Here is a 53,473-nt window from a genome sequence, read left to right as displayed (position 1 = left end):
AAAATTCGAAAACGTCTTTTGTACTCATCAATGAATTTTTTCTCGTTCATTTCTACTCTCCTACTCTAAATCAATAACTGCCCCGTCCGTCGTTGGAGTGATTGTTCCAACAGCAGGGCTTGTTACTCCCCCGCTGTAAGTGAAAGGTTGTATACTTGGGCTGAATAGTTATTTGCTGGCTCACCATTTCCAAGCATGTCGATTGCATACAAAACTGCACGTTTCATAGCGAACGTTTCATGATATTCATAAACTTTTTCTGGTTGAGACTGCGTAGCATCATATTCTCCAGAAACAAACGCGATTAATTTCCCTTCAGGAACGTCTTCTGATTCAATGATTCTATCTTCTGAAATAAATGGTAAATTAGTCACGAATGCCCCATTTGAATTCTGTGTAGTAATACGTGTCATGATATCCCAGTAATCGACAGGATTGATAATTAAGTTAATTCGCCCTTTGATTTTACGAGATTCTTCTTCGTCATTTTCATCATTGTCTCCGATTTTTTTAATGTAGCGCGACATTTTCTTCATCAATGCGCCCATTTCTGCAACAATTGTTTTTGAGTCTTTGAATGTTAAGGTTCCAGCTGGATCTTTATCAGGTAATCCCGTAGTAGGATCTAATGCGCCCTCTACATTTTTCATTAGGCCCACAGGCTCATCTTTACCACTACCAGTAACTACTTTTTCTGCCCAAATATCCTTAACCGCTTCACCCAAACAAAGTCGTACATAACGGTTAATCCAACGAGCGCCTAATTTTAACGTATCTTTTGAAATCAAAAAGAAAGCAGTAAGTGCCAATTGATGTGTTTCTGTTACGCCAAACTCAGCGTCCAGTTGTCCCTCGATATCTTTGTGAAGCGGGCCGAATACGGCAACACCTTTACGACGTGATCGGATAGTCTTAGTTAAACCAACAGCCGGTGTAAAATTGATTAGACGTAAAATTGGATGTTCTTTTTGAATATCTTCAAATACACGTTCAAAAATTGTTTCCGGCCACGTTAAATCTTCATCAAAGCCACCTTTTTTTGATACCTCGTTGTAGAATTTAGTTTCTTCTGCAGTCAGCACCGGAATTCCCCGAGCTTGCAAAATTTGATTATCTGTTACATTTTTTAATTCTTCATACTCAGATCGAACCTGCTTTCCAGCGTCTTCTGCAATAGCTGTGACATACTCTTCTAAAGCTGTGTTGATCTGTTCAGGAGTAGCTCCTTCTTGGTTAGATACTGCATTGAATGCTTTTTTTGCATCCGCAGTCTTGTTTGTGATTGTTAATGTCATTTATTTACTCTCCTTTTCGTAGTCTTGCAATCAATGATTTTTGTTCTGGTTCAGATAGTTCACTTTCATTTTGAGTATTAAAAAAAGAAGCCATCGCCTGAGCAACACGCTCATTCACAATGTCTTCGATATTTTTATCTTCTTTTCTGACAGCCTTCACTTCATCAGCAAATCCATAGTCGACTGCTTCTTGAGCTGTGAACCATTTTGCTGCGTTTATCCATTCTGTCAACTGTTGTTCTGACTGCCCTGTTTTAGCAACATAGATACTTAAAATAGAATCGTCAATTGTTTCCAGTGCCTGAAGCGTTTTTTGAATATCTTTTTTATTTCCCCAACCAACCGTCTCAGCTTCATGAATCATAAATGTTGTTCCAATATTCATAATAACTTTATCAGCCCCAGCACAAATGAACGTTGCCGCACTAGCTGCATTTCCCATTACTTCCACGGTTACTGTGCTTGGATGGTTTTTTAGATAATTGTAAATTTCGACACCTTGGAAAACGTCACCTCCAGGGGAGTTTAGTTTAATATGGATATCATTCGTAACATTATCTAACGCTTCTCGAACCATTTTTGCATCGATATATTTATCATCGGACCAGTAACGTTTTTGAATCACTCCACTCAGTGTCAAAATTTGAGTATTGTCAGATACTTCATTTTTAAACTCAAATGGCACTACTCTATTTTTTGTCTTTGGCATTAACATCCTCACCTCCTTTCACTGCTTCTTCGTAGTTTTTGGTTCTAATCCGTACTTTCCCTTCTCCATTCGGAAGTTCATCATAATCAACAGCCTCACGAACTTCATCAATATCAAACGCACCACCAGAGGTCACTTTATCGATCTGAGTAGCATATTCAAGTAAATCTTTAGGAAGAACTTTGACTATTTTGATTCGCTCACCGTTTTTGTATTCTTGCCGTGTAATAATTTTTGCTGTCAATTCATCCTGCAACTTTTTAATAAGTGGAGCGATACAAAGTTTTTGAAATGCTTTGATGTTCGAATCAAGTTCTGCTTTTTCACCATAAATAAGCGCTGTAGGAACACCTATAGCGTTAGCAATATCATCGATCAAAGACGATTTCATCTTATTTAATTCATCTAGCGATTGATTAGACACGCCTTGTTTATTGGTGTATTCTTCATACTCAAAACCTTTGACCTTAGGAACAATTGCTACTGAATTTGTTCTAAACGAGTTATAAATTTTGTCAATGAACGATTGCAATCGTTGACTTCTTGTTTTCCCGTCTTTTCCTGTTTCATCATTGATTGATCCTGTTGATTCAATTGATACTGATCCGCGAATTTGATTATTTCTCATGGCGATTTCTACTATACGACCGAACAATTCTGAATAGTCCTCAAACAACCCTCTGTCAAATCGTTCTAGTTCCTCATTGTTGTATTCCATATAAATGACGTCAGACATGTTAAAATTTCGATTAAAAATATACCCCTTCACCATAACGTTCGAAAAAACATCATCATAAACAGCGTATTCTGTTCTAGTAAAATCATCTGCTATCAATAATTGGTTATCATCTGTAAAGATCACCAATACTTCGTTATCATCTAATAATCGATAAAAGAACTTTTCCCAAAAAACAGCTGCTGACATATCTAAGTTGGGGCGAACATTTAAAATATATTCCCAATCAGCAGTTGCATCTTTGTTTTTAAATTTAACTACTAGGGTAGACATTGTCCTTGCTACAAAATCAAGTACAGTATTTTTTGCCATAATTTTAAGATACGACCGCTTCGCTGTATCATCGCCTACAACAAAATCTGGTAGCCAATCTGTAGGATTTTCATTTTTAACAGATTGCTTAAAAACATCAAATAAACTCACATAAACTCACCACCTTTCAATAGGATCATTATTTGCCTAAAAATTTAGTTCATCTAATAGATCGAAAGCTTCTTCATAATCTACTTGATCATCTAATTCCGTTGCTTTATATAGAGCATGAATAAAAGCTTGAAATCCATCCGTTTTACGTTTTACCTCTTCCTTTTTTAGAAATTGTTTACCATCTTTCGTTTCTTTCACAAACACGTTGTTGGTAAACCACCTCATCAAAGGATTGTCTCCGAAAATAAACTTATGATTTGCAAAGCCATCTTCTACTCTTGGAGCAAGCATCGGATGCAAGCTTGACGGTCTTCTCAAACGAACCACTTCAAATCCTTCCTTTTCCAGCAACGGAGCTAAAATATCAGCCTTATAGTTATCCATTACAATCACCCGAACTCCATATTTTTCTCTAGCTTCTAAAAACCATTTGACAATGTGTTTGGGGTTTAATGATGGTTCATCAATAACCTTCATCAACCCCATCTTTTCCCAACTTTTTATTGGTGCACGCTTTTCACTTCCAACTAGCTGCTCTTTGAGCGAATATCCATAATGAACATCGCAAAACTGTTTAATCGCAAATGTAAAAGATTTAAAAGCGTACTCTTCTTTTTTCTTAAACAACAAGCCACATGTTGCAAAGTCTCGAACACTACCGAAATCTAGAGATCCGATTGGGACACTGTCTAACTTGAAGAATGGTCGATTAGTTGCGAGCATTTCTTCTTTTGTTGCAACTGAATTTTCCATATTGTCTTCCAAAAAATTCATACGTTTAGTAACGAAAGCTGTTCTACCAGATGGCTCTACCGCTAATTTCTTATATTTTTTCATCACTTCATTAAATAATCGTTTACCACGTTTATTTAACGGTGGTTGGAGTGCTGGGTTTGCTTTTGCCCATAGTTCCGGTTTGTCCATCTCTTCTATTGCATCAAGTTCGCAGATATAAGGAAACACTCCCTTAAATTCTGCTAATCCGTTCAGAATATCTTCACATTCACGATATTTGATATCAAAATATCCTTCACGAACAAATCCTTTTGTTCCGATAAAAAATTGGCGTCCGTGGTCAACTTTACCTAATCCACCTGAAAAAACATCGACTATATCAGTATTTTCCATCTCATGGTACTCATCATAGATGACAGCACCCTCGCGTCCACCATCTTGACTTGACGCGTTACTTGTTTTGTATTCAAAAACTGATTGCGTTTCTAAACCTGTTAAGCTACTTTTGTAAGCTTCAAATTCTTCTTTTAAATCTTCATTACCTTTTTTGTTGATAACTCGATAACATTCTTGAAAGCTTCGTTTTGCTTGTTTTTCACTATTAGCAACAATAGAGACATCATAGTAATCAATTCCGTGCAGGGAACTGACAAAATAATTCGAAAGAGTGGAGATAAATCCGTTCTTCCCTCCACCACGGCCCATGTTAATAACAAATTCATCAAAAACTACTTCGTCATCTTCTTTATAAAATAAAAAGATGAATGAAGAAATAAATTTCTCCCATTCATCTAGTTCAAAATACCAAGCCTGGCTAAACTCGATATAATTATTTATTTGTTCTTCATCAAAGTAACAGATATCATCGCGTGGTAATATTTCTGTCTCGATCAACTGTAATAGCTTTACTCGTTTATCGTTGAGGACCAACTCACCGTTCTTCCACTTTTCAAGATATCCATCAACATATTTATTATGAAGCATTTTTATCCTCTACCTAGCAACTTACTTTTTTTATCTTTTTTTGGCCCTCTTGGTAGCAATTCAGTAAGCTGCTTAATAATTGCTTGATATGTTTTATCTCTATTATCATAACTTTCGACTATCGGGCGCTTTCTATCATAAGCAAGCTGATTCTCGCTCTGCTTAAATTTCTCATATTCACCATTTTCAATGATGTCTTTCCAGTTATCATCTAATAGAATTCTCAATCTTGCAGCTTGCATGATTAGTCCTTCAACCAAATTTAGCTTATCTCGAGGAATATCATCAAATAACTTATCTAATCGTTGTTTTTCTAAATTTACCCTTTTTTCCATGTCCTCAATACGATCATTTAGTAAGAAATGTAAACTGACACAGAGCGCCTCTGAAATCAATTCTAACTTCTCTAAACTAGGAGAATTTCTACCGTTCTCGATACTACCGTAATAGCGTGTTGAAATACTACATTTTGTTGCTATATCAGCTTGTGTGAGCCCTAATTCAATTCTTTTTTGCTTCATTCTCGAGCCAACTATTTTCGAATCCAAACCAATCACCTTCTTCCGTTTTATACTCTGTGCAAGCGGGAGGGGGGGAGGGGGTAAAAAAAAATATCACGTTTGTTTAATTGACCCCATCCACCGGTTCCCAAAAATTTTATTTTGAGTCAAAACATTTTGACCGGGGGTATGTTAGTCCCTACTTCTATCGATTATTCGGTCTTGTTTTTGGGTCTTGTTTCAACAAAATCCGCTAATTTTTTAGGTTGTTCATATCTTTGATAGTCAATACGAATATAGATATTGTTTCCGTCAGCCGCTTTTTCGGTAGCAACAGTGTATTCATCTTGAACAATACCATCTTCTATAAACAGTTTATCTTTAGCAAGTTCTTCTCTGAATGATTGTAAGCTTGCTATTGCCATATCAACAAATGTAAGTTGTTTCTTCTTTGTATTTTCATCTACATTCTTTTTACTCATTGCTTAAACACCTCACCCGTCACTTTATTTATGGATAATACTTTTTGTTCTGGATTCTTATTAGTCATATAAACAAAGGTAATCACGTTAACTCCTTCGTTTGAATAATCACTTGTGACATAATGATTAGTCATTGATACAATTCCTGCTTCTTGGCCTTTGATATAAAGCTTAGGAACTTTTCCATTCAAATCGAAGCTTACATCTTCTTTGGCTAATGATTCATTCAAATCCAAGATGGCCTCTCGCTTTTGTTTCCATAGATTGCCGTCAAAAAACTGCTTGCAATACTTCATGTAGTCTTCATCACCTTGTTCTTTATAAGGATGAGCATGAATCCCTACTGCATATCCAGTAACAGAACCTTTGAGAATTTCACTAACAGATTGTTTGATCTGATTGAACGTCTGCTCCCACTCCTTGTATCCCTTTACAGAAAAGTTAACAGTTGCATTGCCGCCTTCAACAAATTGTTTAGTAAAGTTTTCGTACACTATATCTTTGTTTCTGTACTTCGGTAATACTGATTTGAGTCCTAATCCCTCAACTGCCCATTTATCAACCAGTAGTTTGTTACCACCGATGCCCTCAGCGTCAGAGGTTGTTACTACTGCTGTAGGATATAATTCTTTAATTCTAAACATTAATTGTTTCGCTATTGAACTGACAACGATTGTGTACCTTCCGTCTTCAACGTATTCCTTTAGTGTGTTATAAGATGTCAAATTCATCATCCCACTTTCTTTTCTTTGGTTGCCCACGATAGTTCATTCGATCGTGCCGCTTATTGTGGCAGTCCTTGCACAGCGTGCGTAGGTTATCAATATCTAATGCGTACTGCGGATAATGTTCTAGCTCTTTGATGTGATCGACTTCGAGAATAGAATCATACTGAGTTGTAAGTTTGCCCTCAGCTTTGCACCACTGACATTCATAATGATCCCGTTCTAAACATTGCTTTCTTAATCTTCTCCACTCACTTGAGCCATAAAACCTTGCTCGTGCTTGTTTAGTTGATACGTCAATCATTGCCGAATCTTATCTACATATACATTTACTAACGCTTCCTGAACTTTAAATATGCCTTCAATTCCCAAAGAAGAAACATCTAAACCCATTCGTTCTTTCAAGAACTTAGCATTGTGTTCAGCTTTTAATGTTTGTTCTGCAATGAAATAATTTAATGCAGCGACCTCATCCATCTTCAAACCAGTCAAACTTATGATATTCATAAACAAATTAGCTAATTCATCTATGTCTTTTTCTTCTCTTATCTTCTTGATGATTTTTATATAGTCTGTGTTGTCCTTCATCTAATGTACCTCCCAACGCTCTCTTGAATATGTTCTTCATCAAAATGACCGACACCACAGTAAATTAAACGACAGCTATCTATTTCGAAAGGAGTAGCTTCTCTCGTCATTTCAATGATTGAGTATTTCTTTTTGATTTGAACAGACTGAACTGCTCGAATTGGGTCGTCATCATTCGGATGAGGATATTTATTTGATAGTGATACATACCAGTAACTTCTCATTAACAATCTCCTTTCGAGCAAAAATAAAAAGACCACTCAAAGAGTGATCTCTATGTAATGCACCCAAGACGTATCGCACGTCTTTCAAGGACGCTAGTCTATCGGACTCGAACCGACTCGCTTCACAGCTTTACCGCGGGTGCGTTTTAGCAAATTTAATTAAAAACAAAGCAATCTACACACAGACAAGTCTATTACTTTCTGCACCTCGCCACTACCACATCCCTCGATTGCATCGACAGGTGTATCAGTTGAGGTTTCCAGCTCTGATACTTAACTCAACAATAGGCTATATCTGTCAGTCATAGTCCGTCTGAGTCGCTTAGCATTTTCCACTTTCCTGTCAGTAGTAGAAATGCACCGAATTTTTGTGGGCGCTTATGTCCCAATATTTAGATGTTTCTGTTGTTTCTATTGATGTAGCTAGACTTGAACTAGCGACCTCTCAATTATAAGTTGAGCGCTCTCACCAACTGAGCTACACATCATAAATAAAATAGACAGCAACCTGTTGAAATAGATAAGAGGAATGTGTTTTATTTTTTGTTGGTTGCTGTCTATCTGTTAAAGAAGAGCTATTTGCTGACTGAAACAAAATAAACGATGTTCTTTTTATTTTTGTTTTTGTGAGTAGTCTTCAAAAACTCTCTGTAAAACAATTCAATCAGTCGAAAACGCATGACAGTTAAAGTAGATTGACTTTTCACGCTGATTGATTGTTTCGTGTCGCTTTATTTAATCTTTCGACACTATCATAATATCACCGTAAAACGAACCAAAACCGCCACGTTTCCGCCAAAAAACCGCCAAAATTCACAGATATACAATTAGTGATCCATGTTTGTATGCCTCAGCAAATTCAATCAATGCTTCTGATTTCATACGTTGAACGCTTCTTTCTGAATACCCGATTTCTCGACTAATTTTGTAATTCGAATAAGTATCAGTCACACAGTAGCTCCAGTACAGTATTTGACGACTGTTTAAGCTTAATGACATAAGTCCAGTAAGTATCGCGTCACGCTCATTCTCTATATCTACTAATTGGATAACTGCATCCTCTGCTTTGTTACCGTAGCGTTCACCTTTTGGCATATCCGTTATAATTGGTGATTTAACATCTATTAAAGAGCGTCCTGCCATCCGCTCCAAACGTCTAAAATTCTTTAGTACATTTCTTGCATTGCATCTTGTCTGCTTAAAATCTGGTTCACGTAACAATTGCATCAAGTCAAACCGCCCCTTTTTTATGTTATAATGTCTTTGCTGAAAACATTTGCCATGATCGGGACGGTCTGGCTTTTTTTATTTGCTTGGAAATGATTCAATATCGCTTAATCGAGCAACTGCGACATTTTTCTTTTGCATAGCTAATGCTTCATCACAAGCTACTGTATTTTCAATTCTGATAATCGCAGAATTTGTATTTATTTTTTCGATGTAACCTCGAACAGGATAAATAAATTCTTCTACAACACATCGAATCATTTGACCAATTTCAAAGTCAGATTCTTCTTTCTTCTTCGGTCTTTTGGTTGGCATATCTAATCTTAATCCACCGATTCCGTATGGATCTTTGTAAAATTCATCTTTTAATTTCATCGCTCATTCTCCTTTTGTGAATACTGATTCACCATGTCAATTGCTTTTTCAATGAATGCAATCAATAAGCCTTTGTAAATAAAACGAGTGTATCCTTTTGAATCAGCAGATTTTATTGATGGTCCAAATAGTGCTACAACGAAAACTAACATTGCTAGTTCATTCATTTTTTTGATTCCTCCCGCCCAAGAGCATCAATTCTGTTTCTCATTTCTGTAAATACTGTAGCTAATCGCATAACTTTAATCATTTCTGGAATATCACTTTCAGCAGTCAGTTCCCACTGTTCAACGCACTTAGCTAAAAATTCTTTTTCATTTTCTTCACCTGTAAAGATCACAAAGTCTTTCATACTAATCTCTCCGTTTCGTCAGCGATAAAATCAACGTTTCCCAAAATTTCAAGTTCGCCATCTGGATAAACATCTAGCCAATCATGCGCGCCAATAAAATCATTATATGCATTCAAGCCTTTCGTTTTGTGATGATGATTGACACCAAATCCAACTAATAAAATCTCACCTTGCGACGTACGGACAACGTCATGATATTTAATTATTTCCCCATTTTTGTCTTTTACTTCTTCAACACAATTTTTATAGTCTTCGTAGTTCATTATGCTATCTCCTTGTCGGTTACTTTTATATCCCATAAACCTATCGAACCTTTCATCCAGAAAGAACCAGTTCTAAAACTGTCGTCAATCACTGTTCCTTTATCAACTTTCTCATAAAAAGCACGATCAACTGGTATAGAAATTTCCACAGCATTTGCTTCATCTTTCATATGTTCTGTAAAATCCAATGACATATGACTTTGCTTAATTTGAATTGTAACAATATATCGTTTAACATCCGATGTGTCTTTCAGATACTTTATAGCATCTTCTAAGTCTTGCTTTTCTTGATTTAACTGATTGATATTATCTTGAATGAGCTGTTGTTCCGCTTCGCTTTCACTGATACATCCAGATAAAATAGCTAGTGAGATTGCAACAGATAAAACAAAACAAAGCTTTTTCATTCTGCTTCCTCCTGATCCAATCCCCATTCCGCAAATCCTATGAGAAGTTCAAACTCCTCCTTCTCGTTTAAGTCATTATAAAAAGCAAATACGTTTCCTGGCATATCAGTTATTGCGTTTTTTAAGATGAATAACGGAAATTGCCAGTCGGCAGGCTCATGATATTGTTTCTTCAACCACTCAAGCACGATTTTCTGATTGTCGTTGAGTTGCGATTGTTCGTCTTTAAAAGATTTAATGACGTTTTCTGCTAATTCCATGCATCTGTAAAAATATTTTTCACCAACTCCATCATCTAGCATCGTCCTCACCTCGATGTCATCTTCTGCAACAACTGCATTTGTTTCTCTGATAATTTCATCGTTCCCGTTGAGTTCATCATCATGAACAAATTCGTGGAATAACTCACTCATCTTTTTATTCATCCTTCTTCCACCTCCTCCACTGGCACAGCAAACTGTTTAATATCTGGAAAATATTTATCTAGTTCTGCTTGTGTAAACTTCTGTGCATTTCCTTGTCTGAATGAGATATGGTCATCTTCCACGCAGTAGTGAACCGGGAATGAGATATGCGGAACAGGCATAACATACAACTGTTCTTTCTCGACCTCGTAGCCGTCCCCAAATGCCTTAGAAAATATGACTTGGTGTTTTTCTACCTTAAGCCATGCCCAGACTTGGTTAGGCATTTTATTGATGTATCGGAATACTTCCCACAAGCTATTTCCATCCGAGTGGCAATACTCTATATAATCCGCCACAAACTTCGGCACAACTGGCTTCTGTGGTTCGTCTAGTTGTTTTAAGTCGCTCAGTATCTCAGTTCGAGCAGCTAAAAAACCTTGATCATATATTCCTATCGCTGGATCTGCGTACCTAAAAGATTCTCTTATGATTATCGGTTCAGGCGCTCCTGTTTTACTCGACCACTCTTCAATCAATTCTTGTTTATTCATCGTGTTCCTCCTTCACTTCTGCATAGCCATAATTGCAATAATTGTAAAAAATCTCTCGTGCCTCTTCTTCGATTTCTGCATCTGTAGCATCATCTGGCATTTCAAAATATTCTATTTCTCCTACGCCAGCCCAACTTGTCTCAATGTCTACTCTGAATTTACGAGTCATCGTGTTCCTCCTTCAAAATATCTAACTAGTTGTTGCCCTACCCAACGTCCCATATCCACAGGTACTGCATTTCCAATTTGTCGATAAGCATCGTTATCAGTTCCACTGAATTCAAACCAGTCAGGGAAACCTTGCAAACGTTGATATTCAAGAACCGAGTATGGTCTTATTCGTTTCCCGTCATCGACTAATCGTGTACTACGATCTTTCGCATAGTGAGCGACACATGTTGGAGCTTTTCCATCTTTTTTAGTGATAATTGGTTTGTCACGATAACCACCATTCAGGCGTTTAAATACATAGTCAGGTATGTGTATTTCTGGATTATTTTCCAAAATATCACCAACAACTATTTGTGTTTGGTCGATTGCTGTTGGATATTCAAGATTGTTAAATGGTTTTCTTGTACCAATAACAATTAATCTTTTTCTTTCTTGCGGTAGCCACCAGTTTGCATTTACTGGACATTCAACTCGAACATAATAATCTGGTAACTTTGTCATACACTCCATGACAACTTGAAATTTTCGCATTCCTGGAACGTTCTCAATAACGTATGCTTCAGGCTTTGCTAAAGCAATATGTCTGAAGAAATGGAGAAATAAATCATCGCCAGTTCTTGTTCCGCTGATGTCTGCTATATTTGAATATTTCGTACATGGAAATGTTCCAATGTAAACATCTGCATCTTGTTGATCTAACACTGTAATTTTAGTGATGTCCGATTGATTAATTTTGTGATTAAAATTCTTTTTTAATGTTGAAACTGGTTTAGAATCTATCTCAAAAGATTCTAATATATTTATGCCTGCATCAATCATCCCTAAATCCATACCGCCAGCACCACTGAAATAACTTTTAGCTGTTATCACTCACTCCGCCTCCAGCAAATCAAAAAGATTTCCATGATTTTCACCTTTAAAAATGTTATATGGAATGGTTTCATCTTGTTCTTCGTCATAGCAAAAGTCCCACAAATCGTCAGCAACTGATGTTTGACACCATGCAACGCCGATTACATTCTCATCTGCTTTCATAGTTTCTATCACTTCAATTTGCTGTCCAAAATTCGAATTGGGATAAACGTCATAATATTTTTTGAAACTCATTAGTAATTGATCAAAATTTTCTTTTAAAACAATGATGTGATCGAATGTACTACCCAAAACAACATTTTCATAATCTTCATAAATTCCTTTGTTGAAATTGCCCCAAGTTTTATTAAAGCCAGACATCAAACTATCATCAAAACCGTACTTATCACTTAAGCTATTCCACACGTGCATACCACCTAGCCAACTGTTTTGAGCTGAACTGTATGGCGTAACGTCACCAATTTTTTCGATTGCATAAATTTCTGTTGTACTCATTTGCTGTCCTCCTAGTAATAACCAATTTTCTGCACTTTGTTTTCTGGACACTTGCCAAAACCCCGAGTAGCCAGCAGATCAAAATTCGGTTTCTTCCGTTTCAAAAACTTTTCTGTTTGGAGATTTTCTATATTCGACACTCATGTATTGTTCCATAAACGGGCGAGAGACAAAGTTTGGTAAGGCTTCATAATCTTTTTCAAACGCTTGGTAAGCATCCTCTATCTCATGTTCAGTGAATCCCAACGCTAAACACTTTCTGGTGATTTCTTCTTCTATCTTTTTTAGCTTTTTATCTATTCTCGCTTTCTCTTCTTCGCTCCTGCGAGAGAATGCAGCTTTAAAACTGGTCATTTGCTGTCCTCCAAGTCCTCCGACTTCACGAACACACCATCAACCATCTTCCCGGTACGTCCCTTAATTTCGTTGTATGCTAGTTCTAAACATTCTTGTACACTTGTTCCTTTTTGCATTGAAAGAATAATTAATGTAACGATGACATCTCCCACACTATCTTTAAACAGTTCATCGTTACTTCTTGCCATCGCAGAAGCGATTTCTCCGAATTCTTCCGCAACTTTTAAAAATTGTGATTTTGGATCAGCTTGATCTAATCCTTTATCTTTTGCCCACCGCTCTACTTTATTGATTAGTTCATTCATTTTGATTCCTCCATACAGTATTTAAATTTTCTTCCTTTTGAGTCCACACGCATTTCTTTAGCTTTAGTCCTAATGGTTTGCTTGCTTAGGCCAGTAATTTTGGAAAGCTGCTCTGCTGTTCCTGTCACAAGAATTCTGTCACCGTGCCAAATTGCAATCATGGCTGGCTTACGATAAACAATTTTTCCTTCACCTGATAACTTTTTACCAAGTTCCTGAACTTCTTCCACTATTTCGTCATTTCCTTGCCATTTAGGCAAACTAGTTAATTCAGTGATTCTTTTTCTAATAGCTTTTTTATTTTCTAAATTCGTAGACATATTTTCACCTCTCTAAAATTGTCTCTGCAATACCTGCCACAACTAAATTTTTCAAATATCTAAGTTGTTGCTTGACATAGCCTTCATCCTTGCAGCACTCTAAGCGATGATTCACGTCTTTAAGTACGGCAAGCGGAAAACTGTATTGACTTAGCAACTCGTTGATTTCATCGATCGCATTCACTTTTTCATCCACTCCTGATTGTTCAGTCCACTTTTTCTCAGAACTTTTATCGGACGTCCACCTGTGTTATCAGCCACTAGCTTTGCTTCTTGATACGAGGTGAATAAGCTCGCTTCTTTTGATGAATCTACTTGAACGCCATCTGATCCCTGATAAACCGATTTTTTGACTACATAGCCATGTTCCTTAATGCCTTTTTTCGCCATATGTGCATCTCCCTATTTAAAATTTGATTGGCTCCCACTTCTTTGGACCCGTCCATTTCCAAAAATTCCCTTTTGTTCCGATGAGAATAAAAACCGACATTCCTGTTTCGTCTAAACATTCGGCGATAAACTGACTTTTATTTTTCTCATTGACTTTGACAGACATCAAATGCCATTCACGCTTATCGCAGAATAATTCCATTCGCTTTTTTTCAATCGCTAATTGAGAAAATTCTTTCATCAGCCAGTCCTCCCAAAAAATCGACGTAGCCGGGTGTTTTTACGGCGAAAGCTGCTAAATCTTTTTCAGTTAGATATTTTCGTCCATACGCTTCTTTCATCTGTTCCCAAGTACTCCACGGAACAAAAGCATATGTTTTTCCGATGCTGCAACAGACACCACAAATCGCCCCTAAGTAATAATGACTTGCTAAACGGTTAGTCTGTTCAGCACTTAAAACTGATTGTTTCAATTTATCTGTGCTTGTCGCTTTTGCTTCAAACACGATTGATTGGCCACCTTTGATTGTTCCTTGAAAATCTGGTTGTGCATGTCCTGTGAAACGACCAGAAAATGTGCCATCTCGGTTCGTTTTTGTCGTGCGAAATGGCTCTGGTGTTTTATCAATTTCAGCAATGCCCTTTGCTCTGTAGTATTTACAAGCTAAAACAATCAAATCTTCTAACTGACGACCTCTGTTGTTGTTTGCTCTACTTTGCCAACTTTTTGAATAACTCATACTTATCAATTCATCCTTTCACTTTTCGGAATACCGATAATGGAAACTAATCCAACTGGCATCTCCATTTGCCAATCTAAAATAAGACCCTTCATCTCTGGGAAATAATAACCATCAAATCCACCAAAAACAGTAGCTGCAATATCTTCGATTCTTTGTGGTCGATTTACTTCTACTTTGATGAAAAATAATCCAACATCTTTATTTTCAATTTCGTATATATAACCTTTTCCATTTATACTGACTGAGACAACTTTATTTTTCTGTGAATGAAATCCACTTGTAATTTCATCAATCATTGCTTGAATATTCGCTAGTTGCATGACTTATTCCTCCTTTTTGATCATCTGTAGATACAGATGCCAGCCTTTTAATTCATTGAAGACCGTCTCTATTTTTGTTATGTGATATTTTGGATATTGTTTTGCTAATTCTTCATAACCTGAATCATTTGATAAACAATATTTTTCGATTTTTCTACGTGTGTATTTTGTGTTGTTGACTTGTTTGATTGGCTTTTCTAAGTTCCGTGAGCCAGACCAAGTTTTTATGCCCTTTTTCCATCGTGGCTTTTTCTTTAAGTAGCGAACTAACGCCTCGATTCCATCTGAGTCTGGTTGAATCAATCGGACATTTGTACGACCTAACATTTCTTTCTTTTTTCCTCGACCAATGGACCAGCAATCCTCGACTTCATCACGACTAATGCCACCACTCATCAAAAAATGGAAATGGATCCGTTCAACTGCTTCTCCTGACTCATTCATTTGATATTCCATAACATACAAATATTTAAGTTCTTTATTTGCTTTTTTGTACTTATTTCGCACTTTCCGGATAAATGTGTCTTTGAATATCTTTTTGGCTTTTTCTGGTTTTTCTGGTATGTGTTTATCGTTAAATGTGAATGTGCCGTAATAATCTCCTCTGATGAAATTCCCTTTAGCCAATAACCCAAAATATCTGCGACTACGCTTGTCGTTATTATTTGCTTGAGCTGGCTTGGGCAACACTTCTTTTCTCTTCTTTTTTCTGCTATACGGTTTAGCTACTTCCACTGGTACAGGACAAATATCCACTTCCTGATAATCACCAATCGACAGCCTCTTCTCTTGCTGAACAAATAACATTACACTCACTCCTGAAAATCAATAATCGTTTAATGCTCTTGTGTTAGTACCTATTACGAGGACGTTAAAACGTTGTTTTATCAACGTTTATTTGAATAGATATTCCAGAAATGGTATAATGTCTTTGTTAAAAGTTTTCTTATTTCTGGAAGAATCATCGTTTCGTAGACGATGGTTCTTTTTTGCGCTAATTAAAAAGCTGCATGCTTTTTACACACAGCTTTTCAGTTTTTAGGCAATAATCGTCAAATAGCCTTGCTCGATACTTTCACTTAATTCAGTTTCTAAATAAGTTTTGATTGATTGCATTGCGAACATTCTCCACATACCGCCGTCCGCTTCAAACAATGCACAATCACCCCTTTGGTTGATGCGGAAAATAAATGGCGACTGAGGTTGTTCTACTTCCAAAAATGTTCGGTATGGTCTAAGTTCAGCTGGACTTGGTACTTCTGCTTTTGCAACAGTCGCAGCGCCTTGCTTCACAGTAGCAACTTGGGAAACACCGTTGTCGTTTAAATCTCCACCGCCCTCAATACGAATGGAACTTGCACATTTTAAAACTGCCTCTGCGTCCAATTCGCGAGTAAACAAAGATTGTAAATTGATAATGAATTTTTCTGAGTCTAAAAAATGTCCGTATGGAAATTTGTCCAAAGAAGCGACTGCGGTAATCAAATTTTCACGTTTTCGATCCACATTTAATTGTGAATAAACGGCTACTTTTTCTGGATTTTGAATATTGATCAATAGACTTTCTGGCTCTTTTTTTGATGTTTCATCAAATTTTGATTGCAAATATTCAACTAAACCAGTCAAAGTATTAACAACTAATGTATCTGCGTATGCTGGACCATCTAATTCAACTAAACGACCCATTTCAAGGTTGTAAAATCTTTTTCCGTTTACCTCTTGGATGATTTCCTTTTGATTATTTAGTTCAACCGCATACTCTAAAGCTTTTTGAATGTTTTCTGACATAATTACTTCCTCCTAGCTGTTCGCTTTATTTCTAAAATCTAAAATTTGTGTTTCCTTCGCTTCTTCTTCAATTTCTTCAACCGCTTTGCCAGTATCATCTTTTAAAGTAGAATCTTTTGAATCAAAATACATTTGTCCTTTTTGATTGCTTAGCAGTTCATTCGCAACAGCATCGCCTTCATCATCGATAGCAATGAGAGCTTTTGTCATTCGTTTTTCTCGTGGTGCAAGTTTTGATTTCACTTCATGCGCAATGTAAATTTGATCTCTATATTCGTCAGTAGCAATTTCGAGATCAATGGTAATTTTTCGTTTCTTTTTGAAGTCAGTGTTCCAATCGCTGATATTTTCAACAACTTTTGACAGCTCATGCTCGAAGCGTTCTTGAAGCGCCCCTTCATCAAGCTCACTGAGCTTCACATTGATTTTGTTCAATTTCTATTCCTCCTAGTTTTTATTTGTGCTATACTTGTAGCAACTTAATCTATATTCATGACTGGTTTCACTGGCGGGTGAATCAGTCTATTTTTTTGCATGATTTTGAATTGAAACGATTGTCTAAAATGTCTAACAATCTTTCATACTGTTCATCTGTACATAAGAAATAAAGTTTAATCGTCATTGTTTCATCTGTATCAAACGAACAATTTTCAATTTCACATGTAGAATCGAATTGATTCCAGATAATACTTTTAATTTTTTGCCCATATGGTTTTGCATAATGTTTACTTACTTCGATTGTTAAAATCTGCTCTCTAATCATTCCAATTCTGTTCATTCCATTTATTCTCACTTTCACGAGTTTTTTTATTGTCATACTCAATGAACCATCCAACTCCCAAAGGCAACAGAACTATAATCAAGACCTTTGCTCCAAACACACCAACTACGCCTCCTGACAAAAAAGTCACTATTACTAGAAACTGTTGCTGCAACTTTTTCATTTTTTCACCTCATCCTTGAAAACTGGCTCAACTGTAATTCCCGTTCTTCGTGTGATACTTTTCGCGATAACCCACCAAGCGTTTTTAATCGCTTGTGGGCTTGGTTCATTTTCAAAAACAATTTCTAGTTCTTTCATGGTTTCACCTTCTTTTTTAGAGTCTATTGTCTTGATGTTTTTGATATAATTTTCTTATCAGTAAGTGGTCTACTGAAATAACTGATGAGGTTGTGACAAATATTGAATACTTCTATCTATTTGAAGTTATGGATCGCTAATCTCTTTAAAAAAGTAAAGATTAGCGAAAACTACAAACACCTAGATTTAATGCAAGATGAAGGATTTATTGAACAACTACCTGATGGAACTTGGGGAGAAGTAGCAGGCTTCCCAGCAATGAACTACAGCGATTATTATTCAATTACGATAAAAGGCAAAAAAGCTTTATTTACTTTCCAAAGCACTGTTATTACTAGGATAATATCGGTAATTGCCTTAATAATTAGCTTGCTGTCTTACTTTAAAAAATAGGACAGCAATGAAAATATAATCGCTACTATACTGATAACCAGACTTACAAAATCAGACCGCCTTGAAATCTCCTCAGCACTAGGTTGTTCTTCATCTTTGAAGTTTGGTTTTTTTGGTACTTTCACCTGCCCACCTCCCCTCTATAAAAGTCGCATTTATGCGACTTCTTGGCTAAAAAAAATATCAACTGCTTCTAAATTAGTTAGCGGCACTTCTTCAGCTAATTTTCTCGCTTCTTTTACAGAAAAATCTCCACCATTTTTCATTTTTCTGTAAAATGTACTTCTGTCAATTCCGATTAAATCAGCTAGCTCTTGTTGAGTATGACCACGTTCATAGATTATTCTTTTTAGTTTTTGAGTATTCACCATTTAAATCACCTCCTAGTATTCAAAATATTGTCGCATTTTTGCGACTTTGTACTTTGAGTATATCTCCCTCAAATTATTCTGTCAATAAAAAAAGTTGCATTTTTGCGATTTTCTTTGTTGCATTTTTGCAACACTGATTTTATACTTAATATATAAATTACAGATGAGGTGGGAAAATGACAGTTGGTGAAAGAATGAAAACTAGACGAAAAGAGTTGAATATTAGCGCTGATATAGTAGCTGAAAAACTAGGTGTTTCTCGTTCTACTATTTTCAGATACGAAAAAGGAGATATAGAAAAACTTCCTACAAATAAATTAACCGATATTGCAGAAATTTTACAAACTACTCCTGCATACTTAATGGGGTGGGATACTGACGACGAAAAAAAACTTATATCTATGTACAATCAACTTAGTGAGATTCGACAAAAGAAAGTGTATAATTTTGCTAAAAATCAACTTCACGAACAAAATTCAATTACCTCATTAAATAATTCCATGAAAAAAGAAAGTGAGGTTTATACACTCGCAGCTCATTCAAGTGATCCTGATAAAAAATATACTGAAGAAGAAATCAAACATATTCAATCTGTTTTGGCGGAAGCTAGAAAAAAACATTTGAATAAAAATGATGATAAAGAGTAGGTGTGCTTTTATGAATGATTACGAGTTACTTTTGGAACAAATTAGTAAAGAAGTTCCTGTAATTGAAATGGATTTAAAGGTGGAAACAGGACTAGATGCTACTTATGAGGATAACGTTATCTACTTAGATAAAAATTTTAGTTGGGTGGAGAAAAAAATTCATTTATCGGAAGAATTTTCTCATCATAAAACTAGCGTTGGTAATATCATCGACTACAACAATCCTGAAAGTAGAAAACAAGAATGGAAAGCTCGAAGAGATTCTATTGAGCGACTTGTATCTCTAGATTGCTTAATTGATTGTGCTTATGCTAATTGCAGATCTAAATATGAATGTGCAGAATATTTGAATGTAACAGAAGCTTTTTTAGATGAGGTAATGGAGTATTATCATGCTAAATATGGTAATGAATATTTGTACAGAGGGTGTATTTTTAACTTCACAGACGAATCTATTTTTATTATCAACACAAACCTAAATTAAAAAGCCCGCGCTGCAACGTGGGCTCACCTCATTCCTGAGAAATTCTATAAGATTATTATATCAAAGAAACGAGGAGAAAAAATGAAAAAAATTGTTTTTGGGCTTCTTTTTGGAACACTTCTACTTTCCGGGTGTAGCCAATCTAAAGCTGTAGACAACACTGGTAAAACAAATGAAAAAGATTCTTCAGCAATTGTAGTAGAAAGCACAACGCAATCATCTACAGATTCTAAAGAGGTTTCAAATGGAGAACTTCTAGAGGTTGGACAATGGACTAAAGACAAAAACGACGAAACAGGTAAAGTAGAATTGATTGCCCATTCTAATCCACAAGCAGATATTCCTTTGGGAGAAGCTAGTATTTTTATATCTAATATTAAAATACTGAAGTATATTGATTATACAGACCCCTATTCAGCTGGATATTATGATACAACTAACTATAAAGATGCTGAGGGAAATTTTTATGGGTTACAAGTTTCTTTCAAAATCAAAAACAATTCCGAAAATGACTATGGTTATAACGGATTAGAATACGCAATACTAGATAATGGTCAGCAAATTGACTTCAGTTCAGATGATCTAGCATATTCAATGACTACAACTGAATTTTTCAAAAAAACTGAAAGTAAGGAATTTTATAGGATTGCCTTTTTAGATCCATCAAAAGTGGATTCAATATCAAAAGTAACTATTAAAACTGGTAATTTATATGATCCATCTAGCTACAGTACTGTTGCAGAAAGTCAAGAAGCTACATTTAATATAAGTCGTTAAAAAAACACGCACTCTCCCCGACCAAAGCTTGAGTGCGTGTCACCAAAAAATAAAACCTAAAATAGGCTTATTTACTATACCTATTTTAGCAAGAAATAGGAGTTGATACAATATGAAAAGCGTTGCGCTATATATTCGAGTTTCTAGTGATCAGCAAGCAAAATTCGGAGATAGTCTTCGTGAACAAGAAGATACTCTGAATGAATATGTTGCATCCCAAAAAGACATGTTTGTCCATTCTACATATATTGATGATGGGATTTCTGGACAAAAACTTGAACGTGATGAATTTAAGCGTTTAATGAACGATGTCAAAAATGGCGCTGTAGATTTAATTCTTTTTACAAAATTAGATCGGTGGTTTCGTTCATTAAAGCATTATCTAAATGTACAAGAAGTGTTGGAAAAAAATAATGTCCATTGGATTGCTGTATCTCAGCCCTACTACGATACAACAACGGCATATGGACGGACTTTCATCAATCAGGTTATGAGTTTTGCAGAATTAGAAGCTCAAATGACAAGCGAACGTATGAAATCAGTTTTTGCTAATAAAGTTAAGATGGGCGAAGTTATCAGTGGTTCTACCCCTCTTGGCTATGCGATAAAAGATAAGCATCTGGTTCCAAATGAGCAAGCACCAATCGCCCGAGCTATTTTTGAATATTACAATCATTGTGGCAATTTAAACCAAACATCAAAATACTTACTTGAAGAATTCGGTATTCCACGAACCATGCACGCTATACGATCTATGTTAAAAAATAAAAAATATATCGGTGAATTCCGTGAAAATAAAAACTATTGTCAACCTCTCATCTCCCATGATTTATTTGAGTCGGTTAATCGACAATTAGCTATGAATCAAAAAGAAAATACTAAAAATACTTACTTATTTTCTGGTATCTTGATTTGTGGTGAATGTGGTAGAAAAATGAACTCGGGACAGAAATCCACATGGGGGCATCGGAGAAAAGATGGCACAAGAATCAAATATCCACCAAAATCTATTTATACTTGCAGATATGCTTATCAACATCCCAAATGTGTAAATACAAAAACAATTCGTGAACATATCCTTGAAAAGTATCTACTGGAAAATATCGACGATTTAATTTCAATGGCAATCAATGAACTACGAACGGTTAAAGCTCCTAAAACTGACACTCGAAAAAAGCAAAGAGAAATCGAGAAAAAGTTAGATAGATTGAAAGCTGCATACTTAAATGAAATTATCAGCTTGTCAGAGTTTAAGAATGATCGAGAAAAACTTACTAGAGAATTAACTTCTTTATCTGATAAAAACATAGTTGAAAATAATGAACAACGTATCAAAGCACTAGAAGAATTACTAAGCATGAATATCGCGGAAAATTATACTGGTATGGATATGATTGAACGCAGAGCGTTTTGGCGCACGTTTATCAAAACAATCAAGTTCGACAGTCAACGTAAAATTACAGTTTCTTTTGTGTAAAATGTACAGACCTACTAACGGTAAGTATCAGACATGCAAGATTGAGGGTCTTGTGAGCGTTAGCTCGTGTGGGTTCAAATCCCATCGTCTGCATCACTGAGAGATAGCTCTTTACAGATCTGTCTCTTTTATTATAGAGTAAAACCAATAAAAAAGGTCGCGCCAACATCTTGGCGCGACCTTTTATTTTTTGAAGAGAACTGTCAAGTTTTGTTAATTATTTTCTTTAACTCCGTAGTCCTCGACCCTTTTCGATCAAATACCAGCAAACACTATAAAGGACAAGAATGAAGACAACTAAAATAAAAATCGAGAAGAAAATAGGAACATCAATCGTTCCAAGAAATCCATAGCGAAAGCCCGATATCATATACACAATTGGATTGATTTTTGAAACAGCTTGCCAAATAGGTGGTAACATTGAAATCGAATAAAAGACACCGCCAAGATAAGTCAAAGGTTGTAACACAAACGTCGGTACGATTGAAACATCATCATAAGACTTCGCAAAGATACCATTAAGTAACCCAGCCAATGAAAACAAAATGGCTGTCATCAATAACGTGAGGACGACCATTGACCATGAATAAACGTGTAATGGAACAAAAAAGAGCGAAATAATTGTTACCAGTGTACCAACTAAAACACTTCGACCCAAACCACCAATGACAAATCCCCAGATAATCACATGTGTGGGCACAGGTGCTACTAATAATTCTTCAATATTTTTTTGGAATTTTTGTGAAAAGAATGAGGAAGAAACATTTGCATAAGAACTAGTGATTGCTGACATCATGATTAAACCTGGAACAATGAATTCCATGTAAGAAAATCCACCCATCTCACCAATTCGTCCGCCAATCATTTTCCCAAAAATAATAAAATATAAAGAAGTCGTGATAACTGGTGGTACTAATGTCTGAACCCAGATTCGCAAATAGCGATTTGTTTCTTTGACTGCTAAACTTTTAAGCGCCGTTACATATAAATTAAACATTTCTTTCCTCCACATGACCATTTTCTTCTGTAATCTTCAAGAACAATTCTTCTAAACGATTGGATTTATTACGCATTGAGAGTACCTTGATTCCTTTTTCCGTCAATTGTTCAAAAATTCCATTCACACCTTGATTACGCTCGACCTCAACTGCAAGTGTTTGTTCATCTTCCCAAAGATGGTTGTAACCCAGTAAATCAAATGATTTAGTATGTGGTTCTAAATCGAAAATAAATGTTTCATATTGTAATTTTGACAGTAAACTCTTCATGCTAGTATTTTCAATCAATTCACCCGCTTGAATGATTCCAATATTTCGACAAAGCATTTCTGCTTCTTCCAGATAATGAGTCGTCAAGATGATTGTTGTTCCATGTTCATTTAATTCTCGCAAAAATGTCCACATTTCTCTTCTTAGTTCAATATCAACGCCAGCTGTTGGCTCATCAAGTATCAGTAAACGCGGTTCATGCATCAAAGCACGAGCAATCATCAATCGTCGTTTCATTCCTCCAGAAAGCATTCGTGCGCGAACATTTCGTTTTTCCCATAAGTTCGATTGCTTTAAATATTTTTCACTTCGTCTTAAGGCTTCCTGACGTGAAACGCCATAGTAGCCCGCTTGATTGACAACAATTTGTTGCACTGTTTCAAACGGGTTGAAATTAAATTCTTGAGGAACCAACCCGATTTGCTGTTTGGCACGCACCAAGTCAGTATCAAGGTCATAACCAAAAACGCTCACTTTTCCAGATGTTTTATTGACCAATGAAGTAATAATACCAATTGTTGTGGACTTCCCAGCACCATTTGGTCCAAGCAGTGCATAAAAGTCTCCTTCTTCTACAGCTAAATCGATACCTCTTAAGGCCTCAACACCAGTTGCATATACTTTTTTTAGTTCGTTTATTTCTAACGCATAAGTCATGAATTTTTCTCCTTGTAAATTAAATTTTTCTTATCTCCAAAGCAGTTTATATGATTCGTTGGTTGTTTAGATCCATTGAATCACATAGGCACAATTAGGTAACAAAATAATTTTTCTCCTGACATGATCGCGCCTGTATTTGTGCGTTAGTTAGGAAAAAGATCTAACATTGCTTTTAATAATTCTGAGGCCTCTTCTTTTTTCAAAAAATAATAATGCCACTTACGATCCTTCTCAACTGAAACGATTCCTACAGACTCTAGAACTTTCATATGGTGGGAAAGAGTTGGCTGTGTAAAATCAAAATGATCTAGGACTTCACAGGCACACATTGGTCTCGTCGAAAGTAGTTCAATAATTTTAATACGGTTGGGCTCAGCTAATGCTTTAAACATTTTTGCCATTTGCTCATGATCCATTCTTTCCTCTCCTTTGCTAACAAGCCTCACATTTAAATACTACTCAATTACATATTGATAACTATCTATGTATTATCAATGATTTTTCACCTTTCGTCAATACCAGTGTTTCCAAAAAAAGTGCATAAAAAAAGTTACAAAAAACATCGAAATGTTTCTTGCAACTTCTTTAATCAAACTTATTTTGTTTCGCGGTGCAAAGTAACTTTGCGTTCGCGTGGGCAATATTTTTGTTTTTCCAAACGATCTGGATTGTTACGTTTGTTTTTGCTTGTTAGGTAGTTACGTTCTTTACAAGAAGTACATTCTAATGTGATGTTTACGCGCATGATTTTCCCTCCCATACTACTAGAATCCTCTAAGATGACTCTCAGACTTGATAATTTTACCATGATTGTTGAGAGAAATCTACCCTTTTCCGACAATTCGTTAAGTAGTTTTACTTGACGTTTTTTTATTTCAACCATCATTCATTGATAAAATCCAGTTCATTTCGTTTATTTTTTTATTTTGACAAGTAATTTCACTTGAAAAAAGTTTTACGCTGTAAAAGGAAAAGCCAAATCAAACTAGTTTAAAACTGGTTTGATTTGGCTTAAAATCGCCCGAACAAATTAGTTCGCTAAATACATATCATAATAAGCATCTGTGATTTCTTTGGCAATTGTTAAATTCATATGGTCTTTTTCATCCGTTAAGTTCGGTAAAACGACACTGATTGCAATTTCCGGATTATCCGTTGGCCCATAAGCAACCACGTTACTATTCACTGTTGTGATGTCAGGATGACCCTCTGCAACCGTTTCAGCTGTACCAGTTTTTGCTGATAGATCCATTTTTGCACCAGCTAAGGGCTTACCGGTTGTATACCCTTCTGTTCCATGGACTACTTGATAGAATCCTTCTCGAAGAATAGCCATATTTTCAGGCGAAATATTTACTTCATTTTGAACAGTTGTTTCGATTTTTTTCTTTTGTTCACCTAAGTTACCATTTTCATCATTTCCATAAATTCCAGAAACGATATGTGGTTGAATTCTCTTTCCTCCATTGGCAACAGTTGAAGCGTATTGAGCCAATTGAATTGGTGTATACGTATCAAACTGACCAAATGCTAAGTCGGTAAAGTTACCAGATGTATACCATTCACCGTCATTATCCGCGTTAAATTTCTTCATAAAGTCAACTGAACGAGAAATTCCAGCTGATTCATTAGGTAAATCAATTCCTGTAGTCGTTCCCAACCCAAATTCTTTAAAAGAGTTTCGTAGTTCATCGTAAGCTTTTGTTTCTTCATCAAGGCCAGGAAGTCCCATGTTAGGTGTATATTCTAATCCTAACATTTTTAATGCTACTTTGATCATATACGTATTCGAAGATAATTCGAGTGCTTTCACTGCATTTAGTGCTATTTGACCACTTCTGTTAAAGACAGAACTTTTTTCAGCAGAACCTTGTAATTGAATGGGTTCGTCAATCAAGACCTGGTTTCCACTAATAACACCAGTTTTCCAACCAGCTGCCAAAGTACCAGCTTTGACCACTGACCCTGGCGTGAATGCGTTAGTGATTGTTCCAAGAGCATTCTCCGTGATTTCTCCTGAACTTTCTTCATGGCTAAAACCAGCTAATGCTAATACTTCCCCAGTTTGTGGATTCATCGCAACTGCGTATGCACCTGGTGAATATTTGGCTTTGCCGCTATCAACTAAAGCTTGGAAGTTCCGTTTTAAAATTTCATCCACTTTATTTTGAAATTCTGCATCAATCGATAATTTTAAATTTGAACCTTTTTCGCCAGCAAAAATTTCTTTTTGACTTGAAACATTTCCTTCGTTATCTAATTTCACTTCATATTGTGTTTTTGTTCCTTGTAGCACATCTTCATATTGTTTTTCCAAATAACTTTGACCAACACGATCATTTCGTGAGTATCCTTTTGCTAAATAAGCATCAATATCATCGGCAGGCAATCCTTGTTTTTCGGTTGTTACACTACCTAGAATACTTTTCATCGAATCGGCAGCTAAATACTCACGGGTCCAATCAACACCAGTTGAAACCCCTGGTAACTCTGAAGCATTTTCAGCAACAACTGCTAATTCACGATCTGTTACACCAGAATTTTTGATATAAACCGTATTTAATTCATACGCGCTGTTCATTCGTTTGAAAATGGTTGCCATCTTTAATTGTTCTTCATTGAAATTGATTTCTTCGTCCGTTACTTTCTCCACTGTTGCTGCGTATTGTTGACTATTATCTAGTTGTTTTTCAGTAGAAGAAAGACGTTTTGTTGCTTCCGCTAAATGATCCGCATCTGCTAACCAAAAATCCTTTTTATCACGAGCTGTTAATGAGTCATCAGCTGGCACATCAATTAGTTCGTTCAATTTTTTTGTTAATTTCAATAGGTCCGTTGACGTCATCTGTGAGCCTCTTGTAAAAGTGATTGCCTGATTTGCTTGATTTTTTACTAAAGCTTTTCCAGTTGCATCGTAAATCATCCCACGAGGTGAACTTTCTTGAACGGTAATTGTTGAAGATGATTTAACTTTGGCTTCCATCGTCTCACCATCAACGATTTGTAAATAACCTAACCTAGCAATCAATGCTACGAATAACGTAAATATAATAAAGAAGAGAACATTTAAACGAAAAGGAACGTGGGAACGCCGATAGGGTTTATTCCTCGGTTCTTGTGTTCCCTTTTTTAACTTGTCAAACCAAGAATTATTCTTTATTTTTTTCATAAAATCTTTCATTATTTCCTATCCTTCCCGCATACTTACATTCACGAAAAATTATACCCAAAAAAGTATGAATAACAAAGAAAAAATCATCAGATGATGAAATTCTTTAACGAAATTCAAGATACCAGAGTTTTTTTGTTTCACACTAGGTGGAACACAGTCAAGGAAGCTTGACTGAAAACTCATAATTTTAAGTGTTTTTTTGAAAACAACGTTTCCCATTCCTGTGAAACATCTACAAAAAACTTAACCTTGTGGAAAACTTTCTCCACACAAGTTTTCTTTTTCACGAATCAAATCCAGCTTTTTTACGCTCATTATTTAAAATATTGCTGAATTGCTTCACGTGTTTGAGCCACTTTCTCGCTTAAGTACTCATTTTTTGCCATATAGAAATAAAAAATGATATCAACTGTCGCAAATTGTGCCAATAGTGAGTTTGTGGCCGCACTTCGATTCGTGATTTCTTTAGGGCGAGAAGTTTGTACAGTTACATCTGCTAATTTACTTAATGGATTGTTTCCAAATTGAGTTAACACGATTACTTCGATATTCAATGATTTTGCTAACTCTCCTAAAGCAACGACATCTGCACTCTTTCCCGAATTCGAAACGAGCCAAAGAACTTTTTTTTGTTCGTTGCTGACTAATTGAGGCAGTAGCACATGGATATCTTTTTCAAAAATAATCGGTTTGCCCACTCGCGACCACTTTTGCAAAATATCTTCAACAACTAAAGACGAGGCGCCCACACCATAAAGGAAAACCGTTTCTGCTTCTTCTAAACTTTGAACAACAGTCCGGATGGTTTCTTCCTCCAAAATATCAACGGTTTCTTTGATTGCCACTTGTGCATTATTTCCAAGTTTATTTTTGATTGAATAAAACGATTCATTTGGTTCAATATCACTAAACCCTTCAACTAATCCCGTTTGTAATTCCGTTGAAACGGTAATTTTGAAATCCGTTAGACTTTGAAAGCCAATTTTTTTGGAAAAACGAACAACTGTCGGTGCACTTGACCCAGCTGCTTCGGCTAAATCATTCGCAGTCATTGTCGGAATTTTTTCTACATGATTGATAATATAATTGGCAAGTTTTCTTTCCGCAGAAGAATATTCTTCCATCATACTTTCGATACGACTAATTACGCTCATAAGTCACCATCCATTTAATTAGAGTCACTTTAGTATAACATACGAAAAATTTTTTCATTTGATTCCACCAAGAAAAAATTGGTTAATTTGTTCGAAAAATCCAAAATAAAAAAAAGGCTAGGACACTTACGCATCCTAACCTTAGAAAAAAATCGTTTAGCCTTCACGACTGTAGTTTTTCACTTCAGCAACCATTGCATCAACAAAAATATTTAAGTCTTCAACAGAAGTTTCTTTACTTCCATAACGACGAACGTTGACAGTTGCATCATCCATTTCTTTGTCCCCAACAACTAATTGATAAGGAATTTTTTGTGTTTGTGAAGCACGAATCTTGTAACCCATTTTTTCATTACGATCATCAACTTCCACACGCAAGCCCTTCATTTGAAGACGTTCTTTGATTTCATAAGCGTAATCACCATGTGCTTCGACAGAAACAGGGATAATTGTTGCTTGGATTGGTGCTAACCAAGTTGGGAATGCACCTTTGTATACTTCTGTTAAATAAGCAACAAAACGTTCCATCGTTGAAACGATTCCACGGTGAATAACTACTGGACGATGTGTATTTTCGCCATCTTCGCCTACATATGTTAAGTCAAAACGTTCTGGTAACAAGAAGTCTAATTGAATCGTTGACAATGTTTCTTCTGTTCCTAAAGCTGTTTTTACTTGAACGTCTAATTTTGGTCCGTAGAATGCAGCTTCACCTTCTGCTTCAAAATAGTCAAGTTCTAATTCATCCATTGCAGCTTTTAACATTGTTTGGGCTTTTTCCCACATTGCATCGTCATCAAAATATTTCTCTGTATTGTTTGGATCGCGATAGCTTAGACGGAAACGATAGTCTGTGACGTTAAAGTCTGCATAGACAGCAACCATCAATTCAAGTGTGCGTTTGAATTCGTCTTTGATTTGATCTGGTCGTACAAAAGTGTGTCCATCATTCAAAGTCATTTCACGTACGCGTTGTAAACCTGAAAGTGCCCCAGATTTTTCATAGCGGTGCATCATTCCTAATTCAGCAATACGAATTGGTAATTCACGATAAGAATGGATATTGTTTTTATAAACCATCATGTGGTGAGGGCAATTCATTGGGCGCAATACTAACATTTCGCCATCGCCCATATCCATTGGTGGAAACATATCTTCTTGATAGTGGTCCCAGTGTCCAGATGTTTTGTACAGTTCAACATCACCCATAATTGGAGTGTATACATGTTGATAACCTAAGCTAACTTCTTTATCTACAATATAACGCTCAATTGTGCGTCGGATTGTTGCACCTTTTGGTAACCAGAATGGTAATCCTGAACCAACTTCAGGTGAAACCATGAATAAACCAAGTTCTTTTCCTAGTTTACGGTGATCTCTTTCTTTTGCTTCTTCACGTAAGCGAATAAATTCTTTCAACTCTTTTTTGTTGAAGAATGCTGTTCCATAGACACGTTGCATCATATGGTTATCTGAATTTCCGCGCCAGTAAGCACCTGCCACTGATAATAGTTTGAATACTTGGATGCGTCCAGTTGACGGAACGTGTGGGCCACGGCATAAATCAATGAATTCACCTTGTTGGTAAGCAGTAATTACTTCATTTTCTGGCAATTCAGTAATTAATTCTACTTTGTAAGGATCGCTTGCAAAAACTTCTAGTGCTTCTTGTTTTGATAACACACGACGTTCAATTGGCAAGTTTTCTTTAACGATTTTCATCATTTCAGCTTCAATGGCTGGCAAATCTTCCGCTGTAACAGGATTTTCGCCATTGTCAGTATCATAGTAAAACCCAGATTCAATCGCTGGGCCTACACCAAAATGAATACTAGGATATAAACGACGCATTGCTTGAGCCATCAAATGGGCGGCAGAATGACGAACTAATCCAAGTGCGTCTTCGTGATCTGGTGTCACAATTTCAATTGTTGCATCTTCTTCAATTGGACGATCCAAATCAACTAATTGGCCATTCACTTTACCTGCTAGTGCTTTTTTAGCTAAACTTTTTGAGATGCTTTCAGCAATTGCTAAGGTTGTGATGCCAACCTCAAACTCTTTGACTGCGCCATCTGGAAAAGTAATTTTTAACATAGAAATTCCTCCTTTGAATTTTGATTGACTCGATTCGACAAAAAAAGCCCTAGTATCTAAACAGATACTAGGACGAAAATTTCGTGGTTCCACCTAATTTTGAACACAAAAGATGTGTTCCTCGAGCGTGTTAACGGTCCGACCGCCTTTGTTTCAACAAAGGTTTCGAAAGTGGTCATCCTTTGGTTTTCTTCTGGAAAAGTTTCAGCCTAGCTTTTCCTCTCTAATAGAAGACTCTCAAATTCAGTTGTCTTTCTCGTCAATCAATTATGTGTTTATTTAACCACTAATATTTAGAAAAAGCAAGTATGAAATCAGACTTATTTTTTCCATTCTCCATTTACACCATAAGTACCTTTTTTCATTTCATTGATAATGACATGGATATGCTCTTTTGGTGCGTCCGTATTTTTATGAACAGCCTCAGTGATATCTTTCATCATATTTTCTAATTGTTCTGGGCTACGGCCTTCGACTAATTCGACATGAACAAACGGCATTTTCTTCACCCCCTTTCGCGATAGTTTTTCTTTCTTAAGACAAAAATAAAAATGGATGACATACAGCATATAAATCATCTACGTTTTCATTTGAACTCAAGTACTCGTTTTTCAACTAATGAACCTTGTTCTTCCGTACTTTATATTAGCACAAAAATAAGGATCAATTTTACTTGTTTCAAGACATTTTTATGAAACAGAAAAAAAACTTTCTAAAATAAAAAAGCAGTCAAAGTAAATTTATTTTGCGTTTCACTTTTCGGAATAATCACATACAAAAAAATAAAAATTAAGGAGTATTTTTCCTTAACGCCTGTTTGTCTTTTGAAAAAAATAAAACAGACTGGATATCATACCAAAATTGCATGTAAGAAAATAGTGCTCTATCCATAAGCAAACTAGCATCAATAAAACAAAAATGAGTTGAACTACATAGAGCCTTTTCTTGGAATTTCTTTCAGATGTCGTCGAATAGATCGTTTTTCTCATTTATTTTTATTCCTTTTATTTTGTTCCGTTCTAGCTTAATACTACTCGTTCTGGATTGTTCTCCTGCAAAACCTTTTGTTTTTCATTTTCAGCAAAAAACTCCAAGCTTAGCTATCCCATTATGTCATACTCAGTTCTGCTTTGCTTGTGATAATCATCCTGTTATTTGCTGTCATTAGTTTCTTGTTAAATAAAGGAGGTATGACAAAAATCTTGTCATACCTCCTTTTGCCGAATAAGCGATGTTCCCAACGCAACTCCTCTCCACATCATTCACAACTGTCCAAAAATATGAAAAGTTATTTTTGTCAGTTTCTCGCTATCGCTATCTGTTCAGAGCTAAGCAGTTTGCGCCACAACCTTATTCACGGTGTTCCCAAACTAACTCCTCGAGATAGCTTACATTCACTGCAAAATATAAAGAGCTATTTTGCGTGCTTGCTCGTTATCTGTTCGGAGCTAAGCAGTTTGCGCCACAACCTTATTTTAGAACGTCTATTCCATTTCATCCTAATTATTCCCTTTCAAAAAAGTAATTCCTTCCAAAATCCCCTCTTCTGCTTCATCATAAATACCGATTTTATCCATAAATGCATGAATGACTCCTGGATATACGGTCATTGAACCTTCTGTCTTTGCAGCTAGCAACTTTTCAGCAAATGATTCTACTTGCTGTCTTAACGGATCAAATTCACCGACGATGATTTTTAACGGTGGTAATTGGGACAAGATCTTATCCGAAGCGAATAGTGGTGAAATCAACTCATTTGAACGATTGATTGAAGCCCCACAATACCAATCTTCAACCTGTGCCTCCAAAGACGAGAACCCATTAATATACTCCGTAACCAGTTCTTTTTCTTCTTCGCTTTGCGTTTTGATTGCACGCGTATCCCAAAATTCACCTTTTCCTTTTGATGTCAGGTCAACAACAGGATAGTAAGAAACTATTTTTTTTACATAACCAGTGGTCGTAATTGACGCATCTAAAATAGCTACGCTGATTGCTAAATTCCCGCCTGCTGAATCACCAGCAACAAAAATTTTGTCTGATGAAATATGGAATAAATGACCTTCCGTTGCCAAAACTTCAACCACTTTATAACAATCCATCAATCCAGCTGGAAAAGGATTCTCTGGACTTAAGCGATAGCCAACAGAGACTACTGCCAAATCTGCTCTATCAGCAAATGTTCTACAAATTTGCTCTACATTTTGGATTGAGCCCCCAAAGAAACCTCCACCATGATAATAAACTAAAACGGGTAATACTTTCCCTTTAAGTTTTTCCTTGCGATACACTCTTACGGGGATATGCCCCTTAAGTACCGCGTCCTCAATTAGTAGGCTATGCGTTGTGATGTCTTTAGCTGGCCACCCCATACCATCTCTCATTTGAACAATCGTTTGTGGTGTGCTTTCTGTATTCGATTGTCCTGTCGATGGCATTAGCTCCTCTCTACTCCCAGAAGTTAATTTTCCAACTAAGTTTTTTCTTTCAATGTTCATTGTTCCATTACCTTCTTTACTTTTTTATTTTGTGCTTGAATAAATAGCTGATAGATTACTGCACTAATAAGCAACAAAGCACCTGACAACAAAAAGGTTGTTGATGTCGTAGTGATTCCAGCCAATTTACTGAAACTTGATATAATTGTAGGATTTAAAAACACGCCCAGATTAATTCCAACTAACAGACAGGTGGAAGCAATATTTTGAGAAGCAGCGTTGCTGACTTCTGCCACTTCACTAAAGACCGTTGGGTTAATTAATCCTTGGAAAAATCCAATAGCAATCACTAATAAAGTAACTAGCACCAAGTGATTCACTAAACTGAGACTTCCAAGTGCAACACCAAGACACGCAACAGCCACCGGACCAGTAAATGATTTCAATCCTTGTTTTACTTTTCCAAAAACAATTCCACTAAAAAATCCACATGCAGTTAAAATGGCTAAACTCAAGCTGGCTTGTGCTGGTGTCCCAATCCCCATTTCGATGAATAAAGAAGCCAGTTTGAAAATTGCAGTCATAAAGAAAGCATAAACAAAAAATAGATAAACTGAATAAAAAATAACTGCTCTTTCTATTGTTACTTTTTCATCTGATGCATTTTCTTCTAAGTCTTGTTGGCCATTCGGTACGATAAATCCAAATAAAATGATTGGAATAATCGCAATGAAATACACAAGATAGCTTAAATGCCAGTTGAATTGTAATAACCAGCCTGCAATCAGGCTAAAAATGGTACTACCTAAAGCTGTTAACGCTCCTTGGTATCCCAACAAGCGATTCCTTTCCTCACCACTGTAGTATTTGGTAATTAAAGAATATGCTAATGCATTGAATAAACCTATTCCGCAACCAAGCAAGAATCGTGAAACCAATAAAAGAGTATAGTTTGTTGTAAAAGCTGGTGTGACTCCTGCTAAGAGGGCAATCGTTAGCCCCAGCAATACAGTCGGTTTGTCACCAATTTTTCGAGTAATCATTGGAGCAATAAAAACAAATAGAAAAATACCAAAATTGGGGACTGACATTAATAGTTCAATTGAACCAGCACTTCTGTTTAGAAACACTGATAAGATATCTGGCACAGTCGCCGATACAGCTGGCGCAACCATACAGATTAGGGATATCGACAAAATAGCAAATTTGAATAATGGGTTATTCTTACTCATACTAAAAAACCTCCAATTTATTTAGATAGCGCTTTCTATACTTGAATATTAGCTCACGCGATTAAATAAAATAAGAGGCTTTCCTGCTTACTATTAGGGCATATCCTGACCTTTTGGTGCTTAGCGAAAGAATTTTGCCGTCTGATTATAATATTTTTTTAGTGTTTTATTTAAAGACTTTGTACTGGCAAACCCTGTTTCTAAAGCAATTTCTTCAATCGTTCGATCTGTTTCGCGAATCAACTGTATCGCCTGATAGCTCCTAATCAATTCTAAATAGCTAATGATTGAAACACCAACTTTACTGTTAAAGTAGCGAGAAAGGTACCCTTCTGATAAATAAAATTCATCAGCAATCATTGAAATTTTCAAGCGTTGATCAGAATTTTTGTGTATATAGTCTAATATTTTGTAAATTTTTTCATCCAACAGATGGCTTGAATTTTCTGCTTGTTCAATAGCAAATTCTTTGACATACATTCCCAATAGTTTCAATAAACTGGCAGTAATCATGACATTGTTTATTCTATCAACTGGTTTCTTGACTAACTCAAACAGCGAATCAAGCTCTGAAATAAACATGGCATACTGTTTCTTGGTAACACTCTCTTGAGAAATTTTTGATTGATTTATCCTAAATTTTGCTATATCCGGAAAATATTTTTCAATCCACGGTGTTGGAAAAATAATTGTAAGTACACTATCCGGATAAGAAGTTTCCTTGATATTTCGTATACCATGTATTTCAAATGGATTGACAAATACTGCTTCGCCTTCATTAACTGTATAATTTTTTCCTTCGATAAAGTAACTATCAACCTTTCCTTTAGCGACATAAGTTATCTCAATCTCTTTATGCCAATGACGCAAAATTTGTGTTTCCTCGGCCTTTTGGATAATAAAGATAGCTGGAAATTCACTGTTCTCAATAAACTGTTCCAACTTATACTGCATCAACTGTAGCCTCCTCACCATTCATTTCTACAAACAGAACCACTTTTTCGTTTGATATGTTGGTTTCTCTTTTTCACTAATTATAACACCCCTTATTCTCTACACTTGCTAAATAAAAGAAAAAAGGATTAGTTGGCTACCACCTAACTAATCCTCATTTATTTTCTTATCTTGTTCCTACCCATTTTCAAAGTTGACAATCCCTAAAAATGAAACCCTTACTCACTTAAAAAATAGCCTGAATCATCAATAATCACTTCTCACAACCAGGTTTACTGCCTTCATTTGAGTGCAACTATTTTTTTGCACGTAACGCACTTAAAATCGAGACTGTATCAACTACTTCTTGTAACATAGCTCCCAAGAGTGCAGGGATTATTCCAAAACTTGCGATCAACATGAGTGCAATACAAATAAAAATGCCAATTAAGACTGATTGGCGTGCAATACGCATCGTTTCTTTGGCAATCAAAACAGCTTCAGGAACCCGTGTCAAATCATCTTTTAAAATGACTACGTCTGCACTTTCGCTAGCGGCTGTTGCACCATGTGCCCCCATTGCAATACCAACATCTGCTGCACTTAGCGCAGGTGCGTCGTTCACGCCATCACCTACCATCGTTACTGGTCGTTGTTTCTCAGGGACATCCGCTAAAATTTGCCATTTATCTTGTGGTAAACATTGCGCATGAACCGTCGTGATTCCGACTTTTTTGGCGATTGTTTGCGCCACAGTTTGATTGTCCCCAGTTAGCATCATCACCTGTTTCAAGTGGAAATCTTTCAGTTGCTTGATGGCATTTGTTGCCTCAGGACGAATCACATCTGCAAAGTGGATTGTGCCAACAAATTCTCGATCAAAAGCAACATAAATAATGGTTTCTTCCGAAGCAATTTCGGGTACGCCCAGCCATTTGGCTCTGCCAACTTGAAGAAAGTGATTATCAATTCTTGCTTCTATTCCTTGACCAACAATTTCTTTTAATTCTGAAGTTGGCAACAGTTTTTGATTTTTTGCGTAACTAACTAATGAACGAGCTAAAATATGGCTTGATTCTTGTTCTGCACTAGCTGCATACATTAGTAATTCTTCTTTTGAAAATTTACCAGCTGGTTGAACTGCTGTCACCTCCAATTGTCCCTTGGTGATTGTCCCGGTTTTATCAAAAGCAATCGTTTTAGTCACTGCTAGCTTTTCAAGCGTGGTGCCATTTTTAACAACGATTCCATTTTTACTCGAACGACTCATTCCGGCAACAAGTGCGACGGGCGCTGCCAAAATTAAGGGGCAAGGTGAAGCAACAACTAAGACTTCGACAAAACGATGTGGATCACCTGAAAGCCACCAAGCGATTCCGCCAATGAAATAAGCTACCAATGTAAATGGGACTGCATAGCGATCTGCCATTCGGACAAACTTTGCAGGTTTTTCTTTCGATTCTTGAACCAGATTAAGAATCAATTGATATTGGCTATCTGCAGCACGTTTTTCGACCCGCATTTCTAATGAACGATCACCATTGATTGAACCAGACAATAACATATCACCGATATTCTTAGTAATGGGTTGTGATTCACCTGTTAGTGAAGACTCATCTATTTCCGAGCTTCCTTTGATTACTCGCCCATCAACAGGGACTGTTTCACCCGGTTTAACAACTAGTTTATCGTTGACTTCGATTTGCTCGACGGGTAATTCTTGCCAATTTCCATCAATCCACTTATGTGCTGTTTGAGGTGTATTATCAAGCAGTGCTTGTAACTCTTTACTAGCTTTTTGATTCGCATAATCTTCTAGACTATCGCCACCCGTTAACATAATCAAAATCATCAAGCTCGCCCAATATTCTTTCACTATTAACGTTGCTACAATCGCTGTAATTGCTAAAATATCGACGCCATATTTTCCTGAGCGTAATGTTTTGATCATTTCGAGGAACATCAAAAAGGCAAGAATACCACCAGTAACTGCAATCAAGAAAAATGCCAGTTGAGACTGATGAAAAATAAATTCACTGATTAACGCTATCCCACCAATCAATACTGTTAAAAGAAATTTTTTTAAATGTGTCATCTTTCTCAACCTTCTTTCACTTTCAAGCATAGGCGTTCTTTTCTCGTTTTTAAACTAATACGTGCTAAATGAAAACAACTATCATTCTTGTTTATTCTTTCCTTTTTCACATATTACTTTGACTAAGCTGTTACCAAACTTTTTTTCACTAACTTTTAAAAAATACCTTTTTTCCCATAATTGTGCTATACTTTTAGTTCGTTATTTAAGGCGGAAGGAGCAAATAAGCCATGAATGAAAGACAAATGGAACAAGCACATGTGGACGAAACCGTTCAATTAATCCAGCTTGAACAAAAATTATTAAACAGTAAGCAACAAGAATTGACCCAAGAAATGAATACCTCAACAAAGGAAACAGCTAATCACCGTATCCGTGCTGGTTCTAATGAGTCATTTTACGAGTCTGCTGTTGAATACCGCCAACATGAACAAGAACTACTGTTAAAATATCATACTCTCGATGCACAACAGCATCGTTTACAGACTTTAGATGTCATGCAAGGGAATCCCTATTTTGCCCGCATTGATTTTAAAGAAGAAAATGAAGCAGAAACCCTTTATTTAGGGATTGCTTCTTTACGTGATTTGACCGAAGAAACAATTGTCATCGACTGGCGCGCACCAATTGCCAATCTTTATTATGAAGGTGAAATCGGACCTGCTTACTATGAAACAGATGTCGAACGTATGACCGTGGAGTTGTTACTTAAACGCCAATTCAAAATCCAAGACGGCGAGATTCTCTCAATGGTAGACACTTCTGAAGTAATCAACGATGATTTTTTACTAGAGATTTTAGATGAAGCTTCAAGTACCCATATGAAAAATATCGTTTCGACAATCCAAAAAGCACAAAATGCAATCATCCGCGATACAACTAGCAAAGTAATGCTGATTGAAGGAATCGCAGGAAGTGGAAAAACTTCTGCTTTGCTTCAACGAATTGCTTTTTTACTGTACCATAATCGGAAATGGTTAGATGCGGAACACGTATTGTTATTTTCACCCAACCATTTATTCTCAGACTATATTTCAACTGTCTTACCTTCTCTTGGTGAAAGTGGTGTCCCAACCAAGACATTTAGAAGCTATATAGAAGAACTGCTACAAGATTATTCGCTAGTTGAAGAAGATCAACAAGAACATGGTTTTTTATTTGGAAAAAATGATCCAATCCACGACTTAAAAAATGGCTTAACACTAGTTAACCATATCAATCATTATGTGAAGGCAATTACGAATTATGGACCTTTATTCCGTGACATGAAAATCAATGGACGAACCATTCTCGCAAAAGATTCTATACGAAAATGGTACCAAGAAACAAATACTTTGCTACCATTGCATCAACGTCTTTCTCTGCTGCAAACAAAGCTACTTAAAAAATTAGGTGGCTTACAAAAAGATGAAACGCGTCAACAATGGGTGAAAGATTTGGCTGAAGAACAATTGCAAGAATTATACGCAACTGATCCAAACCTTGAGTACACAGAGCAAAAAGAAAAATCTTTACGCAAAAAACTGGCAAATCAAATCGTACGTAAAAAATTTCGTCGTGTTCATCGTGGTATTACCAGCTATCAATTTGTGAATATGCCTAAACAATATCTCCACTTTTTACAAAGTGTTCCAGAAAAAGCACTAGTTTCCCATGGGATTTCCAAAGAACAATGGACAAAACAAATTGCTGAGATTCGTCTAAATTTTCGTCAAAAACAAATGAAACAAGAAGATGCTGTTTTATTCTTCTTGCTAATGCGTCGCACATTTCCAGTAACAATCACTCAGAAAGCTCGTTATGTTTTTATTGATGAAATGCAAGATTTCGCACCTTCACAGGTTGCCCTGCTTCAAGCACTTTATCCAAAAGCAAACTTAACTTTCTGTGGCGATCTCAATCAAAATGTCTTTGGTAATGAAACCATCGTTGGTTCTCTTCCACAGCTTTTTGACAATCAAGAGGTCACACGTTTCCAATTAACAACCAGTTACCGTTCAACTAAAGAAATCACTGACTTCGCAAATCATTTCTTATCCAAAGAAGATCGTGTCGAAACAACTGCTCGAAAAGGTGATAAACCAGTCATCATCGAAGCTTCAACTGCTGAAAAACAACTTCATTGGTTTGAAGAAACACTTGAACAAACGCAAGCCAAAGCAAAACACTGGCGGACAGCAATCATTGCTAAAACACAAGAGGAATGTGAACAGTTATATGAACAATTCCCTGGAAATTTGAAACAACAAGTTCAATTGATTCTTGATGAGGAAGACTTTATGAAACGTTCAATTATTCTGTTACCTGCCTTCTTGGCAAAAGGACTTGAATTCGATCGCGTCTTCTTATGGAATATTAACGAAGAGCAGTTCCACACAGAACAAGACAAGCTAATTTTGTATACTATGTGTACACGCGCAATGCACGAATTAACACTGTTTACATCCTTCAATAAGAGTCCATTATTGAAGGCAATTGATTCTTTGACTTATAACAAAGAAGTGATTTAAAGCATTTTACCAAAAAAGGGGTACGACAAAAAGCTTGTCGTACCCTCTTTTTGAATATACGAATAAAGGTTATTCCAAAACAACTCCTCGGCATAGTTTGCATCCACTTCAAATTATGGAAAGCTATTTTAAAAAAAGCATCCTTATTGCTTGGAGCTGCAACCTCATTCACCGTATTCAATAAGTAACTTCTTTCAAATAAGTCTAAATTTGACAAAAATTTGAAAAATCATTTCTGAAAATTTCTCCTTATTTCTCGAAACTGACTATTTCTGTCACAACCTTACGATAATCTAAAGTAAAAAAAGAGAGAAGCATCAGCGTCAGCCGATGTTCCCCTCCCATCTTAATATGTTTATGCTGTACCGATTACCAAAAAATTAGTATCTGCACCGAAAATTTTTATATTATTCAGGTATCTGCAAATCTGTTTCCGGATATTTCAAACTAACTAAAGTCACGATCATTCGTAATTCTTCAATGTTTTCTGGAAATTCGGGATCAAATATTTTACTATGACGCCCCACTCCACCATTGTCGATCAAACGATAAATTCGATTCCAGTCAATAAATTGTTCAATTGTTTGAAAATGACTGATTGGATATCCTCCGCTGTCCAAAATTTCGGTCAAGCGAAACACGAGATAGGCACTGTCGATGATTTTCTCTTTGGATGAAGTAACAGTTGGATCTTGTTCAATCAAAATCTTCTCTGGTTGATGTTTCAGACTCCATTCTAACAACAAAAAGAAAGCTTCCATTCGATACCCCTCGTTAAACAGCTGGAAAGAGGTTTCAGCATTTTTAAACAAGAGTGGAATCAAATAATTCTTTTGATAAATGAGCATGGGTACTCGATCAATTGCACATTCCAAATAACGATTCAAATAACCTATCCCAGTATAATTTCCTAAACGATAGCCTTCTACACCAAATCTTGCATACTTATGTGCGATACTTGAGCAATCAGCAATATTTACCGCTAATTCTTCTACTTTTTCGTAACCGCTTAATATTCTATCGAAAGGTTCCAAAATTATTTTTGCTTCCATCATTATTCCTCGCCCAAATTCCAATATACTCTGTATCATTTCAAAATAATACCTGTAACCTTATGATACCACAGGTGAAATGGAATAAAAAACAAAAATCAACTAGTAAAATCTTTCCTTCATCAAAAAAGAAGCATGGCATCAACCTGCCATACTTCTTTGATTTGAAAAAAGTTTGAACAAACTAAGCAAACGCCTAATCGTCCAATTCAACGTTATGGAAAATATTTTGAACATCTTCAAGTTCATCTAACGCATCGATCATTTTTTCAAATTGTACTAAATCATCACCAGTTAAAGTGATTTCAGTTTGTGGTAACATTTGAATTTCTGCAATCGAAAATTCTGTAATGCCTTTTTCTTTCAATGCTTCTTGGATAGCGTGGAAATCAGGAACTTCACCATAAACGATGATTTGTCCTTCTTCTTCGATGACATCACGAACATCGATATCTTTTTCCATTAAATATTCAAGAATTTCATCCGCATCGTCGCCAGCAAAACCAAAAATAGCTGTGTTATCAAACATATAAGAAACGGCACCAGAGACACCCATGTTTCCGCCGTTCTTACCAAAAGCTGCACGAACATCTGCTGCAGTTCGGTTCACATTGTTTGTCAATGTATCAACAATCACCATCGAGCCATTTGGTCCAAATCCTTCATAGCGCAATTCAGAATATGTTTCGTCTCCTGAACCTTTTGCTTTTTCAATGGCGCGGTCAATAATATGTTTAGGCACATTATAGGTTTTCGCACGATCAATAACGAAATGTAACTTTTGGTTAGCGTGTGGGTCAGGTTCACCTGATTTCGCTGCCGCATAAATTTCAATCCCGAATTTTGCATAAATTCGACTGTTGTTTGCATCTTTAGCAGTTTTCTTTGCCACAATATTAGCCCATTTACGACCCATATTTTCACTTCGCTTTCTCTTTTTCTAGTTCCGTAACGCAAAAACGTCCTGTTTCATTATACTTGTGAATCCTAATTCTGTGAAGCTTTTTTTCATTATTCCCATTTTATCAAAAAATCAGCAATTTATTTTCTCTATCCCTTGATTAGAATTGGCATTCGGCCAAAATTTTGTTCAATCAACTGACTGTTCGCTAAACAATAAATTTGATCGCTACGAATTAATAACTGTGCTTCTGTGGCTTCTTTTTTCCCTATTCGTGAATAGACATGACTAATGTCTTGTTTTTTTTCTTTCAGAAACTGTCTCCCCGCTTCAGTAAATCCTAATATGTGAAGATAATTTTTTTCTTGCTGCGCGAAAATTTCAGATTCCGTTATATTTAATAACACGTAGCACGCCAATCGTTGGATTCTTGTCCAAGTATAACGTTTCGTCTTAACCAAAGATACGAAAGAATGAAAGTCTGTAGATTGCTTCGCAGCTTCTTGTAAGCGAACTTCTAAGCCTTCCGTCATTTGATAAATTTCCTTCAATTGTGTTACATGCGTCGATAATAATTTATAACGCAGATATGGCCATAATTCATCCCAAGTTTGAGTTGGTTTCGTTAGTAAATCGTGAGCTGTTACTTCTGGAACAACGTGTTGAATCTCAGCTTGCCTAGCAACAGCTTCTCGAATGGCAGTGGCACTTGCGATCGTCTCATCAGCAATTTCTTTTTCGTGATAACCAGCACTTTTTCTTTCAATCGGATGCAGTGCCATCGGTCGTTCATACCTTGCATTTTCTTTGGCATAACTCAAGCCCAAAATATGGTTAGGTGAAGCAAAATCAAGCTGTTCATCTTGCAGTAGTGTGCGAAAAACTTCTGTCATTTTTTGTGGATAGCTGATTTTTTGATCGGCTAAATTTTGAAATGCCTGATCAATTTCACGTTGGTTGTCCCAAACAAATTTTCCAAATGACTCGTAGTCAAAATGAGTCGTATTTTCTGTTCCAAAACATAATGAGTCACAGCCTAGATCTTGCAACAATCTCACTGCACCTTTTGCAAAATAATCGGCAGATTGAACTGCCCATTCAACCGGTAATTCGATAACTAGATCAACGCCATTTTGTAATGCTTCATTTGCACGCTGCCATTTATCAAGAATGGCCGGCTCACCTCGTTGCAAAAAATTACCACTCATCACAGCAATGACGACTTCCGCATCTGTCTGTTTCCTTGCCATCTCTGCGTGGTAGCGATGACCATTATGAAATGGATTATATTCTACAATTAAGCCACAACTTTTCATCAGATCCCTCCCCATTACTCTTTTTCTAAGGAAAACAAGAAAAAAGAGCAGCGACATTTGTCACGGCTCTTTTTAAATTCATTCTTTATAGGCTACAAAGAACCAGCGTTTCGTTTCTTCAGTTGGTGTTTCATCTGTAAAATCACCATAAGCTTCTACTTTTGAAAAACCACTATTTTCTAACATGCGCAAATAGCTTTCCATTGAATACGTGCGTTCTTGATGAAGCTCGTCTTCACGGATGAATTTTTCAGGCTGATCCAAATCCTCTACAAAAAAGGTTAAGAAATGTTCAATACTATGTGGTTCTTTTCCTGGATAACTGTCCCATAAAAAAGCAAACTTTTCACTTTGATAGTGATAGCTATATTCTGGAAAAACCGTATCTACTTGATAAACAGAATGTACATCAAATAAAAAACGGCCATTTTCTTCCAAAGCTTGATATACTTCATCAAAAACTTGTTGAACTTCTTGCCCATTTTCCATGTAACATAATGAATCTGAATAACAAGTAATTGCTTCGTATTGTCCTACTTCTGAAAGATCTAACATGTTTCCTTCAACAAATTGGATTGCTGTTTCTTGCTCAAAAGCGCGCTGACTTGCCATCATTAACATATCTTCCGACAAATCAAGTCCAGTCACATTATAACCTGCTTTTGCAAATTCAACAGCTAATGCACCCGTACCACAAGCAAGCTCTAAAATGTTCTTTGTTTGCTCAGGTAAGTGTCTCTTTGAAAATGCTAACCATTGTTGATATAGCGCTTCATCCATTACTTCATCATAAATAAAAGCGAATGTTTCGTAGGCCATATTAATCCAACCATTCAGAAATGTTTACAAGTGGTGCATCTGACCATAATTTTTCTAAATTATAAAATTCTCTTTCAGGTGCGTGGAAGACATGGACAATCAAGTCACCAAGGTCAATCAAGATCCACTTTCCGCCTTCTTTTCCTTCAATACGTTTCACTTCGTAGTTATTTTCTTCTTCTTTGTCAATAATTTCTTCTGTAATTGCGTTCATTTGACGTTCACTGTTCGCTGAACAAATCATAAAATAATCTGCCAATAACGAAACTTCTCTCACGTCAAGTGCTAAAATATCTTCTGCACGTTTTGAATCTGCTGCTTTTACCGCAATTTGTAATTGTTCTTTGCTATCTATGATAATTTCCTCCTTAACATTTGGTGACAAATTTATTTTTTCGCCACCCAATGATTGTATGTTTCGATTGTTTTTGGATAAATTTGTTGTTCTTGTTCAATTAAGTGAGCTAATGTGTGCTTTGTTTCAAAAGCAACTGCTTCATCTAAGTCGACTAATGCAATTTCGCGCGCGTCTTCTACCCCAGGGAAATTTCTGCCTGGTTCAATGTAGTCAGCAACATAAATGATTTTATCCAGTAAAGTCATTTTTGCTGCCCCAGTTGTATGCACTCGAATAGCATTTAAAATCTCGGGATCAGTAATGCCCAATTCACGTTCAACAAATGAAGCACCCACAAGTCCATGCCAAATCGCATTGCCATAATTTAACAAATCAGAATCAAATCCATCACGTTTGATGACTAGTATAAACTCATCATCCGGACGTTCTTTTGCATAATCATGGGTCAACGCTGCAATACTAGCTTTTTCTGGTGAACAACCATATTTCTCAGCTAATGCTACCGCCATTTTTTCCACGCCTAAGACATGTTGAAAACGACGTTCACTCATTCGCATTTGGACTTTTTGCATCAGTGTTTCGCGAGTATCTGCAGTATAATGACTACTATAATCCATGTTGATACAAGCCTTCTTTCTGAATATAATCAACTACTTTGTCAGGAACTAAGTAGCGGATAGAGCAACCTTGGCGAACTTTTTGACGAATCTTGGTCGAACTAATGTCAATTTCAGGTACATCGACCCAAATGACCGGATACGGTGTTTCGACTCCATAACCAGCACGCTTGATACCTACAAAATGAACAAGATGAACTAATTCATCAATTTTGTACCATTTTGGAAGATACTCAACCATGTCACCGCCGATGATGAAATAGTAATCTGTATCTGGATTGTTCTGCGTCAAGGCTTTCATCGTGTCATAAGTATAACTTTTCCCACCACGGCTCAATTCAACTGTTTCAATTGCCAAAAATGGATTGTCTTCGATTGCAAGCTCGAGCATATTCAAACGATGCGCTGCCGGAATCGTTTTTTTCTCATCAATATGTGGTGGTTCATAGGATGGCATTAAAAATACGCGATCCAGTCCTAAATTTTGTCCAACTTGTTCAGCCATAACCAGATGTGCCAGATGGACAGGGTTAAATGTTCCTCCCAAGATTCCAACTTGTCGTTTTTTTTCAAAAACTTGTGGCATTTCTTTCGGAAAAACTTGTGAACGAACAAATAGATTAGCCTGCGTACTCATTAACGACCACTCCTTAGATTGCTTTTACTTCTCGTGAAATGCGTTGGTATTTTTCTTTACTTGATGGTTTATATAATACCAATACACGTCCAATGATTTGAACAATCTCACATTGAACTTCTTCTTCTAAAATTCGTGCAACATCTTCCGCGATTTCATCTGTATTTTGTAGCAAAGTAACTTTGATCAACTCACGTTTTTCTAATGCTTCATTGATTTGAACAAGCATTGCTGAGTTGATTCCACCTTTTCCAATTTGAAAAATAGGTTGTAGGTGATGTGCTTGACTACGTAAAAAACGTTTTTGTTTTCCTCTTAATTCCATTTTCGTCCTTCTTCCTTAAATTAAAGCTTTACGCTTGATTACATCAACACCCTTAGGCGCCCACCCAGCAACAACTGCTGGCTGTGATACAGTGATCCATCCAAGACCGGCAAAAACAATATCTGTTTTTTCTTTCACTGAAAATTCAAAGCGAACTAATTCAGGGAACTCTTCTACCTCGTCAGGACGTGGTGGCTGTAAAAGTCCACCCACATGTTTTGCGTAAAATTCATCTGCTTTTTCGAGTTTTGTTCGATGGATATTCACATCATTTGAAACATAAGCAATAAATGAGCCACGTTCACCACTTACAAAATCAAAGCGAGCCAATCCGCCTAAGAAAAGCGTTTGACCGTCATTCAATTGATAAACTTTTGGTTTGATTTCTTTTGTTGGTGCAATGATCCGCAAATCTTTTTTACCTAAGTAATGTGCCATTTGATGACGATGAATAATTCCCGGTGTGTCAATTAAAGCTTGACCATCATCTAAAGGAATTTCAATTTTATCTAAAGTCGTTCCGGGAAATTGTGAGGTAGTAATCACATCTTGAACACCCGCAGTATTCTTAATGATCTGGTTAATCAATGTTGATTTACCGACATTCGTTACACCAACGACATAGACATCTCTACCTTCGCGATATTCTTCGATTTTAGCTAGTAGATCTTCCATTTCATGTGCTTTTTTAGCACTTGTTAATAACACTTCGACAGGTCTTAGCCCTGCTTCATGCGCACGTTCAGTCATCCATTGGATCATTTTAGGTTTCTTCAGTGATTTCGGTAAGATATCGACTTTATTACCTACTAATAATACCGGATTATCACCGACAAAACGATGTAGTCCCGGAATCAATGAACCGTTGAAATCAAAGATATCGACAACATTAACAATCAACGCGTCTTTTTGACCTAATTCATTTAACAAACGTAAAAAATCATCATCTGTTAAAGAAACATCTTGGATCTCATTGTAATGACGTAGTCTGAAACAGCGTTGGCAATAGACCTCACCTGATTCTAAACCTTTTTCTAAGGCAGATTGCGGTGTATACCCTAGTTCTCCTGGTCTATCTGTTTGAATAATCGAGCCGCACCCGATACAGTGTAATTCTTCACTCATTCAATTCCACCTCGCCAGCCCATATCAGGATTATTTACTAATAAATGGGCCATGATTCTTTTTTCAAAAAAACGATTAATTTGTGTTTTCCAGCTATCCGTCTCAATAATTGGTTTCACCAAAATACTTCGGATCCCTGCGCGATTTGCACCACGAATATCCGTCATGATTTGATCGCCAATCATTACAAGTTCTTCATCAGCAAGGTTCAACTTTTTCTTTGCTTGATTGATTCCCACAGCAAATGGTTTCATCGCACGAGCAATATAAAGTAAATCAAATTTTTCGATTGCTCGCTCAATTCGCTTCGAGTTATTATTCGAAACAACTACAACAGGAATACCAGCATTTTTCATTTCTAAAATCCAATTTAACAATTCTTCTGTTCCATCTGGGTTATTCCAAGCAATCAAAGTGTTATCCAAATCAGTTAACACGGCTTTGATGCCTAAATTTTTCAACTGTGCAGGGGTAATTTGATAGATGGCTTCTACCATCCATGTTGGTTTATAATTTGAAAACATCTTGTCTCCTCATTTGCAAAAAATGAAGGAGCACACCAGGTACTCCTCAGCCCCTAATTATACTGCATAATCTAAAAAAAAACTACCTTTACCATTCAATCCATCCCACACATTTTTGTATCCGTTCACAATTGTTTATTTACTTTCTTTTGTCTTGCTCTTTTGCAAAAAGAAAAACGATCACCACTTTGGCAATCGTTTTTCTTTTATAAAACTTTTTCCAGAAACTGTCGTGTTCGTTCTTTCTTCGTTTCTTCAAAAAGTTCTTTTGGCGCTCCCTCTTCAATTATCTTTCCATCATCCATGAATAAAACACGATCACCAACTTCTCGCGCAAAACCCATTTCATGGGTCACAATTACCATTGTCATACCTTCTTTTGCTAACTCCTGCATAACAGATAGAACTTCTCCGACCATTTCTGGATCTAACGCAGACGTTGGTTCATCAAATAACATGACTTTGGGTTCCATTGCAAGAGCTCTAGCAATTGCGATTCTTTGTTGTTGTCCACCTGACAATGATTGAGGATATTCATCTGCTTTTGTTACCAAGCCAACTTTATCAAGTAATACTAACGCTTTTTCTTCTGCTTCTGCGCGACTGATCTTTTTTACTTTCGTCGGTGCCAACAAAATATTTTCTAAAACAGTTAGATTTGGAAATAAATTGAACTGTTGAAAAACCATGCCCATTTGTTCTCTCATTTCATAAATATCTGTTTTTTTGTTGGTGATTTCTTGACCATCAAATAGGATCGTCCCACTGGTCGGCTCTTCTAGCAAATTCAAGCAACGTAAAAATGTACTTTTCCCAGAGCCAGACGGGCCAATCACTACCATGACCTCTCCTTGAGTAATCTCTAATGTGATGCCTTTTAAAATTTCTTTTTGTCCAAACGTTTTGGTTAAGTGATTCACTTGAATAAGTGCTTCCATTGACAGCCTTCCTTTCATCGGTATCCTTTACCTAATTTTATTTCCCAAACATGTAGCAATCTCGACATCAAAAATGTTAGAACAAAATAAATAATTGCAGCTACATAGAGGGGCTCTAAAGGGAGATACGAATTCGAGATAACGATTTGTGCACTATTTAATAACTCATAGATCCCAATCGTTGAAAGTAGGGAAGAATCCTTGATCAACGTGATAAATTCATTACCCATTGGAGGTAAGATATTTCTTAATGCTTGCGGTAAAATCACATATCGCATCGTCTGCATTGGTCTGAGTCCCAACGAGCTAGCCGCCTCTTCTTGACCAAAATTGACAGCCATGATTCCACCACGGACGATTTCAGCGACATAGGCACCTGAATTCATTGATAAAACAATCATCCCCGGTATCAGCCGGCTAAAGTCAACATCTAATACACCCAGAGTTAATGTAGGCGCATGAACCACGCCTTGTAACAAGCCAAAACCGATCAAAATTTGGATTAGCATCGGTGTCCCACGTAAGACTTCAATATAAGCATTGGCAAACCACCGTAATGGTCGAATCTTTGAAAGTTTCAACAGTGCCATAATGACGCCAATTATTGTTCCAAAAACAATCGTGATAACGGAAATAATTAATGTAATTAATGCACCCGACAGGAAATAGGGATAGTATACCGATAGAAATGAAAAATTCACGTAATCAAACTCCTTTATTCTTCTGCTTTTTTAGCTAGCTCTGTATTTTTTTTGATGAATTCATCCATTTTTCCTGAGCTTTGTAATTCTTTGATGACTTGATTGACTTTCTTTTGTAAATCTTCTTCGCCTTTTGGTAACGTAATTGCGTAGGCTTCTTCATCGCTTGAGACTAAGTCAACATCTGCTAACATTAACTCTGGATTATTTTCAATATAAGAGTTTGCAACGGTTTCTTCTAAAACTAATCCATCAATTGATCCTTGCTTTAACTCAATAATCAAATTAGGTACTTTAGCTATAGAAACTAATTGTGCATCTGGAACTTGTTCTTTCACAACGTCTTCTTGAACTGATCCTTTTTGCGCTCCTACTTTTTTCTTTGCAAAATTTTTGAGACTGGTTAATTCATTTGCGTTTTCTTTGTTGATGACCATTTTTTGTGGTGGAGCAAAATAATTATCTGAGAAATCAAATGTTTGCTGACGCTCTTCTGTTGCCGAAATACCAGAAATTGCTAAATTGACTTTTCCTTGTTGTAAGGCTGCTAACACTGCGTTGAATTCCATATCCATCACTTCGACTTTGACACCTAGTTCTTTTGCAATTTCATTCGCCAAATCAATATCCACGCCAACAATCTGGTCTTTCCCATCAATCATCGTATGAAATTCAAACGGAGCAAAATCTGCAGAAGTTCCCACTACTAATTTTCCAGAATCCTGGATGCTTTGAATCCCCTCTTTTTTTGAATCGTTACTTGTTTCTTTTCCACCAGAGCTACACGCCCCTAAAAGAACCACCATTGAAACCATCGTAAGCCAAATTATTTTCTTCATCGTTACTCTCCTCTAATATTTATACACCCAACATAAACTTAATGAGTTATTATACATAATATCAGATTTTTTATTCATTTCAAGAGTGTTTTTTGAAAAAATATGCGCAAATTTCATTTATTGTGCGTTTTTCTTCTTTTCCAACTAAAAAATCATTCCCATTCACCCACATATCAAACGATTCCAAGCCGTTGTAAAATCCAATCGAACGAAAGAGACGCAAGCTGTTTTGTTTTTTTAATACAAAAAAAGGTCGGGATTTATCCCGACCTCTCATCATCAAATCGCTTAATACTTACGGAATCTTTCATAACGCTTTTCAAGTAAAGATGTTACATCCGTTTGCGATAATTCAGTTAATTTTTCAATCATTGATTTTTTCATCATGTATGCTATTTTAGCCCAGGGAATTGGTTCCCCATTAAAGGTTTCTGGAATCACCTTGTCCACAATCCCTAGCTCATGTAATTCAGGCGCGGTAATTTTCATCAGCTCCGCCGCTTCCGCCGCTCGGCTACCATCTTTCCATAAAATAGATGCAAAACCTTCTGGCGAAAGAATCGCATAAATTGTTTGTTCAAGCATCCAAACTTCATCTGCAACGCCAAGTGCAAGTGCACCACCGCTGCCGCCTTCGCCAATGATGATTGCTAAAATTGGCACGTTTAGATCAGACATTTCTAAAAGATTCTTAGCAATTGCTTCTCCTTCGCCGCGTTCTTCCGCTCCCACACCACAATAAGCCCCAGCAGTATTGATCAACGTGATGACTGGGCGTTTAAATTTTTCTGCCTGTTTCATCAATCGTAATGCTTTACGATACCCTTCCGGATGCGGTGAACCAAAGTTTCGTTGGATATTTTCCTGTAGATCTCGACCTTTTTGGATTCCAATCACCGTAACTGGTTTACCATCTAAGCTAGCAACACCACCAACGATTGCTTCGTCATCACCAAATAAACGATCCCCATGAAACTCCTGAAACCCATCAAAAATTTCTTCAAAAAAATCTAAACTCGTCCAACGTTCTTTTGCTCTAGCCAGTTGAACAACCTCATGAGCAGTTTTATTCATGATCCAACCAACCTTTCTGTGTATGCAATTCGAGCAAATGATGAATCGTTTTCTTCAATTCTGTTCGCGGAACAATCTGATCAACAAAACCATGAGCTAACAAAAATTCTGCCTTTTGAAAGTCTTCTGGTAATTCTTGCTTAATCGTTTGTTCGATTACCCGACGTCCAGCAAAACCAATCAAACTTTGCGGCTCAGCTAAAATCACGTCACCTTCCATCGCAAAACTGGCGGTTACACCACCAGTTGTAGGGTCAGTCAAAACGGTTAAGTAAAAAAGCCCTGCGTTGCTGTGACGTTTCACCGCCGCGGAAATTTTCGCCATTTGCATTAAAGAAAAAATGCCTTCTTGCATTCTGGCACCACCAGAGGCAGTGAACAAGACCACAGGTAATTTAGCAGTTAATGCTCGTTCAAATAATCTAGTTATTTTTTCACCAACAATCGTCCCCATGCTTCCCATAATAAAATTTGAATCCATAACACCAATCGCTAAAGGAATATCATTGATTGTTGCTTTACCAGTCAAAACTGCTTCATGCAAACCAGTTTTTTCTTGTATCACTTCAATTTTTTCTTGGTACCCTGGGAAATTCAAAGGATCTTCTGTCGTTAATTCGGTATCCCACTCTTCAAAACTTTTTTCATCAATCGTTAACGCTAATCGTTGCCAAGCACTGATACGAAACGTGTAACCACAATTGGGACAAACGCGTTCTTCACCAATATCTTTCGTATAAATGATATGTTTACAATTCGGACATTTTGCCCACATATTGTCAGGAACAGTTGGTGGACTTGTAGGTTGAGCTCCTCGATTTGGGTTAATGCGAATATATTTTTTCTTTTTAAACAGAGCCATCTACTCGCCTCCAATCTCCGTTTCAGGTGTCCAATTTGGTAAAAATTCTTCTTGTAAAAATGCCGTTGTATAATCACCAGCAATCACTGCTGGGTGACTAATCAAGTCCATTTGAAATTCGGCATTTGTCACAACACCGTCTGTCACGATTTCGCTCAAGGCACGTTGCATTTTCATCAACGCTTCAAAACGCGTATCACCATGAACGATGACTTTGGCAATCATTGAATCATAATATGGCGGTATTTTATAGCCTGAATAAACTGCGCTATCAACACGTAAACCCATGCCCCCAGCGGGAAGTAATAAGTTTTCAATGGTTCCGGGTGATGGAGCAAAATGAAAAGCTGGGTTTTCTGCATTGATTCGACATTCAATCGCATGGCCTTGAAACTTGATGTCATTTTGTTCTAAGCCCAATGGTTCACCCGCTGCAATTTCAATTTGTTTTTTCACTAAGTCAACACCTGTTACCATTTCTGTTACAGGATGTTCCACTTGAATTCGCGTATTCATTTCCATAAAGTAAAAGGCACCAGATTCATCCATTAGAAATTCAATGGTTCCAGCATTCTCGTAATTTACAGCTTTCGCTGCACGAACAGCCGCAGCGCCTAAATCTGCACGTTTTGCAGCAGAAATCACAACCGATGGTGATTCTTCAAGAACTTTTTGATTATTTCTTTGCAACGAACAATCACGCTCACCTAAATGAATGACATTTCCATAATGATCGCCCAATATTTGAACTTCAATATGTCTTGCTGGATAAATAATTTTCTCCAAATACATTTCGTCATTTCCAAACGCTGCAGCAGCTTCTTGTTGCGCTGAAGCAAAGTGTTGTGGTAGTTCTTCTTTGGTCATTACCTTCCGAATTCCTTTACCACCACCACCCGCAGCAGCTTTTAACATAACTGGGTAGCCAATCTTATCCGCAACTGACAAAGCTTCTTCCACAGTCGAAAGTACACCTTCACTTCCCGGAATTACCGGAACTTTGGCTTCTTGCATCAAGCGGCGGGCATTGATTTTATTCCCCATCGCATCAATGGTTTCACTTTTAGGTCCAATAAAAACAATATTGCATTCTTCACACATTGATGCAAAACGACTATTTTCAGATAAAAAACCAAAACCTGGGTGAATCGCTTCTGCCTTGGTAACAATTGCCGCACTTAAAACTTGTTGCACATTCAAATAAGAATCAACAGCTTTAGCTGGTCCAATACAGATCGCTTCATCTGCTAATTGAGTATGCAATGCATCAGCATCTGCTTCTGAATATACAGCAACTGTTTGAATACCTAATTCACGACAGGCACGAATAATCCGCACGGCAATTTCACCGCGGTTAGCTATCAAAACTTTTGAAAACATATTTCACCTATCCAATCATAAAGGTTAATTCAGCTTCGGCAACTTTTTTGCCATCCACTTTTGCGACACCCTTCCCGATTCCAGCGGAAGATTTTACTTTGATAATTTCAACTTCCAAATACAAAGTATCTCCTGGTGTCACTTTGCGACGGAATTTTGCTTTATCCAATCCGCCAAAATAAGCTGTCTTTCCTTTAAATTGTTCTAAAGACAATAAGGCAACGGCTCCAGCTTGTGCCATTGCTTCAACAATCAGCACACCGGGCATAACCGGTTCTTCTGGAAAATGACCTTGAAAAAAGGGTTCATTGATTGTGACATTTTTCTTAGCGATAACACTTTCGCCTGCAACCATTTCTTCCACTCGATCAATCAGCAGCATTGGGTAACGATGTGGAATGATTTCTTTGATTTCTTGAATATTCATCTTCTACCTCTTTCTTATTTTGGCTGAATTTTAACGAGTGG

74 protein-coding genes, 1 tRNA gene, 1 pseudogene and 1 other annotated feature (2 of these 77 only partly in view) are annotated in these 53,473 nt (G+C 36.6%); of the genes and pseudogenes, 7 read left to right on the top strand and 69 right to left on the bottom strand.

Annotated features, from left to right (window positions below; translation table 11 throughout):
- From RV17_RS01400 to RV17_RS01315, 19 genes are all read right to left on the bottom strand, one after another.
- On the bottom strand, nt 1–50 hold the 5' portion of the coding sequence (locus tag RV17_RS01400) for a hypothetical protein (RefSeq protein ID WP_071868287.1). It extends 229 nt beyond the left edge of the window; only the first 50 of its 279 coding nucleotides appear in the window; it begins with the start codon at nt 48–50; its stop codon lies off the left edge, out of view.
- A gap of 72 nt (nt 51–122) precedes the next feature.
- The gene (locus tag RV17_RS01395; RefSeq protein ID WP_071868286.1) at nt 123–1,295 is read right to left on the bottom strand and encodes a phage major capsid family protein; all 1,173 of its coding nucleotides are present in this window, start codon (nt 1,293–1,295) and stop codon (nt 123–125) included.
- 4 nt (nt 1,296–1,299) lie between these two features.
- The gene (locus RV17_RS01390) at nt 1,300–2,004 is read right to left on the bottom strand and encodes a head maturation protease, ClpP-related (RefSeq protein WP_083571950.1); all 705 of its coding nucleotides are present in this window, start codon (nt 2,002–2,004) and stop codon (nt 1,300–1,302) included.
- A complete protein-coding gene (locus RV17_RS01385) occupies nt 1,985–3,163 on the bottom strand; it encodes a phage portal protein (protein WP_067481041.1) in 1,179 nt (392 codons plus the stop codon). The genes RV17_RS01390 and RV17_RS01385 overlap by 20 nt, the downstream gene beginning before the upstream one ends.
- 36 nt (nt 3,164–3,199) lie before the next feature.
- Nucleotides 3,200–4,885, bottom strand: coding sequence for a terminase large subunit domain-containing protein (locus RV17_RS01380; protein ID WP_071868285.1), 1,686 nt, complete (start codon nt 4,883–4,885; stop codon nt 3,200–3,202).
- 2 nt (nt 4,886–4,887) lie between these two features.
- The gene (locus RV17_RS01375; RefSeq protein ID WP_071868307.1) at nt 4,888–5,406 is read right to left on the bottom strand and encodes a helix-turn-helix domain-containing protein; all 519 of its coding nucleotides are present in this window, start codon (nt 5,404–5,406) and stop codon (nt 4,888–4,890) included.
- 191 nt (nt 5,407–5,597) lie between these two features.
- Complete coding sequence (locus tag RV17_RS01370; RefSeq protein ID WP_071868284.1) at nt 5,598–5,867, bottom strand: hypothetical protein; 270 nt, start codon at nt 5,865–5,867, stop codon at nt 5,598–5,600.
- Nucleotides 5,864–6,601 carry a hypothetical protein gene (locus RV17_RS13585; RefSeq protein WP_249024336.1) on the bottom strand — a complete coding sequence of 246 codons (738 nt, stop codon included), beginning with the start codon at nt 6,599–6,601 and terminating at the stop codon, nt 5,864–5,866. Before RV17_RS13585 ends, RV17_RS01370 begins: the two co-directional genes overlap by 4 nt.
- On the bottom strand, nt 6,579–6,896 hold the full coding sequence (locus tag RV17_RS01360) for an HNH endonuclease (protein ID WP_071868283.1): 318 nt from the start codon (nt 6,894–6,896) through the stop codon (nt 6,579–6,581). Before RV17_RS01360 ends, RV17_RS13585 begins: the two co-directional genes overlap by 23 nt.
- A complete protein-coding gene (locus tag RV17_RS01355) occupies nt 6,893–7,180 on the bottom strand; it encodes a hypothetical protein (RefSeq protein WP_071868282.1) in 288 nt (95 codons plus the stop codon). Before RV17_RS01355 ends, RV17_RS01360 begins: the two co-directional genes overlap by 4 nt.
- Complete coding sequence (locus RV17_RS01350) at nt 7,177–7,404, bottom strand: hypothetical protein (protein WP_071868281.1); 228 nt, start codon at nt 7,402–7,404, stop codon at nt 7,177–7,179. The genes RV17_RS01355 and RV17_RS01350 overlap by 4 nt, the downstream gene beginning before the upstream one ends.
- Before the next feature lie 414 nt (nt 7,405–7,818).
- Nucleotides 7,819–7,892, bottom strand: a tRNA-Ile gene (locus RV17_RS01345).
- 325 nt (nt 7,893–8,217) lie between these two features.
- Entirely contained in the window at nt 8,218–8,631 is a 414-nt protein-coding gene (locus tag RV17_RS01340; protein WP_071868280.1) for an ArpU family phage packaging/lysis transcriptional regulator, read from the bottom strand.
- A 78-nt stretch (nt 8,632–8,709) separates the two neighbouring features.
- A complete protein-coding gene (locus RV17_RS01335; protein WP_071868279.1) occupies nt 8,710–9,006 on the bottom strand; it encodes a hypothetical protein in 297 nt (98 codons plus the stop codon).
- Nucleotides 9,003–9,173 carry a hypothetical protein gene (locus RV17_RS13360; RefSeq protein ID WP_169819310.1) on the bottom strand — a complete coding sequence of 57 codons (171 nt, stop codon included), beginning with the start codon at nt 9,171–9,173 and terminating at the stop codon, nt 9,003–9,005. The genes RV17_RS01335 and RV17_RS13360 overlap by 4 nt, the downstream gene beginning before the upstream one ends.
- Nucleotides 9,170–9,358, bottom strand: a complete 189-nt coding sequence (locus RV17_RS01330) for a hypothetical protein (RefSeq protein WP_071868278.1) — start codon at nt 9,356–9,358, stop codon at nt 9,170–9,172. The genes RV17_RS13360 and RV17_RS01330 overlap by 4 nt, the downstream gene beginning before the upstream one ends.
- The gene (locus RV17_RS01325; RefSeq protein WP_071868277.1) at nt 9,355–9,621 is read right to left on the bottom strand and encodes a hypothetical protein; all 267 of its coding nucleotides are present in this window, start codon (nt 9,619–9,621) and stop codon (nt 9,355–9,357) included. Before RV17_RS01325 ends, RV17_RS01330 begins: the two co-directional genes overlap by 4 nt.
- Entirely contained in the window at nt 9,621–10,028 is a 408-nt protein-coding gene (locus RV17_RS01320) for a SadB/YajI family lipoprotein (protein ID WP_071868276.1), read from the bottom strand. The genes RV17_RS01325 and RV17_RS01320 overlap by 1 nt, the downstream gene beginning before the upstream one ends.
- A complete protein-coding gene (locus tag RV17_RS01315) occupies nt 10,025–10,453 on the bottom strand; it encodes a hypothetical protein (protein ID WP_071868275.1) in 429 nt (142 codons plus the stop codon). The genes RV17_RS01320 and RV17_RS01315 overlap by 4 nt, the downstream gene beginning before the upstream one ends.
- On the opposite strand from RV17_RS01315, the gene RV17_RS13800 reads away from it, so the two are divergent.
- Nucleotides 10,448–10,582: an IPT/TIG domain-containing protein gene (locus RV17_RS13800; protein ID WP_146946543.1), complete on the top strand. Its 135-nt coding sequence runs from the start codon at nt 10,448–10,450 to the stop codon at nt 10,580–10,582. The genes RV17_RS01315 and RV17_RS13800 overlap by 6 nt on opposite strands.
- On the opposite strand, the pseudogene RV17_RS01310 reads toward RV17_RS13800, so the two are convergent.
- The 18 genes and pseudogenes from RV17_RS01310 to RV17_RS13350 form a co-directional block, all read right to left on the bottom strand.
- Nucleotides 10,528–10,986: pseudogene (locus tag RV17_RS01310) on the bottom strand (DUF1642 domain-containing protein); the annotation flags it as partial. The gene RV17_RS13800 and the pseudogene RV17_RS01310 overlap by 55 nt on opposite strands.
- Nucleotides 10,979–11,155, bottom strand: a complete 177-nt coding sequence (locus tag RV17_RS13355; protein WP_169819309.1) for a DUF7167 family protein — start codon at nt 11,153–11,155, stop codon at nt 10,979–10,981. The pseudogene RV17_RS01310 and the gene RV17_RS13355, both read right to left, overlap by 8 nt.
- Nucleotides 11,152–12,027 (bottom strand): DNA cytosine methyltransferase, encoded by an 876-nt coding sequence (locus RV17_RS01305; RefSeq protein ID WP_071868273.1) that lies wholly within the window; start codon nt 12,025–12,027, stop codon nt 11,152–11,154. Before RV17_RS01305 ends, RV17_RS13355 begins: the two co-directional genes overlap by 4 nt.
- Entirely contained in the window at nt 12,028–12,525 is a 498-nt protein-coding gene (locus tag RV17_RS01300) for a hypothetical protein (protein WP_071868272.1), read from the bottom strand.
- A gap of 78 nt (nt 12,526–12,603) precedes the next feature.
- Nucleotides 12,604–12,879 (bottom strand): hypothetical protein, encoded by a 276-nt coding sequence (locus tag RV17_RS01295; protein WP_071868271.1) that lies wholly within the window; start codon nt 12,877–12,879, stop codon nt 12,604–12,606.
- Complete coding sequence (locus RV17_RS01290) at nt 12,876–13,187, bottom strand: MazG-like family protein (RefSeq protein ID WP_071868270.1); 312 nt, start codon at nt 13,185–13,187, stop codon at nt 12,876–12,878. Before RV17_RS01290 ends, RV17_RS01295 begins: the two co-directional genes overlap by 4 nt.
- Nucleotides 13,184–13,507 (bottom strand): hypothetical protein, encoded by a 324-nt coding sequence (locus tag RV17_RS01285; RefSeq protein ID WP_071868269.1) that lies wholly within the window; start codon nt 13,505–13,507, stop codon nt 13,184–13,186. The genes RV17_RS01290 and RV17_RS01285 overlap by 4 nt, the downstream gene beginning before the upstream one ends.
- 4 nt (nt 13,508–13,511) lie before the next feature.
- Nucleotides 13,512–13,682, bottom strand: a complete 171-nt coding sequence (locus RV17_RS01280) for a DUF6877 family protein (protein WP_376716024.1) — start codon at nt 13,680–13,682, stop codon at nt 13,512–13,514.
- A 5-nt stretch (nt 13,683–13,687) separates the two neighbouring features.
- Nucleotides 13,688–13,897, bottom strand: coding sequence for a hypothetical protein (locus tag RV17_RS01275; RefSeq protein ID WP_071868267.1), 210 nt, complete (start codon nt 13,895–13,897; stop codon nt 13,688–13,690).
- A 16-nt stretch (nt 13,898–13,913) separates the two neighbouring features.
- The gene (locus RV17_RS01270; protein WP_071868266.1) at nt 13,914–14,138 is read right to left on the bottom strand and encodes a hypothetical protein; all 225 of its coding nucleotides are present in this window, start codon (nt 14,136–14,138) and stop codon (nt 13,914–13,916) included.
- Nucleotides 14,110–14,637, bottom strand: coding sequence for a Holliday junction resolvase RecU (locus tag RV17_RS01265; RefSeq protein ID WP_071868265.1), 528 nt, complete (start codon nt 14,635–14,637; stop codon nt 14,110–14,112). The genes RV17_RS01270 and RV17_RS01265 overlap by 29 nt, the downstream gene beginning before the upstream one ends.
- A gap of 5 nt (nt 14,638–14,642) precedes the next feature.
- A complete protein-coding gene (locus tag RV17_RS01260; protein ID WP_071868264.1) occupies nt 14,643–14,960 on the bottom strand; it encodes a hypothetical protein in 318 nt (105 codons plus the stop codon).
- A gap of 3 nt (nt 14,961–14,963) precedes the next feature.
- Nucleotides 14,964–15,767 (bottom strand): rolling circle replication-associated protein, encoded by an 804-nt coding sequence (locus RV17_RS01255; protein ID WP_071868263.1) that lies wholly within the window; start codon nt 15,765–15,767, stop codon nt 14,964–14,966.
- A gap of 231 nt (nt 15,768–15,998) precedes the next feature.
- On the bottom strand, nt 15,999–16,748 hold the full coding sequence (locus RV17_RS01250) for a hypothetical protein (RefSeq protein WP_071868262.1): 750 nt from the start codon (nt 16,746–16,748) through the stop codon (nt 15,999–16,001).
- 12 nt (nt 16,749–16,760) lie between these two features.
- Nucleotides 16,761–17,183 carry a hypothetical protein gene (locus RV17_RS01245; RefSeq protein WP_071868261.1) on the bottom strand — a complete coding sequence of 141 codons (423 nt, stop codon included), beginning with the start codon at nt 17,181–17,183 and terminating at the stop codon, nt 16,761–16,763.
- An 82-nt stretch (nt 17,184–17,265) separates the two neighbouring features.
- Complete coding sequence (locus tag RV17_RS01240; RefSeq protein ID WP_071868260.1) at nt 17,266–17,526, bottom strand: hypothetical protein; 261 nt, start codon at nt 17,524–17,526, stop codon at nt 17,266–17,268.
- Nucleotides 17,504–17,692, bottom strand: a complete 189-nt coding sequence (locus RV17_RS01235) for a hypothetical protein (protein ID WP_071868259.1) — start codon at nt 17,690–17,692, stop codon at nt 17,504–17,506. Before RV17_RS01235 ends, RV17_RS01240 begins: the two co-directional genes overlap by 23 nt.
- Nucleotides 17,689–17,829, bottom strand: coding sequence for a hypothetical protein (locus RV17_RS13350; RefSeq protein WP_169819308.1), 141 nt, complete (start codon nt 17,827–17,829; stop codon nt 17,689–17,691). The genes RV17_RS01235 and RV17_RS13350 overlap by 4 nt, the downstream gene beginning before the upstream one ends.
- 102 nt (nt 17,830–17,931) lie before the next feature.
- On the opposite strand from RV17_RS13350, the gene RV17_RS01230 reads away from it, so the two are divergent.
- Nucleotides 17,932–18,222: a hypothetical protein gene (locus RV17_RS01230; RefSeq protein WP_071868258.1), complete on the top strand. Its 291-nt coding sequence runs from the start codon at nt 17,932–17,934 to the stop codon at nt 18,220–18,222.
- On the opposite strand, the gene RV17_RS13345 is transcribed toward RV17_RS01230, so the two are convergent.
- Together RV17_RS13345 and RV17_RS01225 are read right to left on the bottom strand one after the other, a co-directional pair.
- A complete protein-coding gene (locus RV17_RS13345) occupies nt 18,207–18,347 on the bottom strand; it encodes a hypothetical protein (RefSeq protein WP_169819307.1) in 141 nt (46 codons plus the stop codon). The genes RV17_RS01230 and RV17_RS13345 overlap by 16 nt on opposite strands.
- Before the next feature lie 30 nt (nt 18,348–18,377).
- Nucleotides 18,378–18,593 (bottom strand): helix-turn-helix transcriptional regulator, encoded by a 216-nt coding sequence (locus tag RV17_RS01225; protein WP_067480972.1) that lies wholly within the window; start codon nt 18,591–18,593, stop codon nt 18,378–18,380.
- 176 nt (nt 18,594–18,769) lie between these two features.
- On the opposite strand from RV17_RS01225, the gene RV17_RS13090 reads away from it, so the two are divergent.
- The 4 genes from RV17_RS13090 (at nt 18,770) to RV17_RS01205 (ending at nt 21,978) form a co-directional block, all read left to right on the top strand.
- Nucleotides 18,770–19,240 (top strand): helix-turn-helix domain-containing protein, encoded by a 471-nt coding sequence (locus RV17_RS13090; RefSeq protein WP_083571945.1) that lies wholly within the window; start codon nt 18,770–18,772, stop codon nt 19,238–19,240.
- Nucleotides 19,241–19,250: 10 nt separating this feature from the next.
- Complete coding sequence (locus RV17_RS01215; RefSeq protein WP_067480969.1) at nt 19,251–19,724, top strand: ImmA/IrrE family metallo-endopeptidase; 474 nt, start codon at nt 19,251–19,253, stop codon at nt 19,722–19,724.
- Nucleotides 19,725–19,805: 81 nt separating this feature from the next.
- Entirely contained in the window at nt 19,806–20,501 is a 696-nt protein-coding gene (locus tag RV17_RS01210) for a hypothetical protein (protein WP_071868257.1), read from the top strand.
- A 112-nt stretch (nt 20,502–20,613) separates the two neighbouring features.
- Entirely contained in the window at nt 20,614–21,978 is a 1,365-nt protein-coding gene (locus RV17_RS01205; protein WP_071868256.1) for a recombinase family protein, read from the top strand.
- A 226-nt stretch (nt 21,979–22,204) separates the two neighbouring features.
- On the opposite strand, the gene RV17_RS01200 is transcribed toward RV17_RS01205, so the two are convergent.
- From RV17_RS01200 to RV17_RS01140, 12 genes are all read right to left on the bottom strand, one after another.
- Nucleotides 22,205–22,975 carry an ABC transporter permease gene (locus tag RV17_RS01200; RefSeq protein ID WP_067480960.1) on the bottom strand — a complete coding sequence of 257 codons (771 nt, stop codon included), beginning with the start codon at nt 22,973–22,975 and terminating at the stop codon, nt 22,205–22,207.
- A complete protein-coding gene (locus RV17_RS01195) occupies nt 22,968–23,903 on the bottom strand; it encodes an ABC transporter ATP-binding protein (protein ID WP_071868255.1) in 936 nt (311 codons plus the stop codon). Before RV17_RS01195 ends, RV17_RS01200 begins: the two co-directional genes overlap by 8 nt.
- Before the next feature lie 146 nt (nt 23,904–24,049).
- Complete coding sequence (locus RV17_RS01190; RefSeq protein WP_071868254.1) at nt 24,050–24,322, bottom strand: ArsR/SmtB family transcription factor; 273 nt, start codon at nt 24,320–24,322, stop codon at nt 24,050–24,052.
- Between the two features lie 179 nt (nt 24,323–24,501).
- Nucleotides 24,502–24,666 (bottom strand): 50S ribosomal protein L33, encoded by a 165-nt coding sequence (rpmG, locus tag RV17_RS01185; RefSeq protein WP_002293909.1) that lies wholly within the window; start codon nt 24,664–24,666, stop codon nt 24,502–24,504.
- A gap of 270 nt (nt 24,667–24,936) precedes the next feature.
- The gene (locus tag RV17_RS01180) at nt 24,937–27,090 is read right to left on the bottom strand and encodes a peptidoglycan D,D-transpeptidase FtsI family protein (RefSeq protein WP_067480951.1); all 2,154 of its coding nucleotides are present in this window, start codon (nt 27,088–27,090) and stop codon (nt 24,937–24,939) included.
- A gap of 302 nt (nt 27,091–27,392) precedes the next feature.
- Complete coding sequence (locus RV17_RS01175; RefSeq protein ID WP_067480948.1) at nt 27,393–28,232, bottom strand: MurR/RpiR family transcriptional regulator; 840 nt, start codon at nt 28,230–28,232, stop codon at nt 27,393–27,395.
- A gap of 156 nt (nt 28,233–28,388) precedes the next feature.
- Complete coding sequence (gene thrS, locus RV17_RS01170; protein ID WP_071868253.1) at nt 28,389–30,329, bottom strand: threonine--tRNA ligase; 1,941 nt, start codon at nt 30,327–30,329, stop codon at nt 28,389–28,391.
- Between the two features lie 65 nt (nt 30,330–30,394).
- Nucleotides 30,395–30,598 (bottom strand) — a binding site (T-box leader).
- A gap of 51 nt (nt 30,599–30,649) precedes the next feature.
- Nucleotides 30,650–30,829, bottom strand: coding sequence for a 2-hydroxymuconate tautomerase (locus tag RV17_RS01160; protein ID WP_067480942.1), 180 nt, complete (start codon nt 30,827–30,829; stop codon nt 30,650–30,652).
- Nucleotides 30,830–31,828: 999 nt separating this feature from the next.
- Nucleotides 31,829–32,827 (bottom strand): alpha/beta hydrolase, encoded by a 999-nt coding sequence (locus RV17_RS01155; RefSeq protein ID WP_071868252.1) that lies wholly within the window; start codon nt 32,825–32,827, stop codon nt 31,829–31,831.
- Nucleotides 32,824–33,999: an MFS transporter gene (locus RV17_RS01150; RefSeq protein WP_071868251.1), complete on the bottom strand. Its 1,176-nt coding sequence runs from the start codon at nt 33,997–33,999 to the stop codon at nt 32,824–32,826. The genes RV17_RS01155 and RV17_RS01150 overlap by 4 nt, the downstream gene beginning before the upstream one ends.
- A gap of 120 nt (nt 34,000–34,119) precedes the next feature.
- A complete protein-coding gene (locus tag RV17_RS01145) occupies nt 34,120–34,953 on the bottom strand; it encodes an AraC family transcriptional regulator (RefSeq protein ID WP_067480934.1) in 834 nt (277 codons plus the stop codon).
- Between the two features lie 295 nt (nt 34,954–35,248).
- Nucleotides 35,249–37,027: a heavy metal translocating P-type ATPase gene (locus RV17_RS01140; RefSeq protein ID WP_071868250.1), complete on the bottom strand. Its 1,779-nt coding sequence runs from the start codon at nt 37,025–37,027 to the stop codon at nt 35,249–35,251.
- A 230-nt stretch (nt 37,028–37,257) separates the two neighbouring features.
- Here RV17_RS01140 and helD point away from each other — a divergent pair, with 230 nt between their 5' ends.
- On the top strand, nt 37,258–39,537 hold the full coding sequence (helD, locus tag RV17_RS01135; RefSeq protein WP_071868249.1) for an RNA polymerase recycling motor HelD: 2,280 nt from the start codon (nt 37,258–37,260) through the stop codon (nt 39,535–39,537).
- A gap of 407 nt (nt 39,538–39,944) precedes the next feature.
- Here helD and RV17_RS01130 read toward each other — a convergent pair whose 3' ends face one another.
- The 18 genes from RV17_RS01130 to accB all read right to left on the bottom strand — a co-directional run.
- Nucleotides 39,945–40,589: a hypothetical protein gene (locus tag RV17_RS01130; protein WP_067480921.1), complete on the bottom strand. Its 645-nt coding sequence runs from the start codon at nt 40,587–40,589 to the stop codon at nt 39,945–39,947.
- Between the two features lie 196 nt (nt 40,590–40,785).
- Nucleotides 40,786–41,505: a YebC/PmpR family DNA-binding transcriptional regulator gene (locus RV17_RS01125; RefSeq protein ID WP_067480918.1), complete on the bottom strand. Its 720-nt coding sequence runs from the start codon at nt 41,503–41,505 to the stop codon at nt 40,786–40,788.
- A gap of 134 nt (nt 41,506–41,639) precedes the next feature.
- Entirely contained in the window at nt 41,640–42,806 is a 1,167-nt protein-coding gene (locus RV17_RS01120) for a nucleotidyltransferase (RefSeq protein WP_067480916.1), read from the bottom strand.
- 78 nt (nt 42,807–42,884) lie between these two features.
- Complete coding sequence (locus tag RV17_RS01115; protein ID WP_067480913.1) at nt 42,885–43,625, bottom strand: class I SAM-dependent DNA methyltransferase; 741 nt, start codon at nt 43,623–43,625, stop codon at nt 42,885–42,887.
- 1 nt (nt 43,626) lies between these two features.
- A complete protein-coding gene (gene rsfS, locus RV17_RS01110; RefSeq protein WP_231885363.1) occupies nt 43,627–44,010 on the bottom strand; it encodes a ribosome silencing factor in 384 nt (127 codons plus the stop codon).
- Between the two features lie 2 nt (nt 44,011–44,012).
- Nucleotides 44,013–44,600, bottom strand: coding sequence for a bis(5'-nucleosyl)-tetraphosphatase (symmetrical) YqeK (gene yqeK / locus RV17_RS01105; RefSeq protein ID WP_067480910.1), 588 nt, complete (start codon nt 44,598–44,600; stop codon nt 44,013–44,015).
- A complete protein-coding gene (locus RV17_RS01100; protein ID WP_067480907.1) occupies nt 44,590–45,237 on the bottom strand; it encodes a nicotinate-nucleotide adenylyltransferase in 648 nt (215 codons plus the stop codon). Before RV17_RS01100 ends, yqeK begins: the two co-directional genes overlap by 11 nt.
- A 13-nt stretch (nt 45,238–45,250) precedes the next feature.
- Nucleotides 45,251–45,562: a ribosome assembly RNA-binding protein YhbY gene (gene yhbY / locus RV17_RS01095; protein WP_067480904.1), complete on the bottom strand. Its 312-nt coding sequence runs from the start codon at nt 45,560–45,562 to the stop codon at nt 45,251–45,253.
- 15 nt (nt 45,563–45,577) lie between these two features.
- Nucleotides 45,578–46,687 (bottom strand): ribosome biogenesis GTPase YqeH, encoded by a 1,110-nt coding sequence (gene yqeH, locus RV17_RS01090; protein ID WP_067480901.1) that lies wholly within the window; start codon nt 46,685–46,687, stop codon nt 45,578–45,580.
- Nucleotides 46,684–47,211, bottom strand: coding sequence for a YqeG family HAD IIIA-type phosphatase (locus tag RV17_RS01085; RefSeq protein WP_067480898.1), 528 nt, complete (start codon nt 47,209–47,211; stop codon nt 46,684–46,686). The genes yqeH and RV17_RS01085 overlap by 4 nt, the downstream gene beginning before the upstream one ends.
- Nucleotides 47,212–47,417: 206 nt before the next feature.
- Nucleotides 47,418–48,149 carry an amino acid ABC transporter ATP-binding protein gene (locus RV17_RS01080; protein ID WP_067480895.1) on the bottom strand — a complete coding sequence of 244 codons (732 nt, stop codon included), beginning with the start codon at nt 48,147–48,149 and terminating at the stop codon, nt 47,418–47,420.
- A 14-nt stretch (nt 48,150–48,163) separates the two neighbouring features.
- Complete coding sequence (locus tag RV17_RS01075) at nt 48,164–48,850, bottom strand: amino acid ABC transporter permease (protein ID WP_067480892.1); 687 nt, start codon at nt 48,848–48,850, stop codon at nt 48,164–48,166.
- A 14-nt stretch (nt 48,851–48,864) separates the two neighbouring features.
- Nucleotides 48,865–49,689 carry a transporter substrate-binding domain-containing protein gene (locus RV17_RS01070; RefSeq protein WP_071868248.1) on the bottom strand — a complete coding sequence of 275 codons (825 nt, stop codon included), beginning with the start codon at nt 49,687–49,689 and terminating at the stop codon, nt 48,865–48,867.
- Between the two features lie 288 nt (nt 49,690–49,977).
- On the bottom strand, nt 49,978–50,763 hold the full coding sequence (locus tag RV17_RS01060; RefSeq protein ID WP_071868246.1) for an acetyl-CoA carboxylase carboxyl transferase subunit alpha: 786 nt from the start codon (nt 50,761–50,763) through the stop codon (nt 49,978–49,980).
- Nucleotides 50,756–51,625 (bottom strand): acetyl-CoA carboxylase, carboxyltransferase subunit beta, encoded by an 870-nt coding sequence (accD, locus tag RV17_RS01055; RefSeq protein ID WP_071868245.1) that lies wholly within the window; start codon nt 51,623–51,625, stop codon nt 50,756–50,758. Before accD ends, RV17_RS01060 begins: the two co-directional genes overlap by 8 nt.
- Nucleotides 51,626–53,005, bottom strand: coding sequence for an acetyl-CoA carboxylase biotin carboxylase subunit (locus tag RV17_RS01050; RefSeq protein ID WP_067480880.1), 1,380 nt, complete (start codon nt 53,003–53,005; stop codon nt 51,626–51,628).
- Nucleotides 53,006–53,012: 7 nt separating this feature from the next.
- Nucleotides 53,013–53,432 (bottom strand): 3-hydroxyacyl-ACP dehydratase FabZ, encoded by a 420-nt coding sequence (fabZ, locus tag RV17_RS01045; protein ID WP_067480877.1) that lies wholly within the window; start codon nt 53,430–53,432, stop codon nt 53,013–53,015.
- Nucleotides 53,433–53,446: 14 nt separating this feature from the next.
- Nucleotides 53,447–53,473: the 3' end of an acetyl-CoA carboxylase biotin carboxyl carrier protein gene (gene accB / locus RV17_RS01040; RefSeq protein ID WP_071868244.1), read on the bottom strand. Its footprint extends 459 nt past the window's final position; the window shows 27 of its 486 coding nt (coding positions 460–486); the start codon falls outside the window, past its right edge — the gene reads right to left on this strand; its stop codon occupies nt 53,447–53,449.

Source organism: Enterococcus thailandicus (genome assembly GCF_001886265.1).
Classification (GTDB): Bacteria; Bacillota; Bacilli; order Lactobacillales; family Enterococcaceae; genus Enterococcus_B; species Enterococcus_B thailandicus.
This window is presented reverse-complemented; position numbering and strand designations above follow the sequence as displayed.

Bases quoted from the DNA above. Each gene is read 5' to 3' on its own strand.
- RV17_RS01395 (WP_071868286.1), bottom strand. From the start codon at position 1,295: ATGACATTAACAATCACAAACAAGACTGCGGATGCAAAAAAAGCATTC.
- RV17_RS01390 (WP_083571950.1), bottom strand. From the start codon at position 2,004: ATGCCAAAGACAAAAAATAGAGTAGTGCCATTTGAGTTTAAAAATGAA.
- RV17_RS01380 (WP_071868285.1), bottom strand. From the start codon at position 4,885: ATGCTTCATAATAAATATGTTGATGGATATCTTGAAAAGTGGAAGAAC.
- RV17_RS01375 (WP_071868307.1), bottom strand. From the start codon at position 5,406: ATGAAGCAAAAAAGAATTGAATTAGGGCTCACACAAGCTGATATAGCA.
- RV17_RS01370 (WP_071868284.1), bottom strand. From the start codon at position 5,867: ATGAGTAAAAAGAATGTAGATGAAAATACAAAGAAGAAACAACTTACA.
- RV17_RS13585 (WP_249024336.1), bottom strand. From the start codon at position 6,601: ATGATGAATTTGACATCTTATAACACACTAAAGGAATACGTTGAAGAC.
- RV17_RS01360 (WP_071868283.1), bottom strand. From the start codon at position 6,896: ATGATTGACGTATCAACTAAACAAGCACGAGCAAGGTTTTATGGCTCA.
- RV17_RS01355 (WP_071868282.1), bottom strand. From the start codon at position 7,180: ATGAAGGACAACACAGACTATATAAAAATCATCAAGAAGATAAGAGAA.
- RV17_RS01350 (WP_071868281.1), bottom strand. From the start codon at position 7,404: ATGAGAAGTTACTGGTATGTATCACTATCAAATAAATATCCTCATCCG.
- RV17_RS01340 (WP_071868280.1), bottom strand. From the start codon at position 8,631: ATGCAATTGTTACGTGAACCAGATTTTAAGCAGACAAGATGCAATGCA.
- RV17_RS01335 (WP_071868279.1), bottom strand. From the start codon at position 9,006: ATGAAATTAAAAGATGAATTTTACAAAGATCCATACGGAATCGGTGGA.
- RV17_RS13360 (WP_169819310.1), bottom strand. From the start codon at position 9,173: ATGAATGAACTAGCAATGTTAGTTTTCGTTGTAGCACTATTTGGACCA.
- RV17_RS01330 (WP_071868278.1), bottom strand. From the start codon at position 9,358: ATGAAAGACTTTGTGATCTTTACAGGTGAAGAAAATGAAAAAGAATTT.
- RV17_RS01325 (WP_071868277.1), bottom strand. From the start codon at position 9,621: ATGAACTACGAAGACTATAAAAATTGTGTTGAAGAAGTAAAAGACAAA.
- RV17_RS01320 (WP_071868276.1), bottom strand. From the start codon at position 10,028: ATGAAAAAGCTTTGTTTTGTTTTATCTGTTGCAATCTCACTAGCTATT.
- RV17_RS01315 (WP_071868275.1), bottom strand. From the start codon at position 10,453: ATGAATAAAAAGATGAGTGAGTTATTCCACGAATTTGTTCATGATGAT.
- RV17_RS13355 (WP_169819309.1), bottom strand. From the start codon at position 11,155: ATGACTCGTAAATTCAGAGTAGACATTGAGACAAGTTGGGCTGGCGTA.
- RV17_RS01300 (WP_071868272.1), bottom strand. From the start codon at position 12,525: ATGAGTACAACAGAAATTTATGCAATCGAAAAAATTGGTGACGTTACG.
- RV17_RS01295 (WP_071868271.1), bottom strand. From the start codon at position 12,879: ATGACCAGTTTTAAAGCTGCATTCTCTCGCAGGAGCGAAGAAGAGAAA.
- RV17_RS01290 (WP_071868270.1), bottom strand. From the start codon at position 13,187: ATGAATGAACTAATCAATAAAGTAGAGCGGTGGGCAAAAGATAAAGGA.
- RV17_RS01285 (WP_071868269.1), bottom strand. From the start codon at position 13,507: ATGTCTACGAATTTAGAAAATAAAAAAGCTATTAGAAAAAGAATCACT.
- RV17_RS01275 (WP_071868267.1), bottom strand. From the start codon at position 13,897: ATGGCGAAAAAAGGCATTAAGGAACATGGCTATGTAGTCAAAAAATCG.
- RV17_RS01270 (WP_071868266.1), bottom strand. From the start codon at position 14,138: ATGAAAGAATTTTCTCAATTAGCGATTGAAAAAAAGCGAATGGAATTA.
- RV17_RS01265 (WP_071868265.1), bottom strand. From the start codon at position 14,637: ATGAGTTATTCAAAAAGTTGGCAAAGTAGAGCAAACAACAACAGAGGT.
- RV17_RS01260 (WP_071868264.1), bottom strand. From the start codon at position 14,960: ATGCAACTAGCGAATATTCAAGCAATGATTGATGAAATTACAAGTGGA.
- RV17_RS01255 (WP_071868263.1), bottom strand. From the start codon at position 15,767: ATGTTATTTGTTCAGCAAGAGAAGAGGCTGTCGATTGGTGATTATCAG.
- RV17_RS01250 (WP_071868262.1), bottom strand. From the start codon at position 16,748: ATGTCAGAAAACATTCAAAAAGCTTTAGAGTATGCGGTTGAACTAAAT.
- RV17_RS01240 (WP_071868260.1), bottom strand. From the start codon at position 17,526: ATGAACAGAATTGGAATGATTAGAGAGCAGATTTTAACAATCGAAGTA.
- RV17_RS01235 (WP_071868259.1), bottom strand. From the start codon at position 17,692: ATGAAAAAGTTGCAGCAACAGTTTCTAGTAATAGTGACTTTTTTGTCA.
- RV17_RS13350 (WP_169819308.1), bottom strand. From the start codon at position 17,829: ATGAAAGAACTAGAAATTGTTTTTGAAAATGAACCAAGCCCACAAGCG.
- RV17_RS01225 (WP_067480972.1), bottom strand. From the start codon at position 18,593: ATGGTGAATACTCAAAAACTAAAAAGAATAATCTATGAACGTGGTCAT.
- RV17_RS13090 (WP_083571945.1), top strand. From the start codon at position 18,770: ATGACAGTTGGTGAAAGAATGAAAACTAGACGAAAAGAGTTGAATATT.
- RV17_RS01215 (WP_067480969.1), top strand. From the start codon at position 19,251: ATGAATGATTACGAGTTACTTTTGGAACAAATTAGTAAAGAAGTTCCT.
- RV17_RS01210 (WP_071868257.1), top strand. From the start codon at position 19,806: ATGAAAAAAATTGTTTTTGGGCTTCTTTTTGGAACACTTCTACTTTCC.
- RV17_RS01205 (WP_071868256.1), top strand. From the start codon at position 20,614: ATGAAAAGCGTTGCGCTATATATTCGAGTTTCTAGTGATCAGCAAGCA.
- RV17_RS01200 (WP_067480960.1), bottom strand. From the start codon at position 22,975: ATGTTTAATTTATATGTAACGGCGCTTAAAAGTTTAGCAGTCAAAGAA.
- RV17_RS01195 (WP_071868255.1), bottom strand. From the start codon at position 23,903: ATGACTTATGCGTTAGAAATAAACGAACTAAAAAAAGTATATGCAACT.
- RV17_RS01190 (WP_071868254.1), bottom strand. From the start codon at position 24,322: ATGGATCATGAGCAAATGGCAAAAATGTTTAAAGCATTAGCTGAGCCC.
- rpmG (WP_002293909.1), bottom strand. From the start codon at position 24,666: ATGGGAGGGAAAATCATGCGCGTAAACATCACATTAGAATGTACTTCT.
- RV17_RS01175 (WP_067480948.1), bottom strand. From the start codon at position 28,232: ATGAGCGTAATTAGTCGTATCGAAAGTATGATGGAAGAATATTCTTCT.
- thrS (WP_071868253.1), bottom strand. From the start codon at position 30,329: ATGTTAAAAATTACTTTTCCAGATGGCGCAGTCAAAGAGTTTGAGGTT.
- RV17_RS01160 (WP_067480942.1), bottom strand. From the start codon at position 30,829: ATGCCGTTTGTTCATGTCGAATTAGTCGAAGGCCGTAGCCCAGAACAA.
- RV17_RS01155 (WP_071868252.1), bottom strand. From the start codon at position 32,827: ATGAACATTGAAAGAAAAAACTTAGTTGGAAAATTAACTTCTGGGAGT.
- RV17_RS01150 (WP_071868251.1), bottom strand. From the start codon at position 33,999: ATGAGTAAGAATAACCCATTATTCAAATTTGCTATTTTGTCGATATCC.
- RV17_RS01145 (WP_067480934.1), bottom strand. From the start codon at position 34,953: ATGCAGTATAAGTTGGAACAGTTTATTGAGAACAGTGAATTTCCAGCT.
- RV17_RS01140 (WP_071868250.1), bottom strand. From the start codon at position 37,027: ATGACACATTTAAAAAAATTTCTTTTAACAGTATTGATTGGTGGGATA.
- helD (WP_071868249.1), top strand. From the start codon at position 37,258: ATGAATGAAAGACAAATGGAACAAGCACATGTGGACGAAACCGTTCAA.
- RV17_RS01130 (WP_067480921.1), bottom strand. From the start codon at position 40,589: ATGGAAGCAAAAATAATTTTGGAACCTTTCGATAGAATATTAAGCGGT.
- RV17_RS01125 (WP_067480918.1), bottom strand. From the start codon at position 41,505: ATGGGTCGTAAATGGGCTAATATTGTGGCAAAGAAAACTGCTAAAGAT.
- RV17_RS01120 (WP_067480916.1), bottom strand. From the start codon at position 42,806: ATGAAAAGTTGTGGCTTAATTGTAGAATATAATCCATTTCATAATGGT.
- RV17_RS01115 (WP_067480913.1), bottom strand. From the start codon at position 43,625: ATGGCCTACGAAACATTCGCTTTTATTTATGATGAAGTAATGGATGAA.
- yqeK (WP_067480910.1), bottom strand. From the start codon at position 44,600: ATGGATTATAGTAGTCATTATACTGCAGATACTCGCGAAACACTGATG.
- RV17_RS01100 (WP_067480907.1), bottom strand. From the start codon at position 45,237: ATGAGTACGCAGGCTAATCTATTTGTTCGTTCACAAGTTTTTCCGAAA.
- yhbY (WP_067480904.1), bottom strand. From the start codon at position 45,562: ATGGAATTAAGAGGAAAACAAAAACGTTTTTTACGTAGTCAAGCACAT.
- yqeH (WP_067480901.1), bottom strand. From the start codon at position 46,687: ATGAGTGAAGAATTACACTGTATCGGGTGCGGCTCGATTATTCAAACA.
- RV17_RS01085 (WP_067480898.1), bottom strand. From the start codon at position 47,211: ATGTTTTCAAATTATAAACCAACATGGATGGTAGAAGCCATCTATCAA.
- RV17_RS01080 (WP_067480895.1), bottom strand. From the start codon at position 48,149: ATGGAAGCACTTATTCAAGTGAATCACTTAACCAAAACGTTTGGACAA.
- RV17_RS01070 (WP_071868248.1), bottom strand. From the start codon at position 49,689: ATGAAGAAAATAATTTGGCTTACGATGGTTTCAATGGTGGTTCTTTTA.
- RV17_RS01060 (WP_071868246.1), bottom strand. From the start codon at position 50,763: ATGAATAAAACTGCTCATGAGGTTGTTCAACTGGCTAGAGCAAAAGAA.
- accD (WP_071868245.1), bottom strand. From the start codon at position 51,625: ATGGCTCTGTTTAAAAAGAAAAAATATATTCGCATTAACCCAAATCGA.
- RV17_RS01050 (WP_067480880.1), bottom strand. From the start codon at position 53,005: ATGTTTTCAAAAGTTTTGATAGCTAACCGCGGTGAAATTGCCGTGCGG.
- fabZ (WP_067480877.1), bottom strand. From the start codon at position 53,432: ATGAATATTCAAGAAATCAAAGAAATCATTCCACATCGTTACCCAATG.